Source organism: Bacillus sp. H1a (assembly GCF_000633475.1).
Lineage (GTDB): Bacteria > Bacillota > Bacilli > Bacillales > Bacillaceae_G > Bacillus_A > Bacillus_A paramycoides.
In genome coordinates, this window is the sequence record NZ_AYMH01000039.1 from 56,889 (window position 1) to 99,214 (window position 42,326).

General features: G+C 37.2%; 49 protein-coding genes, 2 pseudogenes and 1 riboswitch (1 of these 52 only partly in view). Of the genes and pseudogenes, 14 read left to right on the forward strand and 37 right to left on the reverse strand.

Annotated elements, in window-relative coordinates:
- Together U860_RS0117590 and U860_RS0117595 are read right to left on the reverse strand one after the other, a co-directional pair.
- Positions 1-65 carry the beginning of an ArsR family transcriptional regulator gene (locus tag U860_RS0117590; protein ID WP_025149588.1) on the reverse strand. It extends 568 nt beyond the left edge of the window, so the window shows 65 of its 633 coding nt (coding positions 1-65); the start codon lies at positions 63-65; its stop codon lies off the left edge, out of view.
- A gap of 78 nt (positions 66-143) precedes the next feature.
- Positions 144-584, reverse strand: a complete 441-nt coding sequence (locus tag U860_RS0117595) for a DUF86 domain-containing protein (RefSeq protein ID WP_025149589.1) — start codon at positions 582-584, stop codon at positions 144-146.
- A gap of 147 nt (positions 585-731) precedes the next feature.
- Between U860_RS0117595 and glpX the strand changes: the two genes are divergently transcribed.
- The 4 genes and pseudogenes from glpX to U860_RS33630 form a co-directional block, all read left to right on the forward strand.
- Complete coding sequence (gene glpX, locus U860_RS0117600) at positions 732-1,703, forward strand: class II fructose-bisphosphatase (protein WP_000439096.1); 972 nt, start codon at positions 732-734, stop codon at positions 1,701-1,703.
- 15 nt (positions 1,704-1,718) lie between these two features.
- Complete coding sequence (locus U860_RS0117605; RefSeq protein ID WP_000392608.1) at positions 1,719-1,985, forward strand: DUF3055 domain-containing protein; 267 nt, start codon at positions 1,719-1,721, stop codon at positions 1,983-1,985.
- Between the two features lie 382 nt (positions 1,986-2,367).
- A complete protein-coding gene (locus tag U860_RS0117610; protein ID WP_025149590.1) occupies positions 2,368-2,865 on the forward strand; it encodes a hypothetical protein in 498 nt (165 codons plus the stop codon).
- A gap of 28 nt (positions 2,866-2,893) precedes the next feature.
- A pseudogene (locus U860_RS33630) lies at positions 2,894-3,022 on the forward strand (GNAT family N-acetyltransferase); the annotation flags it as partial.
- A gap of 29 nt (positions 3,023-3,051) precedes the next feature.
- Here U860_RS33630 and U860_RS0117615 read toward each other — a convergent pair.
- Positions 3,052-3,354 carry a YutD family protein gene (locus U860_RS0117615; RefSeq protein ID WP_002174050.1) on the reverse strand — a complete coding sequence of 101 codons (303 nt, stop codon included), beginning with the start codon at positions 3,352-3,354 and terminating at the stop codon, positions 3,052-3,054.
- 118 nt (positions 3,355-3,472) lie between these two features.
- Between U860_RS0117615 and U860_RS0117620 the strand changes: the two genes are divergently transcribed.
- The gene (locus U860_RS0117620) at positions 3,473-4,051 is read left to right on the forward strand and encodes a YhcN/YlaJ family sporulation lipoprotein (protein WP_025149591.1); all 579 of its coding nucleotides are present in this window, start codon (positions 3,473-3,475) and stop codon (positions 4,049-4,051) included.
- Positions 4,052-4,130: 79 nt separating this feature from the next.
- Here the strand turns inward: U860_RS0117620 and U860_RS0117625 are convergent, their stop codons facing one another.
- On the reverse strand, positions 4,131-4,865 hold the full coding sequence (locus tag U860_RS0117625) for a MerR family transcriptional regulator (RefSeq protein WP_002174052.1): 735 nt from the start codon (positions 4,863-4,865) through the stop codon (positions 4,131-4,133).
- Positions 4,866-4,973: 108 nt separating this feature from the next.
- Between U860_RS0117625 and U860_RS0117630 the strand changes: the two genes are divergently transcribed.
- On the forward strand, positions 4,974-5,789 hold the full coding sequence (locus tag U860_RS0117630; protein ID WP_025149592.1) for a YhfC family intramembrane metalloprotease: 816 nt from the start codon (positions 4,974-4,976) through the stop codon (positions 5,787-5,789).
- Positions 5,790-5,813: 24 nt separating this feature from the next.
- Here the strand turns inward: U860_RS0117630 and U860_RS0117635 are convergent, their stop codons facing one another.
- Positions 5,814-6,257: a hypothetical protein gene (locus U860_RS0117635; protein ID WP_025149593.1), complete on the reverse strand. Its 444-nt coding sequence runs from the start codon at positions 6,255-6,257 to the stop codon at positions 5,814-5,816.
- A gap of 138 nt (positions 6,258-6,395) precedes the next feature.
- On the opposite strand from U860_RS0117635, the gene U860_RS0117640 reads away from it, so the two are divergent.
- Positions 6,396-6,950 (forward strand): histidine phosphatase family protein, encoded by a 555-nt coding sequence (locus U860_RS0117640; protein ID WP_025149594.1) that lies wholly within the window; start codon positions 6,396-6,398, stop codon positions 6,948-6,950.
- 74 nt (positions 6,951-7,024) lie between these two features.
- Entirely contained in the window at positions 7,025-7,504 is a 480-nt protein-coding gene (locus tag U860_RS0117645) for a YbaK/EbsC family protein (protein WP_025149595.1), read from the forward strand.
- 19 nt (positions 7,505-7,523) lie between these two features.
- On the opposite strand, the gene lipA is transcribed toward U860_RS0117645, so the two are convergent.
- Positions 7,524-8,420: a lipoyl synthase gene (gene lipA / locus U860_RS0117650; RefSeq protein ID WP_025149596.1), complete on the reverse strand. Its 897-nt coding sequence runs from the start codon at positions 8,418-8,420 to the stop codon at positions 7,524-7,526.
- A gap of 189 nt (positions 8,421-8,609) precedes the next feature.
- Between lipA and U860_RS0117655 the strand changes: the two genes are divergently transcribed.
- A complete protein-coding gene (locus U860_RS0117655; protein ID WP_025149597.1) occupies positions 8,610-9,593 on the forward strand; it encodes a M23 family metallopeptidase in 984 nt (327 codons plus the stop codon).
- A gap of 46 nt (positions 9,594-9,639) precedes the next feature.
- Here U860_RS0117655 and yunB read toward each other — a convergent pair whose 3' ends face one another.
- The 18 genes from yunB to U860_RS0117760 all read right to left on the reverse strand — a co-directional run bounded on the left by yunB (position 9,640) and on the right by U860_RS0117760 (position 25,077).
- Positions 9,640-10,371, reverse strand: coding sequence for a sporulation protein YunB (gene yunB, locus U860_RS0117660; RefSeq protein ID WP_025149598.1), 732 nt, complete (start codon positions 10,369-10,371; stop codon positions 9,640-9,642).
- Between the two features lie 55 nt (positions 10,372-10,426).
- Entirely contained in the window at positions 10,427-10,729 is a 303-nt protein-coding gene (locus U860_RS0117665; protein WP_002015926.1) for a DUF1805 domain-containing protein, read from the reverse strand.
- 65 nt (positions 10,730-10,794) lie between these two features.
- The gene (locus U860_RS0117670) at positions 10,795-12,210 is read right to left on the reverse strand and encodes a bifunctional UDP-sugar hydrolase/5'-nucleotidase (RefSeq protein ID WP_345840342.1); all 1,416 of its coding nucleotides are present in this window, start codon (positions 12,208-12,210) and stop codon (positions 10,795-10,797) included.
- 839 nt (positions 12,211-13,049) lie between these two features.
- Complete coding sequence (locus tag U860_RS36860; RefSeq protein ID WP_275887057.1) at positions 13,050-13,175, reverse strand: hypothetical protein; 126 nt, start codon at positions 13,173-13,175, stop codon at positions 13,050-13,052.
- 6 nt (positions 13,176-13,181) lie between these two features.
- Complete coding sequence (gene sufB, locus U860_RS0117680) at positions 13,182-14,579, reverse strand: Fe-S cluster assembly protein SufB (protein WP_001118827.1); 1,398 nt, start codon at positions 14,577-14,579, stop codon at positions 13,182-13,184.
- A gap of 48 nt (positions 14,580-14,627) precedes the next feature.
- Complete coding sequence (gene sufU, locus U860_RS0117685) at positions 14,628-15,059, reverse strand: Fe-S cluster assembly sulfur transfer protein SufU (RefSeq protein ID WP_000009523.1); 432 nt, start codon at positions 15,057-15,059, stop codon at positions 14,628-14,630.
- Positions 15,049-16,269 carry a cysteine desulfurase SufS gene (sufS, locus tag U860_RS0117690; protein WP_025149600.1) on the reverse strand — a complete coding sequence of 407 codons (1,221 nt, stop codon included), beginning with the start codon at positions 16,267-16,269 and terminating at the stop codon, positions 15,049-15,051. Before sufS ends, sufU begins: the two co-directional genes overlap by 11 nt.
- Complete coding sequence (gene sufD, locus U860_RS0117695; RefSeq protein WP_025149601.1) at positions 16,269-17,561, reverse strand: Fe-S cluster assembly protein SufD; 1,293 nt, start codon at positions 17,559-17,561, stop codon at positions 16,269-16,271. The genes sufS and sufD overlap by 1 nt, the downstream gene beginning before the upstream one ends.
- A 15-nt stretch (positions 17,562-17,576) precedes the next feature.
- Entirely contained in the window at positions 17,577-18,362 is a 786-nt protein-coding gene (gene sufC, locus U860_RS0117700; RefSeq protein WP_000929159.1) for a Fe-S cluster assembly ATPase SufC, read from the reverse strand.
- Between the two features lie 238 nt (positions 18,363-18,600).
- On the reverse strand, positions 18,601-19,413 hold the full coding sequence (gene metQ, locus U860_RS0117705; protein ID WP_025149602.1) for a methionine ABC transporter substrate-binding lipoprotein MetQ: 813 nt from the start codon (positions 19,411-19,413) through the stop codon (positions 18,601-18,603).
- Between the two features lie 22 nt (positions 19,414-19,435).
- The gene (locus U860_RS0117710; protein ID WP_025149603.1) at positions 19,436-20,101 is read right to left on the reverse strand and encodes a methionine ABC transporter permease; all 666 of its coding nucleotides are present in this window, start codon (positions 20,099-20,101) and stop codon (positions 19,436-19,438) included.
- The gene (locus U860_RS0117715; RefSeq protein ID WP_002174065.1) at positions 20,094-21,119 is read right to left on the reverse strand and encodes a methionine ABC transporter ATP-binding protein; all 1,026 of its coding nucleotides are present in this window, start codon (positions 21,117-21,119) and stop codon (positions 20,094-20,096) included. Before U860_RS0117715 ends, U860_RS0117710 begins: the two co-directional genes overlap by 8 nt.
- A gap of 201 nt (positions 21,120-21,320) precedes the next feature.
- Positions 21,321-21,428, reverse strand: a riboswitch (SAM riboswitch).
- Positions 21,429-21,553: 125 nt separating this feature from the next.
- Positions 21,554-21,898, reverse strand: a complete 345-nt coding sequence (locus tag U860_RS0117725) for a hypothetical protein (RefSeq protein ID WP_025149604.1) — start codon at positions 21,896-21,898, stop codon at positions 21,554-21,556.
- Between the two features lie 152 nt (positions 21,899-22,050).
- Entirely contained in the window at positions 22,051-22,359 is a 309-nt protein-coding gene (locus U860_RS0117730) for a thioredoxin family protein (RefSeq protein ID WP_029953020.1), read from the reverse strand.
- A gap of 3 nt (positions 22,360-22,362) precedes the next feature.
- Positions 22,363-22,707 (reverse strand): toprim domain-containing protein, encoded by a 345-nt coding sequence (locus tag U860_RS0117735; RefSeq protein ID WP_000640865.1) that lies wholly within the window; start codon positions 22,705-22,707, stop codon positions 22,363-22,365.
- Positions 22,708-23,328: 621 nt separating this feature from the next.
- The gene (gene gcvH / locus U860_RS0117745; RefSeq protein WP_000026896.1) at positions 23,329-23,712 is read right to left on the reverse strand and encodes a glycine cleavage system protein GcvH; all 384 of its coding nucleotides are present in this window, start codon (positions 23,710-23,712) and stop codon (positions 23,329-23,331) included.
- A 41-nt stretch (positions 23,713-23,753) separates the two neighbouring features.
- Positions 23,754-24,119: an arsenate reductase family protein gene (locus U860_RS0117750; RefSeq protein ID WP_002174068.1), complete on the reverse strand. Its 366-nt coding sequence runs from the start codon at positions 24,117-24,119 to the stop codon at positions 23,754-23,756.
- A gap of 430 nt (positions 24,120-24,549) precedes the next feature.
- Positions 24,550-25,077, reverse strand: a complete 528-nt coding sequence (locus U860_RS0117760; RefSeq protein WP_025149607.1) for a hypothetical protein — start codon at positions 25,075-25,077, stop codon at positions 24,550-24,552.
- Between the two features lie 144 nt (positions 25,078-25,221).
- On the opposite strand from U860_RS0117760, the gene U860_RS0117765 reads away from it, so the two are divergent.
- On the forward strand, positions 25,222-25,869 hold the full coding sequence (locus U860_RS0117765) for a phosphatase PAP2 family protein (protein WP_025149608.1): 648 nt from the start codon (positions 25,222-25,224) through the stop codon (positions 25,867-25,869).
- Between the two features lie 61 nt (positions 25,870-25,930).
- Here U860_RS0117765 and U860_RS0117770 read toward each other — a convergent pair whose 3' ends face one another.
- The 4 genes and pseudogenes from U860_RS0117770 to U860_RS0117790 all read right to left on the reverse strand — a co-directional run bounded on the left by U860_RS0117770 (position 25,931) and on the right by U860_RS0117790 (position 28,611).
- The gene (locus tag U860_RS0117770; protein ID WP_025149609.1) at positions 25,931-26,944 is read right to left on the reverse strand and encodes a PTS sugar transporter subunit IIC; all 1,014 of its coding nucleotides are present in this window, start codon (positions 26,942-26,944) and stop codon (positions 25,931-25,933) included.
- A 22-nt stretch (positions 26,945-26,966) separates the two neighbouring features.
- A pseudogene (locus U860_RS0117775) lies at positions 26,967-28,159 on the reverse strand (L-lactate dehydrogenase).
- Between the two features lie 4 nt (positions 28,160-28,163).
- Complete coding sequence (locus U860_RS0117785) at positions 28,164-28,412, reverse strand: spore coat protein (protein ID WP_025149610.1); 249 nt, start codon at positions 28,410-28,412, stop codon at positions 28,164-28,166.
- A gap of 13 nt (positions 28,413-28,425) precedes the next feature.
- Entirely contained in the window at positions 28,426-28,611 is a 186-nt protein-coding gene (locus tag U860_RS0117790; protein WP_025149611.1) for a hypothetical protein, read from the reverse strand.
- A gap of 433 nt (positions 28,612-29,044) precedes the next feature.
- Here U860_RS0117790 and U860_RS36865 point away from each other — a divergent pair, with 433 nt between their 5' ends.
- A complete protein-coding gene (locus U860_RS36865) occupies positions 29,045-29,173 on the forward strand; it encodes a hypothetical protein (protein ID WP_275887058.1) in 129 nt (42 codons plus the stop codon).
- A gap of 28 nt (positions 29,174-29,201) precedes the next feature.
- Here U860_RS36865 and U860_RS0117800 read toward each other — a convergent pair whose 3' ends face one another.
- The 4 genes from U860_RS0117800 to U860_RS0117815 form a co-directional block, all read right to left on the reverse strand.
- Positions 29,202-29,924, reverse strand: coding sequence for an MBL fold metallo-hydrolase (locus U860_RS0117800; RefSeq protein WP_025149612.1), 723 nt, complete (start codon positions 29,922-29,924; stop codon positions 29,202-29,204).
- 115 nt (positions 29,925-30,039) lie between these two features.
- Positions 30,040-31,824 (reverse strand): acyl-CoA dehydrogenase family protein, encoded by a 1,785-nt coding sequence (locus U860_RS0117805; protein ID WP_002174076.1) that lies wholly within the window; start codon positions 31,822-31,824, stop codon positions 30,040-30,042.
- Positions 31,825-31,968: 144 nt separating this feature from the next.
- Positions 31,969-33,141 carry an acetyl-CoA C-acetyltransferase gene (locus U860_RS0117810; RefSeq protein ID WP_001206342.1) on the reverse strand — a complete coding sequence of 391 codons (1,173 nt, stop codon included), beginning with the start codon at positions 33,139-33,141 and terminating at the stop codon, positions 31,969-31,971.
- 21 nt (positions 33,142-33,162) lie between these two features.
- Positions 33,163-35,544, reverse strand: a complete 2,382-nt coding sequence (locus U860_RS0117815; protein WP_025149613.1) for a 3-hydroxyacyl-CoA dehydrogenase/enoyl-CoA hydratase family protein — start codon at positions 35,542-35,544, stop codon at positions 33,163-33,165.
- Positions 35,545-35,781: 237 nt separating this feature from the next.
- On the opposite strand from U860_RS0117815, the gene U860_RS31685 reads away from it, so the two are divergent.
- Positions 35,782-35,928: a YuzL family protein gene (locus U860_RS31685; RefSeq protein WP_002174078.1), complete on the forward strand. Its 147-nt coding sequence runs from the start codon at positions 35,782-35,784 to the stop codon at positions 35,926-35,928.
- Between the two features lie 97 nt (positions 35,929-36,025).
- A complete protein-coding gene (locus tag U860_RS0117825) occupies positions 36,026-36,865 on the forward strand; it encodes a serine hydrolase (RefSeq protein WP_025149614.1) in 840 nt (279 codons plus the stop codon).
- Positions 36,866-36,887: 22 nt separating this feature from the next.
- Here the strand turns inward: U860_RS0117825 and U860_RS0117830 are convergent, their stop codons facing one another.
- The 4 genes from U860_RS0117830 to U860_RS0117845 form a co-directional block, all read right to left on the reverse strand.
- Entirely contained in the window at positions 36,888-37,805 is a 918-nt protein-coding gene (locus U860_RS0117830) for a proline dehydrogenase (RefSeq protein WP_002174080.1), read from the reverse strand.
- Positions 37,806-38,115: 310 nt separating this feature from the next.
- On the reverse strand, positions 38,116-38,361 hold the full coding sequence (locus U860_RS0117835; RefSeq protein WP_002145027.1) for a YusU family protein: 246 nt from the start codon (positions 38,359-38,361) through the stop codon (positions 38,116-38,118).
- A gap of 57 nt (positions 38,362-38,418) precedes the next feature.
- Positions 38,419-38,721, reverse strand: coding sequence for an MTH1187 family thiamine-binding protein (locus tag U860_RS0117840; protein ID WP_001018862.1), 303 nt, complete (start codon positions 38,719-38,721; stop codon positions 38,419-38,421).
- Positions 38,722-38,798: 77 nt separating this feature from the next.
- Complete coding sequence (locus tag U860_RS0117845) at positions 38,799-40,799, reverse strand: methyl-accepting chemotaxis protein (protein WP_025149615.1); 2,001 nt, start codon at positions 40,797-40,799, stop codon at positions 38,799-38,801.
- 208 nt (positions 40,800-41,007) lie between these two features.
- Between U860_RS0117845 and U860_RS0117850 the strand changes: the two genes are divergently transcribed.
- Positions 41,008-41,766 carry a TrmB family transcriptional regulator gene (locus tag U860_RS0117850; protein ID WP_025149616.1) on the forward strand — a complete coding sequence of 253 codons (759 nt, stop codon included), beginning with the start codon at positions 41,008-41,010 and terminating at the stop codon, positions 41,764-41,766.
- A gap of 31 nt (positions 41,767-41,797) precedes the next feature.
- Here U860_RS0117850 and U860_RS0117855 read toward each other — a convergent pair.
- A partial coding sequence (locus U860_RS0117855) for a prealbumin-like fold domain-containing protein (protein WP_029953022.1) occupies positions 41,798-42,326 on the reverse strand: 529 nt, incomplete at its 5' end.

The following is a 42,326-nucleotide window of genomic DNA, read 5'->3' on the forward strand; positions in this document are numbered from 1 at the left end:
GTATGCTCGCCCTTTACCTTCAATAATTGTATAATCTCTTCTTTCGTAGTACGTGCTTCTCCCATATTTCACCCTTCTCCCTTTTCCTTCTCATATACAATATAAGATCCCCAAAAGGTATTTTGGGGATCTTATAAGCACAATTATTCTGGTACAAATGCAGATACAGGTCCTAATTCCTTTTCTAAATAACTGCGAATATTCGCTGGGTATTTCTCTACCACTGCGATATGTTTTTGAATCGTCTTATATAATTCATCATGATTCATTTGAATATAATCTTGCATAAGCATTTTTCGAAGAAGAATAATCTCTTTAATGTCTTTTCCCTCTTCTCCACTTATGACTCTCTCGTCCATTAAAATATCAATAATATCTTCATAACTTCCTGGATCTCGCATAATAAATCCATCAATCATCGCATTTCCTACATCTAATATACAATCAATAATAAGATGCGACATGCGCTCTAATGCGTAAAATTCAAACTCGGTTTCATATGTCTTCTTCTCTTGAAATGTATTTGTTGCCTGTTCTAAACATACTAGCATTTGTTCAATTTTCTTTCTGTCTACAAAGTACATGAATGTCACCTACCTGGAAATTAAAGCATTTACATTTCAATTGTAACGCTTTCTTCTGAAAAAATCGACAATTTTTCGAATTCACCTTTTCCTCGTTATTTGTTATAGTTATATTTGTATGATTTTTGAAATTGGAGGAATGCAACCTTGGAACGTGAACTCGCACTAGAAATTGTCCGTGTAACAGAAGCAGCAGCCTTAGCATCCGCACAGTGGATGGGCCGCGGAAAGAAAAACGAAGCAGATGATGCAGCAACTACAGCTATGCGTGATATGTTCGATTCAGTAAACATGGCAGGTACAGTTGTAATCGGTGAAGGAGAACTTGATGAAGCACCGATGTTGTATATTGGTGAAGAACTAGGAACAGGTAACGGTCCAGAAGTAGATATCGCCGTTGATCCATTAGAAGGTACAAACATCGTTGCAAAAGGTCTTGCAAATGCAATGGCAGTTATCGCAATCGCAGATAAAGGAAACCTTCTTCATGCTCCTGATATGTACATGGAAAAAATCGCGGTTGGTCCAAAAGCAGCTGGTAAAATTAGCTTAGATGATCCAATTGAAAAAACAATTGAAATTGTAGCAGAAGCAAACAATAAAAAAATTCGTGACCTAACGGTTATCGTCCAAGAACGTGAACGTCATCAAGATATTATTGACCGTGTTCGTGCAAAAGGTGCACGCGTAAAACTATTTGGTGATGGAGATGTTGGTGCATCAATCGCAACAGCTTTACCTGGAACAGGTATCGACTTATTCGTAGGTGTTGGCGGCGCTCCAGAAGGCGTTATATCTGCAGCTGCATTAAAATGCCTTGAAGGCGAAATGCAAGCTCGCTTAGTTCCAATGAACGAAGAAGAAGAAGCTCGTTGCCGTGAAATGGGCTTAGAAGATCCTCGTCAACTTCTTATGTTAGATGACTTAGTATCTGGTGATGACGCAATCTTCTCAGCAACAGGTGTATCTGCTGGTGAATTATTAGACGGCGTGAAATTCCTAGGTGGAGATTTAGCTGAAACATATTCTATCGTTATGCGTTACAAAACAAGAACCGTACGATTCATTAAAACACATCACCATTTAGACCATAAGCCTCACTTAAACTTAGATATTTAAAAAGGAGCCATGTGTATGGAAGAACGTTTCTTTCTGTACGACGATACAGTCGCTACAAAAACTCGTTTCGTTAGCTTTATGGGGGAAAATGAGCGTCATGATTTAGCGCTTTTATACTCCGATCGTCATTACGGTAAAACGATTGTCCTTGATATGCAGCGCAATAAATTTGCTATCATCGGTCCTGACGATTTAAACGAACCAGGCTACTTAGAGCACGCATTTTCTATGTCTGAAGAAATTGCAGAAGAATTACGCTCATTTTTATTTGAACTTATATAATTTATCTTATACACCAGCTAGTTTAGCTGGTGTTTTTTTATGTTTTGAATTTTGAATTTTCAATCTTACATGTTATACTTATGAGCAAATCTATTTGGATAGAAAGGACGTTATCTACGTATGCCAACATTTACTTTGTAATGGACCAGCAATTGGATAGCATTACTCTCAAAAAAGCACCGTGCTTTTTCAAGGGAGTAGTCTGCCCATTCCCATTACAAAGGAACGTGACGCATCTGTAGTATGACGTTTACGGAGGTTCCTCTTGGGGGAATCTCCTTTTATTTTTGTCTACTTCTTATGTCTTCATACTACAAGACATCCAAATAGCTGTATTACGTTCCTTTGCCACTAATATAACTAATATAAGAGGTGAAGGAAAATGCAGAAAGTACAACTTTCTTGGAGTTTATATGAAAACGAGCAAAGCATAATCGAAAAGTATTGTAAAAATTGCGGATGTACTACCCTTTTTACCGATACGAATATTCGCAGACATAATGCAAACGGAAAGAATATATATCGGTTTGCAATTTATAAGTGTCCGAAAAATCATACGTGGAATCAAAAACTTCATATTTATAAATCATTTACTGATCATGTCGAAACAGTCGATATGAATGAGCAAGAACAACATGAAACAAACAACAATATTTCCATTACACACTACAAAGAAAATGGTATAGCCGAAATAACAATCGTAATAGACATTCTTTTCGGTTCCCACCGAATTGATAAAGTGTTATCCACATATATTTCAGATTGGAGCCGTACTATCATTGTGGATAAAATTAAACGTGGTCATATTCAATTAAATGGCCAACAAATGAAGCCAAAGAAAGCCCTTTCTGAAGGTGATTATATTTCAATTTGCTTGTAAGGAGGACTCTCTTGTTAAAGGTGAGAAAAGGTACGATTGCTTTACAGGTAATCCCGTTTCATTAAGCCTATACGAAAAAAACAATTATATTTGCCGCGGTGCTGTTTATTTCGCAAGTAAACAGCCTCCTCATAATTGGTACAACTGCTATGAAAAAAATCCTCTTACAATCGTAAGAGGATTTTTTTATTTCTTCACTTTTCGTAATACAAAATGTGCACAACCGAAGTTACAGTACTCATATAAATACTCTGATAAAGTACTAATTTTCGTATCATATGTCGAACGTTGATTACTATCATCAAAGAATCCACGCAATCTAAGTTGCTCATAACCCCAATCTCCAACGATATAATCATATTTATTTAAAATTTCTGCATAACGCTCTTTAAATGCTTCTTCACTAAAACCGTCACGAAAGTTTTTAATTACTTCGTACTGAACATTATTAACGCTCACCGTAGCATGAATCTCTTGCTTTTGCTCCATCATTAACTTCCTCTCTAAGCATTCTTCTTTTTATCGTATCACAAAGCATAACAACCAACAATTTCAAATACAAAAAATTGAAAATTAGTGCATGCTATGGAGAAGGAGGTGATACATCGTGAAAAAGCAAATTATACTCTCTCTTCTCACTCTTTCCTTATTTGCAGGCTGCCAAACAACTAATAAAGCCGAAATGGAGCGTGAAGAAGGAAGTCGTGTTCTCGTTTCCAACAAAAACGACATGTATCATACTGAAAACACAAATACAAAATTAACGAGAGTCGGTTATTCTTCTAAACAAAAACATGAAGTATCTAACAAACAAGTAGGAGCAATTAACCGCGAGAAAGTCGCTGAAATGATTACAAGCATGACAGTCAAACTTCCTGACGTCACCAATGCGGCTACACTCGTTACCGATGATGAAGTGTTTGTTGTATACCGCGCAAACACAACTGACCCAGCACTCGTAACAGATCAAGTATATAAAACAGCTTTGTCCATCGTCCCTCGCTATTATAAAGCATATGTATCAACAAACCAAAAGTTGATTTCTCAAATTCAAGGCCTTCAATCAGGTAGCTTAAACGATAAAGAATATGAACAAAGTCTTGATATGCTAAAACGGGAAATGAGCAAAAATCCTCATTTGAACAATACGGGGGATCAAACTTTGAATAATATGATTAAAAAATAAAAAAGGTGGAGAAAGCCTCCACCTTTTTTGAATTCATTGAACAAATAACTATTTAAATGAAATTATATTAACGATTATTTCATTTTTTATTACGATCCGCATAAACTTCCATCGCATCACACATAAACTGTGCTAAACCTTCACCAAACTTATCAATATTTTTTGTAAAGCGCTCATCAGCGACATACATTTGACCTAATCCTTTAAAGGCTTCTAATGAATATTCACCGAAGTTTTGCAAGTAATTGTACCATACTCCAATTGCGTCTTGGGCCTCTCTAGAATCAGGTGCGCCGTGTCTAAGCGCCGCTAGCTCTCTATAAATATTATTAAACTCTTCCTGTTTCTCTTTAGACATACCTTTTGCAGTCTCATTCGCTTTATCCACAGCTGTATCTCCCCATCGTTCACGTGCTTCTTCCTCATATGGGTTATGACTAAAATCAAATCCTTCAAATTTCTCTTTATTCGTCATCTCAATCTCTCCTTTTGTATGCTTAATTGTTTTATCAATCGTCGCAATCACCTTATCCAATCTAGCTCGCTTTTCAAGAAGCATTTTCTTATGAAGCTGTAATGCCTCTTCACGGTCGAATGAAGGACTCATGATAATTTCCTTAATCTTCTTCAAAGGGAAGCCAAGCTCTTTAAAAAATAAAATTTGCTGCAACGTTTCTAAATTTTCATCGGAATACAGACGATATCCAGACTCTGTTGTCTCATCTGGGGTTAACAACCCAATTTCATCGTAATGATGCAGTGTGCGCACACTAATTCCAACTAAATCAGCTACTTCTTTTACCCTCATTGTCATGCGTATCTCCCCCTTAATACATACGATATAGTATGACGCAACGTTAGAGTCAATAAAAACTTCATTATTCTTTTGAAAGATTCATCTCTCCACATTCTCCTACATTTCATGCATAATATATATGTACATACATTAGAAAGCGGTGAAAGTATGGTTTCAAATACTGTAATTGCCAGTATCATCATTCAGCTCGTTCTCTCGATTTTGATCCCAATTATTGTACTCGTTTATTTCCGCAAGAAATATAATATTAATTGGAAAATAGTTGGCGTTGGTGTCCTTATCTTTATCGGATTTACCCAAATTCTTGAAACACCATTCCACCTATTTATGCGAGGAAATCCAGCAACAGCTGCGGTTTTAGAAAACCCATTTATCTTTGCGATTTACGGTGGGTTAACTGCTGGTATTTTTGAAGAATTAGGGCGCTTTGTTGCCTTTTACTACTTACTGAAAAAATATCGAGAGTATAAAGACGGTCTTGCATACGGAATTGGTCACGGTGGTATTGAATCAATTTTAGTCGGTGGCTTTTCTGCCCTACAAACATTAATCTTTGCTACTTCCATTAACAACGGAAGTTTCGCTCAAATGGTTGAAAAAATGCCTGAGCTCAGCCGTTTACAGGACATATTAATTCAGCAACCTGCCTACTTATACTTATTCGGTAGCTTAGAAAGAATTATGGCACTCGTTCTGCAAATTGCTTTCACAATGCTTGTCGTATACGCGGTAAAACAAAAGAAATACATTTTCCTCGTATACGCTATACTATTCCACGCACTTGTGGACTTTTTCGCAGCACTTTACCAAACAAAAATAATTAACATCTTTGTCGCAGAAGGAGCTACTCTTCTCTTCGCAATTGGCGCTTTCGTTCTTATTCGCAAAATGAAAGAGAAGTTAGTGAGTGCTTCAGAGTAAAAATAAACCACCAAAATTGGTGGTTTATTTTTTATGTGGATTATCGCAATGGTGATAACTTTTTCCGCCTAGAAGCTCCTTCTTTGTTTCTGCATCTATAACGATATACTTATAAAACTCCTCTACTTCATCTTGAGAAAAGGAAGCAAAAAAGTACACTTGGCGATCAGGATGAACAAACGAATCTCGAATCACCACTCTACTGCGACAGCCGACATCTGTTTTTTTTCGGAAGGTAAATTCTGCATCTTGTACTTCTTTAAATAAGATTTTTTTACGAACACTATATGTTGCATTTTTGTATTCCTTATAGATTTTCTTATCTAACTGGTCATAAAACAAATCTTTACTCACAAATGATCTATTTTGATTGCTCGGGTATTCTAAGTTTTGATTTGATTGTGCATATGTTGTGGACAGTTTCGTGAGAAAACAAGCAATGAATGCAATAATTATTATTTTTTTCATGCTAGCACCCCAAATTTTCATTATCCACATTACTTTTCCACATGCCCCGGTCCCTATTCTCTTCTCTGTACACAAAAAAGGAATTTTTTCCACATTTGTCGAAGTATATATCGTCAACTTGAAAGATGGGGATGAAATATGAAGAAAATTATTGTAATGCGACATTGTTCAGCAACTGGACAAGAGCGTAATGCCGAATTAACAAATGAAGGAAGAGACCAATCAAACACCCTTGCTAAATTCCTCATAGAAAATCATCTACAAATAGATTACATTATTTCAAGCCCTTTTGTCCGCGCTATCGATTCTATTCGGCCATATGCACTCCAAGCTAATTTACCCGTTCAAAAAGATGAACGGTTAGCAGAGCGTATATTAAGTACTGTCTCAATGGATGATTGGCTTCAAAAACTAGAATACACTTTTACCGATATAGATATTGCCTTTTCGGGCGGAGAGTCAACAAAACAAGCGATGGATCGTGCTATCTCACTTATCCAAGAAGTTTTAAAACTAGAGCATGACACAATATTACTCGTTACACACGGCAACTTACTCACACTAATTTTAAAGCACTTTGATCATACTATTGGCTTTGGTGAATGGAAAGCTTTAACGAATCCTGATATTTACGAAATTACAATCGATGAACAATCTATCATAAAGCGATTATGGAACGAATCATCCAAGTAATATCCCTTTCCAAAACATTCAGTTGACGCCGCGAGAAGAGACTGTACTAACAATAGAGAGGGGTATCATTTCCTATGTACGAAGACGTACTTTCTTTACTACATAAAACAAATGCTTCTTATGAAAAATTTGAACACGAGCCAGTACTCGATTATGAGACAGATCGTATCGTGCGCGAAAGACTTGGTTTACAAGGTACTCCAAGTAAAAGTTTATTTTTAAAATCAAAATCTGGAGATTACTTCGTATTTTTTACGTTAGAGGGAACTCGGCTTAACAGAGGAGAGATGAAAGAAATAACAGGAGAGAGCTTATCTCTCTGTTCTCCTGATGAGCTAAGAGAAGAGACTGGTTGCACTCCAGGATGTGTAGCTCCTTTCGGTTATTCACAAGATGTAACGATTATTGTGGACAGTTTAATTTATACTTACAATAAAATTTTAATCACACCTGGTGTACCTGAATTTACAATTGAATTATCCACAGAGGAATTAAAAAAGATTTTATCAACATGTCAAAATAGAGTTTTAGATTATAAGAAAAAAGAGAGCTAATAATAGCTCTCTTTTTTCATTATTTCGCTTCTGCTGTTTTTTCTTTTGCAGAACGTACTTGCTCGTCCGCATGATAAGAAGAACGTACAAGTGGACCAGCTTCACAGTGGCTAAATCCTTTGCTAAGCGCAATTTCTTTAAGCTCTGCAAATTCTGCTGGTGGGTAATATTTAATAACTGGTAAATGCTTCTTAGATGGTTGTAGGTATTGTCCAAGAGTTAAAATATCCACATTGTTTGCACGTAAGTCATCCATTGCTTCAATTAAATCTTCTCTTGTTTCACCTAAGCCCACCATAATGCTCGATTTAGTTGGAATATCAGGCTGCATTTCTTTTGCTCGACGTAAAAACTCTAATGAACGGTCATATTTTGCTCTAGCGCGAACTCGGTCAGATAATCGACGTACTGTTTCAATGTTATGGTTCAAAATATCTGGTTTTGCATCCATTAACATTTTTAAGTTTTCTTCTACCCCACCCATATCAGATGGTAATACTTCGATAGACGTGAATGGATTTTTACGACGTACAGCGCGTACTGTTTCAGCGAAAACAGCTGCTCCACCATCTTTTAAATCATCACGTGCAACCGCTGTTATAACAACGTGCTTTAAGCCCATTTGTACTACAGAATCTGCTACGCGTTCTGGTTCTTGTAAATCAAGCTCAGTTGGCAAGCCTGTTTTAACCGCACAAAAACGACAAGCACGTGTACAAACCGCACCTAAAATCATAAATGTTGCTGTTTTCCTTACAGCCCAGCATTCATGAATATTCGGACATTTCGCCTCTTCACAAACCGTATGAAGATTCTTAGAACGCATCATTTTCTTTAAGCCTGTATAGTTTTCATTCGTGTTTAACTTAATTTTCAACCATTCGGGCTTGCGCTTATATTCTGTTTGTTTTGTCATGGTTATCAACTCCGCACAATATGAAATAGTTTACCGTGTTCGCTTCTTTCAATGTAACATATCTATTCTAACGTATGAAAGCGATTTGCTCAAATGAAGATTCTAAGATTTTTTCCAATCGTTCCCTATAATGAAATACTCCGTATATCCCACACTAAAAAGAGTGATGTTGTGAAAGGAGTCTATTTCATGCTTCGAAAAATTTCTCTTTTGCTTTCAATTTGCTTTCTTCTCCACCAAAACATCGCTTACGGTGAAGATAATCAGCAAAGCATATATGAAAAGCGCATGGCACTATATAAAGAAACCGAGCAATCTTCAGGCATTCCGTGGTATTACTTAGCTGCAATGGATCAATACGAAAGAAATATACGGAGCGTAAGAAAGGATATTCCGAAAAAACCAGATGCCATCATTTCCCTTTATTTCAAACCTGAACTATGGGCTGGACCTGTTAATAGTAACGATACTCTCCCCCATGCGATTTCTCTATTTGGTGGAATAGGTTTAGATGGTGACAAAGATGGGTTTGCAAATGCAAATAACGACCGTGATCTTCTGCATACGGCAGCAACTATTTTAAAGAAACAAGGAACGTCAGAAGACCGTATTAAAATTATGCTTTGGGAATATTATAGACGTGCAAAAACCGTTGAATTAATTACAGAATACGCCCGCATTTATAGACACTATGGACGTATTAACTTAGAAGGAAATGCTTTCCCTCTCCCTATTCGCAGTGACCATAGCTACCGTAGTACTTTTGGTGCTGGAAGAAGCTTTGGCGGAAGGCGGATTCATGAAGGAACCGATATTTTTGCTAGATACGGCGTACCAGTAAGATCAACTTGCTATGGCATTATTGAAACAAAAGGATGGAATCGTCTTGGTGGATGGCGCATTGGTATTCGTGACCTTCATAATAATTACCATTATTACGCTCATTTAGGCGGATTCTCAAAAGAAATACAGCTCGGACAAATTATCGAACCAGGAAAAGTAATCGGATTTGTTGGTAGCACCGGCTACGGTCCTCCTGGTACAGCTGGAAAGTTCCCACCACACTTACATTTCGGAATGTATAAGGACAACGGCTATACAGAGTGGGCTTTCGATCCATACATGCATTTGAGCCTTTGGGAACGAAAAGAACGTGCGAATACAAAACGATAACCGTAGCGCATTGCTACGGTTATTTTTTATATTCATTAAAGATATACTAACTATCCGTTTTCTTTTTATCTGGTACAACAACTCCGCCACTTCCATAATAAGTAGGCACCTCACCTTGAACGATGCGCGTTGCAATCGGAATGTTTTGCTTCACCGTAATTTCTTTCGTGTGTAACGGAATCATAACTTGCAACGTCACTTCCACTTCCATAATAATTTTGATCGCTGTATTATTAATTCCTTGCGGCTCAACTAGCTGTTTAATATCCGTATTCACATGACCAATTGGCGTAAATTTAATCGGAATATCTGGTCCTATATTACCAAGAAGCGCATTATCGGTTATACGACCAAAAGGAACTGACATAGATATCCCATTCTCTTCAGAGATACCAAGTGCTTTCATATCCCCTTTTTCTACTTGTTGTAAATATTTCTCTATGTATGCAGTAGTCGATGTTAATATTTCATTTACTTGTTTTGTATTTAAATCAATGGTAGATACTTTTCCGTTCTTATCATTTTGTACTTTCATTAACGTATCCACATCAAATCCTTCATTAATTCGGTCTTTTACCGCCTTCGTCATGACTGCTGTTGCCATTTTATGTGTCTCTGTTTCTCCATACTTAATTAATGTTGGCTGGATACTTTTATTCACAATCCATAATCCTTGTACGACCATTACTATAAAAATAATAAACGAAATAAGCAGTATATACCGAAAGGAAATCGGCTCCCTTCGAAACCGCGAATTGTTCGAACGAAATTTACGCATAAGAAAACCCTCCTTCTTATACTATCTCTATGCAAGAAAGAGGGACGATATATGCTTATCTCATTTTTAATAGTGCATCTTTTCCGATCGTTCCTACTGGAATACCTAAAGCTTCTGCTCCAGTCGTTACTGATTCCAGCGGTGCTTCAAGAAGTTGTTCGATCGTTCTTACACCGACTGCACGGCCAGCGATAATTCCTCGATCTCCTAACTTCTCATTTAAAAGGCCTACATCTAAAGCACCGCACATAATATATCCTTTATCGCTCATTACAGCTAGCAAATTTGTCTTTGGAAGCTTTACGCTAACAGCAATGAACGTATAGTTATCAATTATAATTGGCTCTACATTAACCATAGTTCACACTCCTCTCTTTCTTATCTGTATGACAAGAGAAAAATGAGTGTTACAAGTTAACTAGCCTATAGTTTGACTGAAGATGTATAAGTTATCAACATATTTGTTAACACATCTCTAAGTAATTCTGGCATATAATATTGTTTGTCAGAAAGTGTGGATAGCTCTGGGTATAAGTATCCGAATGTAAACATATCAATCGTTCCTACCGTATATATACGTTCTAATTCCAGCGACTCATCGTTAATCAATACATCTTCTAGTAAAATTTTATTCCCTGAAATTGTATCTGGAATCACTTCTAAACCATCGTAAATCATTTTCCCCATTACTTTTCCTCGGAATCCGAATCCTTTCACTTCAAGGTTCTCCATATTCGGCCTACGAGCTTTCAAAATAACTTCTCTTAACGTTTTCCCCGGTACTTTTAATAGACATGGATTAATTGGATGTGGACAAATTCGATGAATGTCCCCGCGCGTCACAACACCTTCATTTAATCCCTCAAGTAGTACACCAGCGTTCACCATTCCAATATCCGCATCACACCACTCTTTAAGCGCACTTGCCAACATATGAGAAAATGTCGTCTCTTTAAACCAATCAACCGGTAATGATTCTTTTAAATGAACGACAGGCTCAGCCATTATATGTTTGCTTTCTTCCTGCAGCATTTCAATTGTGGATAACGGCTCGCTATAAGCACCTAACCGTTCTGTCTTAATCGCTCTACCGTCTTTTTTTAGGAGCACCTTCGTCTCTTTATCCACAGTAAGCTGAACGTGACCGACGTAATGTCCCCATTTTTCACAACAGCAAAGCAAAGTATCGTTTACAAGAACACCACGCTCAAATAAATGGTGCGTATGTGCACCTAAAATAACATCTATATCATAATGCTCCGCCATATACTCATCCATACTTTTTCCAAGATGAGAAAGCACAACAGTAATATGAGCCGTATCCTTAACTTCTTCTAAAATAGATTCTAAATGGATGATTGGATCTTCAATATGCCAGTCTAACATATGATAAAACTCTGGATAAGCTACCGTTAATCCGATAAAGGCAATCGTAACTCCATCTGTCGTTGTATGTAATTTATAAGGCTTTGCCCAGGCCGGACGTACTCCCTCTTTTTCAAATAGATTCGCTACAAGCACCTCAAACCCAGCATCATCATATAGACGATTCAAATGCTCTTTCGCCAATGTAATTCCTTCATTATTTCCAATCGTTACATAATCATATAACGCCTCATTTAATAACTTCGTATTCCCGAGCCCATTTGTCGCTTCCGAAATACTATGAAAACGATCCACATGATCGCCAATATCCACAGTTAAAACAGTCTCTCCTGCTTCCTGTCTGCGCTTTTTCTCCCCTAGTACAAACCGAGAAATTTGCGGCCAATTTTCAAAATGACTATGTATATCGTTTGTATGATATAGGTGGATGATTGTTTCTTTATTTATATTCAGAGAAAAAACCTCCTCTCAGTTCCTTACTGCCATTTACGCTACACGCGCGCAATAATCCTGTAAATACTTTTCGTCTTTTCTTGCTATTTTACATTGTACTCGCATTATAAGAAAAAGCAAAAGATTCCCCTTTCAACATGAAAAATTTTACATTATTATCTACATAAGGAGGTGTTCTCTATTAATCGATATAGCTTTCTCTCACTATGGTCCTCATTAGCAGGAGGCCTTTTATTTATCGCTTCAGTACTTTTCTTACCTAATCTATTTCTATTTATTAGCGTCCCACTCATTATTCTCGGCCTCATATTCAGCATGATTGCAATATCTAAAAACGAAACGAGCAAGTTGAGATTTGTCGGTATCTTTGTCTTACTTATATTAGTTATTTTTATCTTAATATGCGTTCCTTTTATATTTGTAATGTTTGGGTTTTAAAGCCGTCTTTTGATGGCTTTTTTTGCGGGTTGAGTGGTATATGCGTACGTTCACCATGTCTCAATTTGTGGATAAAGTGAAACTTTAATCAGTCGGGATTTTGTTCATCCCCCACTGATTATTAGCCCGCACCAATCGGGCTTTTACGGGCAGTTGATCTCCCACCTAACTCCTTTGCTTTACAGCCGAATTTTGAGGTGGGAGTCTTACTTGCGGGATAAATCGATATATCCTTGTCGAAACGTCGATATATTGTAATAATCGCTGATATATTCGGAGTTGTGGTCGATATATTTGAAAAATCGTTGATATAATTGACTGCATACTAAGTGGAGTATCCCTCACCCAGCTCCACACAATACAAAAAAGCGCCCTGCTATGCAGGGCGCTTCCTCAATATATTATCCAGTTTCAGCGGCTAGAATGTTCAGTGGCTTCGCTTCCTCACATTCTGGACGAGCCGCTTCCACTTTTAAATATTGTCCAGCTTTGCCTCCTAGACCCTCATGTCTAAGAACCTTCCGCATTTCTATTTAACCAATAGAACCTTCCATCTCAAACTTGATTAGGCGGTTCATTTCAACTGCGTATTCCATTGGAAGTTCGCGAGTGAATGGCTCGATGAAGCCCATTACGATCATTTCTGTAGCTTCTTGCTCAGAAATACCACGGCTCATTAGGTAGAATAATTGTTCTTCTGATACTTTAGATACTTTCGCTTCGTGCTCAAGTGAAACGTAATCGTTTTTGATTTCGTTGTAAGGAATTGTATCAGATGTAGATTGGTTATCCATGATTAACGTGTCACACTCGATGTTAGAGCGAGAGTTTTTCGCTTTTGGTCCGAAGTGTACGATACCACGGTAAGTTACTTTACCACCATGCTTCGCAATCGATTTAGAAACGATTGTTGAAGATGTGTTTGGTGCTAAGTGAATCATTTTTGCACCAGCATCTTGGTGTTGGCCTTTACCAGCAATCGCGATAGATAATGTTAAACCACGAGCGCCTTCGCCTTTTAAGATAACTGCTGGGTATTTCATCGTTAATTTAGATCCGATGTTACCGTCAATCCATTCCATCGTTGCGTTTTCTTCACAAACCGCACGTTTTGTAACTAGGTTGTATACGTTGTTCGCCCAGTTTTGGATTGTTGTATAACGGCAATATGCATCTTTCTTAATGATGATTTCTACTACCGCACTATGAAGTGAGTTAGTCGTGTAAACAGGTGCTGTACAACCTTCTACGTAGTGTACGTGTGCGCCTTCGTCTACGATGATAAGCGTACGCTCGAATTGTCCCATATTTTCAGAGTTAATACGGAAATACGCTTGAAGTGGTGTATCAACTTTAACACCTTTTGGAACGTAGATGAATGATCCACCAGACCAAACTGCAGAGTTTAATGCAGAGAATTTGTTGTCCGTTGGTGGGATTACTTTTCCGAAATGCTCACGGAAAATATCTTCGTTCTCTTTTAATGCGCTATCTGTATCTTTAAATACGATTCCTAGAGCTTCTAGGTCTTCTTTCATGTTGTGGTATACAACTTCAGATTCGTACTGTGCAGATACACCAGCTAAATATTTTTGCTCAGCTTCTGGAATACCTAATTTATCAAATGTCGCTTTAATTTCATCAGGTACTTCATCCCAAGACTTCTCAGATTTCTCAGATGGTTTTACGTAGTACGTAATTTCATCGAAATCTAAGTCGTTTAAGTCGCCGCCCCATTGTGGCATTGGCATTTCATAGAACTTATCCAGTGATTTTAAACGGAAGTCTAACATCCACTGTGGTTCTTCTTTCATACGTGAAATCTCTTCAACGATCTCTTTTGTTAAACCGCGTCCAGCACGGAAAATCGAAACGTCTTTGTCTTTGAAACCATATTTATAATCGCCGATATCTGGCAGTTGCTTCGCCATGTTGGTGTGTCCCTCCTTAGATAACCTCGTTTTTAGGAACCTTTAACATTACTTATCTTCGTTTAAGCCCTTTTCTAACGCTTTCCACGCTAATGTTGCACATTTAATACGTGCAGGGAACTTGCATACGCCTTGTAATGCTTCAATATCTCCTAAATCAATGCTGTCATCGTACTCTTTTCCTAGCATCATGTCAGAGAAAATTTTCGAAAGCTGAAGTGCTTCTTCAATTTTCTTTCCTTTTACTGCTTGTGTCATCATTGAAGCTGAAGACATTGAGATGGAACATCCTTCGCCTTCAAACTTCGCCTCTTGTACAATACCCTCTTCTACTTTCATCGTAAGTTGAATACGATCGCCGCAAGTTGGATTGTTCAAGTTAACAGTAACACTATCTTCTAATACGCCATGGTTACGAGGATTTTTGTAATGATCCATAATAACTTGACGATATAACGTATCTAAATTATTAAATGACATTTGTGAAATACTCCTTTGTCTTGATTAGCGATTCAACAAATGTATCAATTTCTTCTTTTGTATTATATAAATAGAAGCTTGCACGTGCTGTTGAAGAAGCTTTCAGCCACTTCATAAGCGGTTGTGCACAGTGATGTCCTGCGCGAACCGCAATACCTTCTACATCTAATACCGTTGCTACATCGTGAGGATGTACGTCTTCAATATTAAATGTAACGAGACCAGCGCGATGCTTTGGACCATAAATTGTAACGCCATCTACTTCTGATAGTCTTTCTAAAGCGTATTGCGCTAATTCATGTTCATGCTTTTCAATATTATCAAGACCGATTTCTTCTAGGAAATCAATTGCCGCACCAAGTCCGATTGCATTACCGATAATCGGTGTACCTGCTTCAAACTTCCACGGAAGCTCTTTCCAAGTAGATTCTTGTAAATCTACGAAATCAATCATTTCACCGCCAAATTCAATTGGCTCCATATTGTTCAGCAATTCTTTCTTACCATATAATACGCCGATACCTGTAGGTCCGCACATCTTATGAGCAGATAATGCGTAGAAATCACAGTTTAAATCTTGTACATCTACTTTCATATGAGGTGTACTTTGTGCACCATCAACGACCATAATTGCACCGTTTTCGTGTGCGATTGCTCCAATTTCTTTTACAGGGTTAATCGTTCCAAGTACGTTTGATACATACATGATTGAAACGATTTTTGTATTCGGTGTAATTGTTTGACGAGCATCTTCTAACGAAATTGTACCGTCTGGTTGAAGCGGAAGGTATTTTAAAGTTGCACCAGTTTTCTTCGCAACTTGTTGCCACGGAATGATGTTACTATGGTGCTCCATGTAAGAGATAACGATTTCGTCGCCTTCTTTTACATTTTCAAGACCATAGCTTGCTGCTACTGTATTTAATGCAGTTGTCGTTCCGCGTGTGAAAATAATCTCTTCCATTGATTTCGCATTGATAAACTTGCGAACTTTCTCGCGTGCACCTTCATACGCGTCGGTAGCTTTCGTACCGAGCGTATGAACACCGCGATGCACGTTAGAATTATATTCTTTATAGTAACGTTCTAACGTTTCAATGACTTGAATTGGTTTTTGAGAAGTTGCTGCACTATCGAAATAAACAAGTTGTTTGCCGTTCACTTTTTGATCAAGAATTGGAAACTGTTTGCGTATTTCATGAATATTCATTAGCGAACTTTCCTTTCAATTACCTCAACAAGCTGTGCTTTTACTCCTTCAATTGGAAGCTCATTTACTACAGGTGCTAAGAATCCATGGATGACTAAACGTTCTGCTTCGCGTTTTGGAATACCACGGCTCATCAAGTAGTATAGTTGGATTGGATCTACGCGACCTACTGAAGCTGCGTGACCTGCCATTACATCATCTTCGTCAATTAAAAGAATTGGGTTTGCATCACCACGAGCTTTCTCATCTAACATAAGAACGCGAGAAGATTGTTGTGCATTTGATTTAGATGCACCGTGTTCAATCTTACCAATTCCGTTAAAGATAGATGTTGCACTATCTTTTTGTACACCGTGTTTTAAGATGAAACCTTCAGAGTGTTTACCGAAGTGAACAACTTTAGTTGTAAAGTTTTGTGTTTGGTTACCACGGCCAATTGTTACTGTTTTCGTATCAGCAAATGAACCGTCGCCCATTAAGTTCGTAACGTTCTCTGAAATTGTGTTTCCGTCATTCATAAGGCCTAGAGCCCAATCAATGCGGCCGTCGCGTCCTACAACACCGCGGCGGTTAACGTAAGTTGTTACGTCTTTTGCTAATAAATCAACCGCACCGAATTTCACTTGTGCGCCTTGTTCCACGATTACTTCTGCTACGATATTTGCAATACCTTTAGCATTTTCATTTGCAACGTAGTTTTCTACATAAGTTGCAGTACTGTTCGCATCAGCTACGAATAATACGTGGTTATATACGTTAGCTTCTTCGCCGTCTACTAAGAATACAGCTTGAAGTGGAGTTTCAAGAACAACGTTTTTCGGAACATATACGAATGCACCGCCGTTGATTAATGCAGCATGAAGTGCAGTTAGACGATGCTCGTCTACTTTCACGCCGTCTTTCATTAAGTACTTTTGTACTAGTTCAGCATGCTCAGTTGCAGCTGTTACGATGTCTGTAAAGATAACACCTTTTTCTTTTGCTTCGTTTGCTAAAGAAACAAACGCAGTTGTACCAGTACGTTGTACTAATACGCTGTTATTTTCATCGATTAAGTTTTTCACTGCTTCTGGAAGCTCTGTTAAAGAACTTACAGGCTCTTGCTTAGCAGCGTCGCCTTTTCCGATAAAGTCCCATTTTTCAATTTTCGTTTTATCAGGCGTTGGCATTGGAAGTTCAGTTGCTTGTGCAAGAGCTTGTAAGCGGAACTCAGTCAACCAAGCAGCTTCGTTTACTTCGCTTGCGCGCTGACGGATTGTTTCTTGATCGAAAGGTAATGTACCGATTGTCATGTTTATGCTCCTCTCTTACGCTTCTTGCTCTGCTGTTTCGTCTTCAATACCTAATTCTTTTTTAATCCAGTCGTAACCTTCAGCTTCTAGACGTTGTGCAAGCTCAGGGCCACCAGATTTAACAATGCGACCGTTCATCATAACGTGAACGAAGTCTGGAGTGATGTAGTTTAATAAACGTTGGTAATGCGTAATCATTAGGCAACCGAACTCTTCGCCGCGCATTTCGTTAATACCTTTAGATACAACTTTTAACGCATCGATATCAAGACCTGAGTCGATTTCGTCTAAGATTGCGATTTTTGGCTCAATCATCATTAATTGAAGAATTTCGTTACGTTTTTTCTCACCGCCAGAGAAACCTTCGTTTAAGTAACGTTGTGCCATTTCTGGATCCATTTCTAGGAATTCCATGTTTTTATCTAATGTACGGATAAATTTCATAAGAGAAATTTCATCGCCTTCTTCACGACGTGCATTAATTGCAGAACGTAAGAAGTCAGCGTTTGTTACTCCGCTAATTTCACTTGGATATTGCATTGCTAGGAATAGACCTGCTTGTGCGCGCTCGTCTACTTCCATTTCTAATACATCTTCACCGTCGATGATGATGCTACCTTCTGTTACTTCATACTTTGGGTGACCCATAATCGCAGAAGATAAAGTTGATTTACCTGTTCCGTTAGGTCCCATAATTGCGTGGATTTCTCCACCTTTTACTTCAAGGTTTACACCCTTTAAAATTTCTTTGCCATCGATTGATACGTGTAAGTCTTTAACCGTTAATGTAGAACCAGCCATCTCAATACCTCCATTAATCCTCTATATACATTTTAAAAGTTCCTAAAACGTTCATATTCTCATTTTATTCTCATTCTAATTTTATATCAAATAAAATGATATCGCAAACGACTAAAAAAAGTAACAATTTTTTCACAAATGTATATAAGTATTTCCTTTGCATCTTTATATGATACACCTTCCTTCTTATATATATAAAGAAAAAAGGACTGGTAATTTCCCAGTCCTTTCCTTGTATTTATTCACTTAAAGGAAGCACAGCACCTTTATATTCTTTCTTAATAAAATCTTGAATTTCTTTTGAATGCAGTACTTCTACTAGCTCTTTAATTTCTTTTTTATCTTTATCACCTTTACGAACAACTACTACGTTTGCGTACGGTGAATCATTTCCTTCAATTGCAATTGCATCTTTTTCTGGGTTTAACTTCGCATCAATCGCATAGTTTGAGTTAATTAGAACAGCGTCGCCTTCTTTATTGTTATACACTTGTGGTAATAAACCAGGCTCAATATCTGTTTTGAATTTTAAGTTTTTCGGATTATCTGCAATATCTTTTGGAGTTGCATTAACAGGATCTATTCCGTCTTTAATTTTTAAAATGCCTTCTTTTTGTAAAATTGCTAAACCACGTCCATGGTCAGTAACAGAATTACTCATAATAATTGTCGCCCCGTCTGGAAGCTCTTTTAAGCTCTTATATTTTTGAGAGTATACGCCAATCGGTTCTAAATGAATTTTCCCCGCTATTTCAAAATCATATTTCTTATCTTTAATTTCTTTTTCTAAATACGGAATGTGTTGGAAGTAGTTTGCATCTATTTCCTTATCCGCTAACGATTTATTCGGTAACACGTAGTCCTGGAATTTTTTTATTTCTAAATCAATTCCTTTTTTCTCAAGTAACGGCTTTGCCTTTTCTAAAATAACAGCGTGCGGTACGTTAGAAGCCCCAACAACTAGTTTCTTTTCATCTTTATCTTTCCCACCGCAAGCAGCTAACCCAAAAATTGAAGTTGAAATAAGTGCTGTAAGTAATAATTTTTTCATTTAAAATACCCTCCCGTTTTCATTATCTTTTATCTATTCGAGTCGTTACGTTATCACCAATCCACTGAATTAAAAATACAACTAGCAATACACAAATTGTTGCGACGATTGTTACATCGTTATTACCACGCTGGAATCCTTCTAGGTAAGCAAGTGTTCCAAGGCCACCAGCACCAACAACACCTGCCATTGCTGTATAGCCTACTAAAGCAATTGTCGTTACCGTAATACCAGATACTAATGCTGGTAACGATTCTGGAATTAATACTTTCAAAATGATTGTACTTGTTTTTGCTCCCATCGCTTTTGAAGCTTCAATTACACCTTTATCAATTTCACGAAGTGCAATCTCAACCATTCTTGCGTAAAACGGTGCTGCACCGATAATTAAAGCTGGCAATGCTGCACTTGCTCCAAGAATTGTTCCAAGAAGAATCTTTGTGAACGGAATTAATAAAATAATTAAAATGATGAATGGTATAGAGCGGAAAATGTTTACGAATGCTCCAATCACCGTATTAATTGCTTTGTTTTCCCATAAATTATCTTTCGCTGTCATAAAGAGTAATAGTCCTAAAATAAGTCCTAAAACAAATGTGGCAAACGCTGCGATTGCCGTCATATATAGTGTTTCACCTGTTGCTTCTAACATTTGATTCCAATCAACATTTGCGAGTAACTTATCCATGAGCAATCACCTCCAGCTCTACTTGATCTTGATGTATTCCCTCTATCGCTTGCTGGATCGCTGTTTCCTCACCATTTAAATGAACAACTAAACTTCCATAAGAACCGTTATTCGTTTGTGCGATATTCCCTTGCAAAATGCTAACTTCTATATCACTGCGCTGCATTAACCTTTGAAGTACCGGTCTTTCTACTGCCTCACCGATAAATTGCAAGCGAATTACTTTTCCATCTGGGTATTTTTCAATTAAACTTTCAATCGTTTCATTCGTATCTTCAGAATCAGTTAACTGCTGTACAAATCGTTTTGTAATGTCTTGCTGTGGGTTACGGAACACATCAAGTACAGGACCACTTTCTACAATTTTTCCTCTCTCCATTACCGCAACGCGATTACAAATCTTTCGAATAACGTGCATCTCATGCGTAATCAATACAATTGTTAAACCGAGACGCTTATTAATATCTAACAATAAATCTAAAATTTGATCTGTCGTTTCCGGATCAAGAGCTGACGTTGCTTCATCACATAAAAGTACTTGCGGATTATTAGCTAACGCTCTTGCAATCCCGACGCGCTGCTTTTGTCCACCACTTAGCTGAGATGGGTATGCATCGCCTCTTCCTTCTAATCCAACAAGATGAATTAACTCATCGACACGTTTTCTTCTCTCCGCCTTATCAACACCTGCAATTTCAAGTGGGAATGCGATATTTTCACGAACAGTTCGTGACCAAAGTAAGTTAAAATGTTGAAAAATCATTCCGATTTCCTGTCGCGCCTTACGAAGTTCATTTCCAGTAATCGCTGAAATCACACGATTTGCAATCGTAATCTGGCCAGAAGTTGGCTTCTCTAACTGGTTAAACAATCGAATTAAAGAACTTTTCCCAGCGCCACTATATCCGATAACACCAAAGATCTCACCTTTCTCTATTTTTAAGTTGGCGTTATCTACAGCAGTGACATCACCGCTTTTTGACTTATATATTTTCTTTACATTCTCTAATAGAATCATGGTGTATCACCCCTTTTTTTAATAAAAAGCGCAAGCGGCTCTTTTAGATTTACTCCGCAATTTTTTATTTTTGATGCGTGTAATCTATCGCTATTGCTCATCTTATTGTTTGAATATCCTCCACATTCAAACAACAAAAAACCTTTCCGCTTTTAGAGAAGCAGAAAGGTTTATATGCGTATATAACAACATTATCCCTCTCTCTCATCTCTCAAAGCATTTGCTTTGCAGGAATTGGCACCATTTCAACATAAGTTGACGGTTGCCGGGCTTCACAGGGCACAGTCCCTCCACCTCTCTTGATAAGAGAAATCAGATTAAATTTTCGTCTGATTTAAAATTTATGAAATTGTCTATATTTTATGAATTGAATTCTATCAACATCTACACGCCGTGTCAACAGAAATTTTCACAAAAAAAGAAACTTCAGAATTTTAAGCTCCCACTGACATCGGTTTACATATATGAAACATTGATTCAACTAATAGCATCGTTCGATACGTTCCTGAATATTGTACTCTTCCATCACTCACCAACGTTTGCAACCTTATATTTCCAGTCACTAATTTTTGAACATCCTCTTCCTCTAAGCAGACGATTTGTTCCGTTCCTCTCGCCTCTTTCAAAAGTTCTATATAATCTCTTGAAATTTGTAATGAACAACATTCATCTCCAAATCGAAAATTAACGTTTTTTTCTCCTTGCCTTAAAAGCGGTTCTAAATGATATTGACCATTAGCGTAATTTACAAATGATTGAAGCAAAGAATATAATTTCACCCTAAATCACATCCTTCATATCACTTTCTATTACATACCATTCCCTCTTTCTAAAGAGCAATCCTGTTACTTTCGCTCGACAAATACTGTATCTACCATGCATCTCGACATATTTCCCAAGAAATATGTCGAGGCGGCAAAAACTTTGCCGCCTACTTTAACTCCGTATATAAATATTCAACCGAATGAAATGCGTATATCTTCTTCATCAGTGTCCCATTTTCAAAAAGAAGTAAACAAGGTACACTTTCTATCCCATACTCTTTCGCAAAATGCGGAGCATAATTTAAATCTAACATCCCAATTTTCAAATCTTCAATCGTCATCTCAACGACCGTTAACATCTTCTTTGCTAATTGGCATGTTCCACACATTGGTGTATACACATATAACACTGTTTTTTCTTCGTTTTCTATTAGGGCTGTAGCTTCGGCTCCTGTCCAGTTAATCACTTCTATCATTCCTTACCGTAAATATTCTGTATAAACGTCAATGTCAGCTCCCCATAATACATTTGCTAAATGTGAAGAAGGCGCAGTCGCCACCTCGCGATACGAGCGATCAATATAAATATGCTCTGCTTGCGGAAATTCTTTTCGGAATTGTTTTCTTAACTTTTCTCCTGCATCATCAGCGTCCACTAGCACATACACATCTTTATCAAAAAACTGATCAATGAGCTCATCCATTTTCGACAAACCAATTGTACCATTTGTACAAACAATTTCCACTGGTTCACGAATAATAGATTCAATCTTTCTTCTGTCCGATTTACCTTCTACAATAATGACTTTTTCCACATAAATCATATGTCATCACCCGATCACCATATACTATACAACCTTTAACTTAGTATATAGTATATTCGTTATTTTCATGTTGTTTCCTGTTTATTTTTGCAAAAGAAAAGCGGAAGCGGCTCGTTCAGATTGTGAAGGGGATGGAGCTTCTGACGTAGAGGAGCTTTTTGCCTCGTAGGAAGAAGCGAAGCCACCGAACAATCTAGCCGCAGGAGCTGGACAATAAAGAAAAGCGGAACCGACTGTTTAGCCCTGTTGGCTAAGGTTCTTTCGCACAGAAGACACTTCTTGTCTTCTCGTGCGGAAGGTTCTTAGACATGAAGGGCTAGGAGGTGGAGCTAGACAATGAAAAGCGGAAGTGGCTCGTTTAGATTGTGAGGGGGATGGAGCTTCTGACGTAGAGGCGCTTTTTGCCTCGCAGGAAGAAGCGAAGCCACCGAACAATCTAGCCACTGGAGCTAGATCATAAAGAAAAGCGCATACGGCTCGCTCAGCATGAAGCCTCAATGAAAAAAGTTTTTTCAAAAACGTTCTCCTACATAATAATTAATATATATGTATTTCCAAACTCATTATGTAACACACACAAAAAAGGACAGCACAAAGGCTGTCCTTTCTCTTCGACTATAATTAGTCTTGGTTTGTCATTTCTGCATATTTTTCTGCAGTTAATAACTTCTCAACTTGGCTTGCATCAGAAAGTTCAACTTTAACCATCCATGCACCCTCGTATGGAGATTCGTTAACAAGTTCTGGTTGGTCACTTAATTCTTCGTTTACTGCTACAACTTTACCACTTACAGGTGCGTATAATTCAGAAACTGTTTTAACAGATTCTACGCTTCCGAATGGCTCGTCAGCTTCGATTGTTGCACCTACTTCAGGAAGTTCAACGAATACGATATCGCCTAACTCACCTTGCGCAAAATGAGTAATACCGATAACAACCTCATTACCTTCTGTTTTTACCCATTCGTGTTCTTCAGAGTAACGTAAATTATTTGGAATGCTCATGACTGTACCTCCAGTGAATGTATTAATTATGTAAAAATACCTTATTGGTACTTTTTCCACACACTTTCAAACTGCTCTTCGTTAAAACCAAGTGTTACATTCGTTCCATCTGTTACAATTGGACGTTTAATTAACATGCCATCAGATGCTAAAAGCTCGTACATTTCGTCTTCGCTCGCATCATTTAACTTATCTTTTAGGCCAAGTTCGCGGTAACGCATTCCACTTGTATTAAAGAATTTTTTTAATGGCAATTCACTTTTCTCATGTAAATTACGTAAATCTTCTTTTGACGGTGGATTTTCAACAATATGAATCATCTCATATGCTACATCGTTTGCCTCAAACCATTTTTTTGCCTTTTGACATGTGCCACACTTTGGATATGAATAAAATGTTACTGTCATAAATTCACCTACTTTTTTACTAACCTTTACCCTTATCATATAGAAAACATTTTATTATTTCAAACGATTATTCGCTAAACTTTTACTTATTTCGTGATAATTTTTAATAATCCTGCAAATTTTTCTTATTTTTCCGCCATTTATAAGAAAAAAATAAATATATAATTTTTTCTTCACATTCCCTTTCCCCCTCCTTAACCCGAACATACATCTTAAACAAACGTTTATTTAATTTCATATTTTCTACATCAACCTTTTGAAAACATAGATTCTTTCATACCGAACATATACCTTAAACAAACGTTTATTTAATTTCACATTTTTCTATAGTAACCTTTGAAATACATAGATCCTTTCGTGCCGAACATACCCCTTAAACAAACGTTTATTTAAAATAAAAAATAAGAAGCCTCATTTATGGGCTCCTTCATCATCTACTTAAATAATCCGAAACTGTTTGAAACACTAATATATACATATTATGAATATTTTGATCCGAAACAGTATCAGTATATAATCCCATACCCCAATATTGCCCCTCACTGCTTCCCATATTTACAAATCCTTGTGTATACATCATTGCTTCATCCTTTGGGGCATTGTCATAATCTAAAGCTTTTTTAGTAAAAATCAAATATGGTCTATCCTGTAAACCGATAAAAAACACTGGCTTCTTTAATGATAAAAATAAGTCCGTATACTGTTCCTTCGATGCTTCTTGAAAATATTCTTTCATGACGAGAAAACCATCAACTTTTGCTGATTTCTCCTGCATCTCTTCCAATTTTACGCTTTCAAATTTTATATTTCTAAATGTATCTTTCGGCTTTTCACCAACAACTCCCATTACGAGTGCTCTCCCGTTATATTCTAATTTCTCTCCTTCTTTATTCTTTGCACACCCAGTACCCACCAGGCATAACAATATAAAAGCTAAGAAATAAAATGAACGCTTCATTTAGCACCCTCTCCCTCTTTTAAGTCAAGTGACAAAAATGTAAGGTGAATTCAAGAAAATGTAAGTAAAATCGATAGCCCAATTGGATTTTCTATATTATAATCAATTGAATTTACTTACATTACTAAAACATAGGAGATTATCATGAAGAAATTTAAACTTTCATCTTTTCTTCCGTTAAGTTATATACTTCTACTCGTACTCGTAAGTCCCCTTTACGATGTATTAAATAAATCTACTGTTCACGCAGTAAACGTCACAACTGTAGTAGACAGTTGGATTCCATTTGTGAAAGCATTTATTATTCCTTATTTACTTTGGTTTCCATACTTATACGGTGCACTTATTTATTACTGTTTTGCTGATCGAAAGCAATATTACGTCACTTTAAGTAGTGTAATTCTTGGAAAACTTGCTTGTTTTTCTATTTATTATTTTTGGCAGACAACTGTACCACGTCCAACTGTCGTTGGAACAGACGTATTTTCCGAACTAGTCCGCTATATCTATAGTATTGATCAACCAGTAAACTGCTTCCCTAGCATTCACGTTCTTACAACATTTGTAATTATGTTAGCTGCCTTTAAGCGTAGAGAACAACATGCTTTTGAATATTACATCCTTACGTTCTTCGGTACGCTTATCATTTTATCAACATTATTTACGAAGCAGCATGCATTCGTAGATGCCGTTTCTGGTATGACACTTGCGGGTATACTATACTTCGGTGTTCAACTCTTGTTAGCAAAAGAAACAGTGACAGTTCCCGTGAAACAAAATCATAAAATGTAACTAAAAAAGCAGACTGTGGCTTCTTCAGTCTGCTTTTATCTATATTAAGGAGATTTTCAAATTAAGATTGCGGTACAGTCATATCACCTGAATGGATACGACCTGCTTTTTTAAGAGCAATGTAAAGTATATAAGAAACGGCTACTGGGATGATGATATAAGTGATTACCATCGCTGGGACAACCTCCCACCCTTGGCTGGAAATTAAATTAATTGGCGCGATAAGAGAGCTTAATCCAAGTCCCGCAATTTCTTTTCCTGCTTCTAGTTGGAAAATTAATGCTGATACCGGGCCGACTATAGCGCTGGCGACGACAGTTGGGACGAGAATCATTGGGTTTTTAGTAATGTTCGGCAACTGTACTTTTGGAGTACAAAGTGCCTGAGCTAATATGCCACCTAAATTATTTTCTTTCGCTGAAATAACAGAGAATCCGATAAATTGAGCAACACATCCTGCAAGTGCTGCACCTCCTGCAACACCATCTAAGCTAAGTGCTATCGCTAAAGCAGCTGATGAAGCCGGAGAGATAAGTAACAATCCCCAAACTACAGCAATCACGATAGAAGCGATAAATGGGCTACCAGCTGAACTATCTTTAATGAATGCTCCAACTGTATTTAAAACTGGGCTAATATTTTGAGCTAACCAAATACCGACTAAACCAGAACCTAATGTCGCTGCAAATGGAACGAGCATCATATCTAAAGCAGTTTTTCCACTTAATCGTTTACCAATATAAACTGCTAAAGTCGCTGTTAATAATGCACCGATTGGTTCACCTGTTTTAATGATAAGACCAGCTTCAGTAATTGAAATTGATCCAGCTCCAATTGCTCCAGCTACCATCGCCGAAAAGATTACGAGCCCGTTTGCACCGAGCATAAAAGCAATCCCGGCTCCAATTGCTGGTGCCATAAGTGATTTTGCAACAACCCCGATTGTAATAAGTAATGGGATATCAACAATTCTTCCTATATTTTCGATCAGTAAACCAATTCCAAGGGATACGAAAATACCCTGTGCGATTCCGGCAGATGCTTTAAACACACGAGACATTATATATTCCTTCATTTGTTTCACCTTCTCCTATAAGTTAGTAACCAATTGTCTTCATATAATCGCGTAAAACATCGTTTGATTTTGCAAAGCGACTTTCTTCATCTTCTGATAAGTTCAGCTCTACAACTTCCCTTACACCGCCTCTAGTAATAATTGCTGGTACTCCTGTACAAATATCGTATTCGCCATATTCACCATCTAAAATAGCTGAAACAGCGATAACACGGTGATCATCATTGAAAATTGAACGAGCAATATAAGCTAAAGAATTTCCAATTCCGTAATAAGTAGTTCCTTTACGTTTATAAATTTCCCACCCAGCTTTTGCAGTCTTCTCAACAATTTCATCTAAATCTATCTCACCTAAACGTTCTTTTTGTTCCTCTAAAATTTGTAGAATTGGTTTTCCACCAACTGTTACGTGAGACCAAGCAACCATTTGAGAATCACCATGTTCTCCTAATGAATATCCATGAATGCTACGAGGATCTACCCCTAACATCTCAGATAAAATAGTTCTTAAGCGAGAAGAATCTAATGATGTACCAGTACCAAGCACGCGATTTCTTGGTACACCAGATAATTTCCAAACTTGATATGTAATAATGTCAACTGGGTTCGATGCGATTAAGAAAATGCCATTAAATCCACTTTCCATTACGCCACTTACGACACTTTCCATAATCTTTGCGCTTGCTCCTAAAGTATCTAAACGACTTTGTCCAGGCTTCGGTGCTGGTCCTGCTGTAATAATTACAATGTCCATATCTTTGCAGTCTTCATAGCTTCCTGCATATACTTTTGTTCTTGTATTTGTAAAGTTAATGCAGTGCGATAAGTCCATCGCTTCTCCAACTGCACGTTCATGATTTATATCAATTAATAATAGCTCTTCGCAAATACCTTGGTTTACAATGGAGTACGCACAGCTTGATCCAACTAATCCAGTACCGATAATTGCAATTTTTCTTGTATTTCTATTCATGGCAATCCCCCCAATTGATCATGTAATCTATTTCTTTTGTTCTTTACACTCTTAATTATAGAGATTCTCACAGTAGAAACCATGGATACTTTGTGAAAAGTTGAACAAAGTTTTTGTCCTTTTTGTGAAATGCTATATTTTATTTTCGTCATATTTGTTACAACTGGAAAAATATTTCTTTTGTATTTATTGACATATACAAAAATAAAAAAACGAGCGAATCCATTCGCTCGTTTTTTCATCGTACTATTCGGCACTTAATTGACTTTTTAATTGTTGGACAATCATTTGATTGGCAGGTGCAGCTGGTTTATAATAGTTTTTTTGCTTTGCGTATTCATACATATTACGTTGACGCATTTCATCTTGATTACGAATTTGAATTAAAGTTTGATGTAACTGTTCATTATCAGACTGAGCAATATAGTTCGCATAACTTGTTAAGCTTGCATTTAATCCTGCTAAATAATCATTTACCATATCTTTTTCATTCATCTTTCGCTTCCTCCTATCCTAGGAAAGTCATTAATTGTTGTTTCGTATTTCGTGCATCTTGCGCATCTTTTTGTAGCATTTGTTTCAGTTGTGGATCTGTACATTCTTGTGCATATTGCTCTAACTTGTTAATAATTGTTGCGTGTCCACCGATTAAGTGACGTAAGTTTTCTACTTCAAGTTCTGTTAAATTTTGCATAGAATACTCCTACCTTTCTTTGTTCATTCAATATTAGTATTTAGTTCTTTTTGGATTGTATGCATGGATTAACTTTTTCACATGTAAACAAAATAAAAGATGAATAGCTAAGCCATTCATCTTTTATGCTAAATATTTATTCAATATTATAGAGATACAATCATACTTATACTCACAAGTCCGTTCCATAATTAAAATCCTTTAATATAAATATAAAGATAAATAACGAGATTTTCAAAAAGAATAATATGTAATTTTACATATCATGAAAGCTTTGCATTCTATAGTTTTGAAAATTAAATTAGTATATAATAATTATTAAATGAAAACTCAAAATTTTAAAACACCTCTTACTACTTGTCATTACACCACCTTACTTATTCATCATGATTCTCACTGCATATAAAGTTTATGAATAAAAGGAGAGATACACATGAAAGCACATGACTTCCTTACAGAAATCCAGAAAGGCTCTGAACCTAATCCATATCAAGATCCTATCGCATTTATTTTCCTTTGTTTTTTCTTAGCCGTATATACCTTTTTAAAACCTGCAAAATAATATCATCTAACAAAAAAGAGCCTCTAAATTATTTGAGGCTCTTCCTTGTTAAATTCCGTTCCGCTTCTTCAATCGCTCTTTGCATTTGCAATAATGGATCTTTAATCATCTTCCCGTGACCTGTCGCCAATATAGACGGCTTATACTCCAGCAATTTCTGAGCGCTTGTTAATGCAACTTCTGCATCCCAAGTACCAAACATAGGAAACGGAAAAAGCCACTTCAATTGCCCTGCTACCGCCACTCCTCCTCTCGTTTGAAATGCATCTCCAACAATGAGTGCATCATTTCTCGTGTCTAAAAACGCCATTGATCCTGGTGTATGACCTGGAGCTGCAATCGCTACAAGAGAACCAATTGTATCTCCCTCTTGAAGAAGAATATCTGGAATCGTCTTCATTTTTTTTGACACACTCACTTTTACCTGCGTGCCTGGTTCCCCTAGTTGCAGCGACAAATCTCCTTCAAGTAAACGAGCATCTCTTTTAGAAATATAGACTGGAATATCCAGCAGTTCTTGTTTTATAGCATCAAGCGCTCCTACATGATCATCATGTGCATGTGTAATAACAATATTTGTAATCGGTTTCCCTATTTTTCGAGCCGATTCTAAAATCTTCTTTGCACAAAATGGTAAAGCTGCATCAATTAAAGTTAATCCTGTTTCTTCTTCGACAAAATAACAGTTAATCGGAAATAGACGCGGGAAAAATGCTATTTGATGAACTGTTTCTCCCCTTATTAACTTCATCTCCTTTACCTCCATTAAAAAAGCCGTTTACAAATACATATGTAAAACAGCCCTTTTCAAGAATCTATCAATAAAAAAACCAGTAGCCATAAGGCCACTGGTTCTCTTTCATCTATTAAACTGTGTAACGCTCATCTTCTAAAATTTTCGCAGCAATTTCACGTTTCTTCGGAATTACGTTAAGTGGTGTGTGGCGAGTTAGTTTGCGTAGTGATGATAACATCATGCGCAGCATGTCGCCGTTTTCAACTGCGATAAGTGTTTCTTTCGCGTCTGCTTCAATTTCGTTGAATGCTTCTTGGCAGAATACTTCAGTGTATAACACTTTTTGTTTATTCTTTTCAAGACCAGTTGTTTTAATTGCTTTTTCTGTACGAAGAACAGCAGATTCCATCGCATAAAGGTTGCTTACGATATCAGCGATATTCACAAGAATTTCTTGCTCTTTATCTAATGCTTTACCGTATTTTTGAGCAGCTAATCCAGCTACCATTAAACCGATTTTCTTCGCGTTATTTACTAAATACTTTTGAAGTGCTAATGGCTCATCGCCTACTTCTTCTGGCATCATCATCATTAACTCTTCTTGTAATTTTTGTGCTTTTTGAAGAAGTGGTAATTCACCTTTCATCGCTTTACGTAAGAACGTACCTGGTACGATTAGGCGGTTAATTTCGTTCGTACCTTCGAAAATACGGTTAATACGAGAATCGCGGTACATTCTTTCAATCTCGTACTCTGCCATAAATCCATAACCACCGTGAATTTGAACACCTTCATCTACTGTATAATCTAACACTTCAGAACCGAATACTTTATTTAAAGAGCACTCGATTGCATATTCAGCGATAGAAGCTGCTACTGCTTTACCGTCTTTTACTTCTTCTTCAGATAATGTGCTCATACGGCTTTCGAATAAACCTACTGTACGATATACAGAGCTTTCAGCTGCATATGTTTTCGCTGCCATATTCGCAAGTTTCTCTTGAATTAATGGGAAGCGAGCGATTGGTTGTTTGAACTGTTGACGTTGGTTTGCATATTGTGCTGAAATTTCTACTGCACGTTTCGCAGATCCAACTGTACCAACACCTAATTTATAACGGCCGATATTTAAAATGTTGAACGCGATAATATGACCTTTACCGATTTCACCAAGTAAGTTTTCTTTCGGTACTAATGCATCTTCTAAAATTAACGTACGAGTTGAAGAACATTTAATACCCATTTTCTTTTCTTCTGGGCTTGTAGATACGCCAGCATACTCTTTCTCTACGATAAATGCTGAGAAATGCTCGCCATCTATTTTTGCATATACAACAAATACATCAGCGAATGCAGAGTTTGTAATCCATTGTTTTTCACCATTTAATACGTAATGTGTACCTTCTGCATTTAAACGTGCAGTTGTTTTTGCACCTAAAGCGTCAGATCCAGAACCTGGCTCAGTTAATGCATATGCAGCTAATTTTTCACCAGTTGCAAGTAGTGGTAAATATTTTTTCTTTTGCTCTTCGTTACCGAATAATACGATTGGTAAAGATCCGATACCAACGTGAGCACCGTGAGTAATTGCAAAGCCACCAGCGCGAGAGAATTTCTCTGCGATTAACGCTGAACTTACTTTATCAAGGCCAATTCCGCCGTACTCTTCTGGTACGTCAGCGCCTAATAAACCAAGTTCACCAGCTTCTTTTAAAAGGCGAACAGAACGATCAAATTCGTGTTGCTCTAAATATTCAAGCTCTGGAAGAACTTCATTTACGATAAAGTCCTCTGTCGTTTTTGCAATCATTTTATGCTCAGATGAAAAATCTTCTGGCGTAAACACTTGATCAATCGTAATCTCATCAACTAAAAAGCTACCGCCTTTAACCGCACTTCCTACTGTTTTTTCCATGAAAATTTCCTCCTTCATATTTTCATAAGCCGCTTCTCTCGTTTTGAAAGAAGCTGGCTCTCCCTTTTATTTTTTATAAGCCTTTGTTGCTTCCATTCTTTACTTTAGCGTCCTCTTGTTCTAAGCAAGCCGCTTCCACTTTTTTTATAGTAATTCAAATACTCCCGCAGCTCCCATTCCGCCGCCGATACACATTGTTACGATACCGAATTGTTCGTTACGGCGTTTCATTTCGTGAATAAGAGATAGTGTTAGTTTCGCTCCTGTACAGCCAAGTGGATGTCCAAGTGCGATTGCACCGCCGTTTACGTTTACTTTTTCTTCATCTAATCCAAGCTCACGAATAACTTGGATAGATTGAGAAGCGAATGCTTCATTTAGTTCGAATAAGCCGATATCGGATAGCTCTAAACCAGCTAGTTTTAACGCTTTCGGAATTGCAGCGATTGGGCCGATTCCCATTACTTCTGGTGGTACTCCAGCTACTGCAAATGAACGGAATTTCGCAAGTGGTTTCATGCCATCGCTCACTGCTTTTTCACGATCCATTAATAGTACAGATGCTGCGCCGTCACTCATTTGTGAAGAGTTACCAGCTGTTACAGAACCGCGAACGTTAAATGCTGGACGTAATTTACCTAAAATGTCTAGCGTCGTCTCTGCTCTTACACCTTCGTCTTGTGCGAAAATGATCGTTTCTTCTTGCAATTTGTTGTTTGATCCAACGGTACGTAACGTTACATCCACAGATACTGTTTCATCAGCAAAGTTCCCTGCAGCTAATGCTTTTGCTGCGCGCTGATGACTTCTTACCGCAAATGCATCTTGCTCTTCACGAGAAATTCCATATTTCACAGCAACTTGCTCTGCTGTATGTCCCATACCCATATAATATTCTGGAGCCGCTTCTACAAGGCGACTATTCGGACGAACAACGTGTCCCATCATTGGAACTAAACTCATTGATTCCGCTCCGCCTGATAATACAGCTTCAGAGTGCCCAAGCATAATGCGCTCTGCTCCGTAAGCAATACTTTGTAAACCTGAAGAACAGTAACGGTTAATTGTAATAGCTGGAACATCGTAAGAAAGTCCTGCTAATCCGCCAATATTACGTGCCATATTTAAACCTTGCTCAGCTTCTGGCATCGCGCAACCGAAAATCAAATCGTCGATTGGTCCTTCATAATTCGCACGCTTTAACGTTTCCTTTACTACTAACGCCCCTAGATCGTCAGGACGAACTGTTTTCAATGAACCCCTCTTTGCTTTCCCAATTGGTGTTCTTGCTCCCGCAACAATGACAGCTTCTCTCATGAACGATATCTCCCCTCGTTATTAGTTACGTAATGGCTTCCCTTTTACAAGCATGTGCTGCATTCTTGCTTGTGATTTCATCTCACTTACTAAGCTAATAAATGCTTCACGTTCTACATCTAATAAATATTGCTCGTCAACTTCTGTTCCGTACGGTACTTTTCCGCCCGCAATGACATATGCAAGTTTCTTCGCAATGTGAAGATCATACTCAGAAATATAACCAGATAAATGCATTGCTTCTGCACCAAGTACAAGCGTTGCATAGCCTGTTTCGCCAACAACTGGTATTTTTTTACGAATCGGCGCTTTATAACCTGCTTCATATAAAGCAAGCGCTTTTTGTTTCGCATCATATAGTAAGTGATCACCATTCACACTAATACCGTCTTTATCGCCTAAGAAGTTGTTATATACAGCTTCTTGTGCTGATGTAGAAACTTTCGCCATCGCTACAGATTCAAATACTTTATTCGCAACTTTTTGTAAGTCGAATTCTACACCATTTGCCATTTTGTTTAAGTGTTTAATGTATAGCTCTTTGTTACCGCCTCCGCCAGGGATTAAGCCAACACCTACTTCTACTAAGCCCATATATGTTTCGCTAGAAGCTTGAATGCTCGCTGCTGGTAAACAAACTTCTGTACCGCCGCCAAGCGTCATACCATATGGTGCTGCTACAACTGGCTTAGAAGAGTACTTAATTTTCGTCATTGCATCTTGGAAGTTTTTCACAACCCACTCAATTTCAAAGTAGTTGTCATCTTGTGCTTCCATTAAGATCATTGCAAGGTTCGCACCAACGCAGAAGTTCTTCGATTGGTTTCCGATAACAAGACCTTTATAATTCTTTTCTACTTCATCAACAGCGTAGTTAATCATTTGCGTAATATCCATACCGATTGCATTGCTCTTCGAATGGAATTCTAGGCAAAGAATGCCATCACCTAAATCAATTAAGCTCGCTCCGCTATTTTTCTTTAACACGCCGTTTTTCTCTTTTAATTGTTTAAGAGAAATTGCTTTTTTGTTACGCTCGATTAGCTTATATTCACCATTATCGTAATAGTAGCTATCGCCATTATCATACTTATAGAAAGTAGTAAAACCTTTCTCTAACATTTCTTTCACCCAAGTAGGAACAACTGCGCCGTTTTCTTCCATCTTTTGAACGGACTTTTCAACGCCGATTGCATCCCAAATTTCAAATGGTCCTTGCTCCCAGCCGAAGCCCCATTTCATTGCTTGGTCAATTGCAACAATATCGTCAGCAATTTCTTTATGAAGTTTTGCAGAGTATAAAAGAGTTGGTGTGATAATATTCCATAACAACTCTCCTGCGCGATCTTTTGCGTATACAAGCGCTTTCAATTTATTCGCTAATCCTTTTTCTTGCTTACTTAACTCTACGGATGCAGCTTTTAATTTTTTACGCGCTTCGTATTCCATCGTTTCAGGATTTAATTCTAAAATTTCTTTTCCTTGTTTTAAGAAGAAGCCTTGACCAGTTTTACTTCCAAGCCATTTTTTCTCAAGCATGTCATGCATGAAAGCAGGTACTTTAAATACGTCGCGCTCTTCTTCTTGTACATTTTCATATACGTTATTTGCAACGTGTACAAATGTATCTAAACCAACAACATCTAATGTACGGAACGTTGCGCTCTTCGGACGACCAATTAATGGACCTGTTACAGAGTCAACTTCTCCAACGCTATAGCCACGCTTAATCATTTCTTGAAGCGTTACAAGCAAGCCGTACGTACCGATGCGGTTTCCGATAAAGTTTGGTGTGTCTTTTGCGATAACAACGCCTTTTCCAAGAACGTCTTCGCCAAATAATTTCATGAAGCTTAATACTTGTGGATCAGTTTCTTTCGTCGGTATTACCTCTAGAAGTTTTAAATATCGTGGTGGGTTAAAAAAGTGTGTACCTAAGAAGTGTTTCTGGAAGTCGTCTGAACGACCTTCTGCCATTTTTTCAACGGAAATGCCTGATGTATTTGAGCTCACAATCGAGCCTGGTTTACGAACAGCATCTACTTTTTCAAATAGTTTTTTCTTTATATCTAAGTTTTCAACTACTACTTCAATAATCCAATCTACATCAGCAAGACGCTCAAGATCATCTTCTAAGTTACCTGCTTCAATCAGCGCTAGATTACCTTTCACTGTCAGAGGAGCTGGTTTTTGCTTTACTAGTTTTTGTAGTGCAGTGTTACTAAAACGATTTCTCACACTTTTATGTTCTAATGTAAGTCCCTTCGCTTCTTCTTCTTTCGTAAGCGCCGGTGGTACAATATCAAGCAATAATGTCGGAATACCAATATTAGCTAAGTGTGCCGCAATTCCTGAACCCATTACGCCTGAACCTAGAACAGCAGCCTTTTTAATTTGGAACATCCAATTCTCCCCCTATTCTTGAATGAATGCTCATTCAATTTTTCGACATAAGTCGCAATCAATGAGTGAGCCTCTACTAATAAATATATGACAACGTTTGAATTTTCGCAATATATTTATTGATAAAATTTTCTGAAATAAATACTTTTCTTTCATTTGGCTATGCTATGTATGTGTATTTTCGTTACTCAAATACACTTTTCCTTTTTATAATCTGACGAAACTGGAGGAATATATATGGCAAGAATTAAGAAGAACCCTTCAAAAGCTGGAATTAGTGCAGCAAGCGTAACAGGAAACGCTGGTCCAACTGATCGTGGCGTTGAAAAAGGGCGTCAAGGTAATAACCAACAATATAAGAAGCATAATATGGGCGAAAAATAACGCTATATTTTTGGGCAGAGAACGTGGCATAATGATTAATGGCTGCTTTTTCTGCCCAATTTATTTGTACATATGGAAAACAAAAGAGGGAACGACGATGAAACGAACAATAATTATGATTGTAATGATTGCCACACTATTTACAGGGATGATTTTCTTCTCTTATGCACATAGGCAACAAGTTGTAAGAGCAGATCAACCAGATATTACTGGTCAATATGGGATTACAATCGATGCAGACACAGGGAAAATTTTGTATGGAAAACGTGAAGATGAACGCTCTTATCCGGCTAGTATAGCCAAAATGATGACGACCCTTCTCTTACTAGAGAATGTAAAAGAAGATGAGGAAATTATGGTTACGGAGAATGCGATTAAAACAGAAAGTCAAAGTACAAAGATTAAGCTACGCGCGGGTGAAAAATTAAAACGTGATGAGGCATTAAAGCTTATGCTGATCATTAGTGCAGACCCAATCGCTGAATCAATTGCAGAACATATTGCAGGATCAAAAGAAGCGTTTGTTAAAATGATGAATGCTAGAGCGAAGGAACTTGGTACAAAACATGCAACTTTCAAAAACGCAAGCGGTGCTGATGCACTTGGAAATAAAGTATCACCTTATGACATTGCTATTATTACGAAAGAAGCATTAAAATATCCGATTGTTTTAGAATATATGAATTCAACACGCACAACACTACATACTTCAGAGCGCTCTCCCAAAATTGCAAACTATGGACGAGAAGAACTATATGACGATCCATATGCGATTGGAAGTAAAAGCGGTTTATCTGCACTCGGAAAATATACAGTCGTAACTGTTGATGAAAAAGACGGTAAACGTGTTATTAACGTCGTATTATCTTCTACTCGTACACAGCTATATCCTGATACGAAGAAAATGGCACATTACGCATTTCAACAATTAAAATAACCAAGGAGAATTTTCTCCTTGGTTATTTTTTGATCATACCTTTTAAAACGAATGCAACGTTTGCTGGGCGCTCTGCTAGACGGCGCATGAAATAACCATACCAGTCGTTTCCATAAGGCACGTAAACACGCATTTTATAACCTTCTTTTACTAGCTCAAGTTGACGCTCTGTACGAATACCAAATAACATTTGGAATTCAAATTGATCCCTTGAAATATTGTGTTCTTCGGCAAGTTTTTTCGTATATTCAATAATCGCTTCGTCATGTGAAGCAATTGCAGTGTAATTTCCATTTAATAAGTGCATTTTAATAATTTTTTTATAATTGTCATCTACATCTTTCTTGTCCGGGAACGCTACTTCTTCAGGTTCTTTATAAGCCCCTTTTACAAGACGTAAATTCGGATTATAAGCATTTAAATCTTCAATATCTTTTTCTGTACGATATAAGTACGCTTGAATAACAGTACCGATATTATCGTATTCAGATTTTAATTGTTTAAAGATATCAATTGTTTTTCCGCAACGCGTATAGTCTTCCATATCAATTGTAACAAACACACCATTTTCTTTTGCAGCTTCTAAAATGCGGCGCATATTATTCATTACAATCTCATCAGAGATATCTAATCCCATAGAAGTCATTTTTAAAGAAAGCTGCGAATCAAGACCTTCTCTTCCAATTGCACGAATCGCTTCAATCGATTGGGTAGCCATTTCATTTGCTTCGGCTTCATTATCAACGAATTCACCTAAATAATCGATTGTTACACAAAGACCTTGCTTGTTTAATTGTTGAATTGCCGCTGTCGCTAATTCAATCGTCTCCCCTGCGACGAAGCGACCTGCACCAAAGCGCAAACCGTACTTTTTAGCCAGTTTTGTTAGCGCTTTATTTTTTGACAAGAAAAGAAACGAATTTCGCATTAATTGTTCCATGTAATTCACCCCTATGACTGTACTTTATCTGTTTTTTACCCCTCTTCAAAATTATATCATTCTTTAAAATTATTTGATACAAATAATTATTTAGATAATTTATAAAATACTATAAAAATATTTAAAAACCTATATTCTCGCTTGTAAATATGAAGGAAATATTTTTCGACATTTAGAAAAAACAGGTTTACTAGGCAAAAAATAAGCATACTGAAAATATTCGACATGCTTATAAAACCCTTTATATTCCATGTAAGTTATATAAGGATATTAATAAAGAAAACTTGAGGTAACATTACCTCAAGCTTTCTCACTTCTCATTTCGCTTCTCATCATTTAACTTTTTAATATTCGTAATTAACTGTACCATCTCTTCTTTCGCGTCTGGATACGTCTCATTCCAATGCTTCACTAAAGCTGGCATCGTCTTAGCGATGTAAGAATAAAGTGCCCATTTTTGCACCTGCTCTTTTCGTTCTTCATTACTTTCTCCTAGCAATAGCTCTGTATACTTTTCTAAAAGTCCATCAAATTGCTCATTAAACTTCTCACTCATCTCATTTCCTCCTATATGTAACACTATAAAAAAAGCAGCGAAGATCGCTGCTTTTTCTTATAATTTTGATCGAACAGAGTTTAACTTCTTCTCCATCGTGCTTACTTTATCACGACGATCATCGATACGAATTGTTGTCGCAACGCGCTGTGCACCTTTCGTATATGGAACTTCGTGCATTTGTTGAATTACTTCTAGAATAACAGGAAGATCTCCTTCAATTACTGTATTCATCGGTGTTAATTGATACTTCACGCGATCAGCATTTTTCTCTAACACTTTTTGTACTTCTGCTACATATTCACTAACACTTGGATTACCTGTTCCTACTGGAATAATCGATACATCAACAATTGCCATCGTAGTCTTCCTCCTATAATTGCTTCTTATATATCCATTGTCTATTTTACCGAAATCCTCATCATTTTACTAATTTGTTATTCCTCTACTTTAAACTGCTCAACTAATCTTTCTAAGTCTCTCATATGCTCTGTCAAACTTTCCATCGTATGAGCTACTTTTTCTAAATGATTCACTTGCGATTCAGTTGCAGCATTTACCTCTTCAGAAACAGCTGCACTTTCTTGACTCGTACCAGCAATTGTTTGCATTACCTCTGTAATTTCTCCTTGCTCGTGACCTATATTATTTACCTCTTCTACAATTTTTTCAACTGAGGTACTAATCGTATTTACAACTGACATAATCGTGCGGAATTCCGTTTCTGCCTCTGTCGTCACTTGATTTTGTATATCCGCAATATCTTTCAATTTACTTACGACTTCTACAACTCGTTTTACTTCTAATTGTACATCACCAATCATCGTTGCGATTTCTCCTGTTGCCTCTTTTGATTGTTCAGCTAATTTTCGAACTTCTTCCGCAACAACCGCAAATCCCTTACCTTGCTCACCTGCACGAGCTGCCTCAATCGAAGCATTTAGAGCAAGTAAATTCGTTTGATCCGAAATACCTTTTATAAGCTCTACAACATTTTGAATCGATCCGACTCTTTGCTCTAACTTACCGGATGCTTCCTCTGTATGAACAACAATCGAAGATGATTCTCCTTTTGTACGAACTAAATTCCGCATCGTATTTAATCCTTGCTTAGATGCCTCTTCTGCTTTGCCAGCCACTCCTTTTATTTCACCAACGGAGCTATTCATTTGTTCCACTGACTGCGCCATATTCTCAAGCTGCGCTGAAACTTCATCTACACTATTAGCAAGAGTAGATGCTCCCCCGCTCACATCATCCATTGCACCTGATACTTCTCTACTAGCTGCTACCGTTTCATTCGTTAAATAATGCAGATTATGCGTCGATTGTTGCACTGTCGATACACTATTTTTAATTTTACTTACCATTTCATTCATTTGCTCCACCATATGATTAAAGTGAGTCGTAAGCGTACCAACCTCATCTTTACTTGTCACTTTCATTTGCAGTGTTAAATCACCTTCCGCTACTTTATGAACGTGATTCGTTAACAATTGTAACGGTCTTGCTAATCTTCTTGAGAATAAATATGAAGCTAATATTCCAATCAATAAACTTATACATGCCATTATAATAACTGTATTTCTTGTTTCTACGAGTAAGTTATCAATTGATTCTTTCGGATATACAATCCCAATTTCCCATTTCATCTTATCAAATAACTGACTATATGCTACTACATCTTTCCCACCTAATGTCGCCACCGCAAATTTCGTTTCATCTTTATGTAAGCTTTTAACGAGTGGTTCTTTTGAAACATCTTTTCCTACTTTTTCTGGATACACAATGGCAATATTTTTATCATTTACAATAAACATTTCTCCGCCATTATTATATTGAATATTATGGAGTAGCTTTTGAATCGTCCCTAATGATACATCCATTGCTACAACCCCTAACATAGAACCATCTTGTCCGACAATGGCTTTTGAAACTCCAATACTTAACTTACCTGTCGCGATTTCATATTGTGGTTGTCCCCAAATAATCGATTTTGTATCTGCTTCTGATGTTTTATACCAAGGACGACTTGTTGGATCATATCCCTCAGGTACTTTTCCTCCGTCAGCAAGATTTGCGCTTAACGTTTTTTTATCTTTCGTCCCAATATATACATCTAAAATATCAGGATGATTCTTTTTAAATCTTGAAAATTCTTTTAAAATAAAACTCTCCTCTTCTGGAGTAACCCCATCTTGTAACATATTTTGAATATCATCATGACTTCCATAATGTCCCATATCTTCTTCAATTCGCTGCATAAATGCAGTTAACTGCTCTGTTACAAGATCCATCGTATTTTGAGAATACTGATCAAGGGAACGAGTCTCCTTCTCTTTCTGTAACTGATACACAGCTGTACCTAATATTACAAACATCATAGAAATAAGCACCGAAAATACTACCGCAATTTTTAAACGTAAACTTCTCAACATCTTCCCCCAAGCATCCCCTTCTTGATGAAATTTAATCATATTAATCACTATATTAAGTATAATAGATAAACATGAAAGCTCAATCTAAATAGTTTAAAAAATTGAAATTTGTTCTCATTTCAATCAACTTAGTTATTATCGTAACACTTGTGTAAAAACAAATAGTTCATTATCCTTAACATATAATCTCATTCGTTCGGAGGGAACTATGTTACAAAAATTCGGTTTCTCACAATATGAAAGCCAAGCTTATGAAGTTGTCGTATCAAGCAATGAACCATTAGATGCAACAACCATTGTTAAACATTCAGGTGTTCCAAAAGCAAAAATATATGAAGTGTTAACACGCCTAATTGATAAAGGGATGGTAATGGATTCTGTTTCAGAAAAGAAAAAATTGTATACAGCATTACCCCTCAAGCTAGCAATTGAAAAGTTAACGACAGAATTCCAATCTAATATTAAAGAACTTGAAAATAATATTTCTAAAAAATCATTTACAGATGACCGTGTTTGGAGTTTAAAAATGCAGTCTTCTATTAAAGTGCAAAGTAGACAACTTGTAGAGGATGCGAAAGAATCCATACGCATCTCCGCATGGAATGATACCCTTTTAGAATATCTTCCTTTACTAGAACAAAAGGCAAAACAAGGTGTCCAGATCGAGGCCCTCATAGTTGGAAAAGTAGAAACAGACTTAGAAAACATGCATTTTCTAATCCCAACTGAAGAGCCTAACGCATTAGAGCGCTACTTACTGCTCATCGTTGACGGTCGCGAAATTTTATTTGCTGGTGTAGAACAAGAATCATGGCAAGCGATGAAAACAATGTCGCAGCCTTTCGTGAAATTTTTTACGGAATTCTTCTATCATGACGTTGCACTTGCGAAGATTACAGAGAAGCACCATGATCTCTTTATGGAAGATGAGGAAATTAAGAGTTTATTGATGAAGTTGAGATATTAAAAAAAACGCCTTTATTTCAAGGCGTTTTTTGTTATGCTTTTTGTCTCATTCTTAACACATATGCCCCAGCAATTATAAATCCAATCCCTAGAATAAATAAGAGCGCAAACTCTTTCGTACCACCTGTCATTGGTAAACGAACTTCATCCTTAGCAGGCTTTTCTATTGACTTCACATCATCTGTAGAAGGTTTTACTTCTCCACCCGGTGTTTGAGGCTGATCCGGTTTAGGAGTTGTAGAAGGTTTCTCTTCTTTCTTGTTCTTTACAGTATGCTTAATAATTTCTCCATTCTCTTTTATTTCGAATGCAAATGTCTCCTCACTAATTACATATCCATTCGGCGCTATTGTTTCTTTATATGTGTACTTTCCGTATGGTAGTTTAAATTTCGCTACACCTTGCTCATCCGTTTTCCCTTTTACTACTTCTTTCCCTTGTTCGTTATAAATTGTAAACTCTGCATTTGGTAGTTTCGTATTTCCATCTGCTACATCTACTTTTGTTATTTCTAGTTCACCTTCTACTTTTTTATCTTGAACGATATGCTTAATAATTTCT

What these genes read in the sequence shown, in the direction of transcription:
- U860_RS0117840 (WP_001018862.1), bottom strand. Translation starts at nt 38,721, where the DNA reads ATGGCAATTGTTGATGTATCGATTATTCCAGTAGGAACAGGTAATCCA.
- U860_RS0117765 (WP_025149608.1), top strand. Translation starts at nt 25,222, where the DNA reads ATGAAGAAATTTAAACTTTCATCTTTTCTTCCGTTAAGTTATATACTT.
- U860_RS0117665 (WP_002015926.1), bottom strand. Translation starts at nt 10,729, where the DNA reads ATGGTTAATGTAGAGCCAATTATAATTGATAACTATACGTTCATTGCT.
- U860_RS0117785 (WP_025149610.1), bottom strand. Translation starts at nt 28,412, where the DNA reads ATGAATGAAAAAGATATGGTAAATGATTATTTAGCAGGATTAAATGCA.
- U860_RS0117830 (WP_002174080.1), bottom strand. Translation starts at nt 37,805, where the DNA reads ATGGAACAATTAATGCGAAATTCGTTTCTTTTCTTGTCAAAAAATAAA.
- U860_RS0117605 (WP_000392608.1), top strand. Translation starts at nt 1,719, where the DNA reads ATGGAAGAACGTTTCTTTCTGTACGACGATACAGTCGCTACAAAAACT.
- U860_RS0117655 (WP_025149597.1), top strand. Translation starts at nt 8,610, where the DNA reads ATGCTTCGAAAAATTTCTCTTTTGCTTTCAATTTGCTTTCTTCTCCAC.
- U860_RS0117805 (WP_002174076.1), bottom strand. Translation starts at nt 31,824, where the DNA reads ATGGAAAAAACAGTAGGAAGTGCGGTTAAAGGCGGTAGCTTTTTAGTT.
- U860_RS0117800 (WP_025149612.1), bottom strand. Translation starts at nt 29,924, where the DNA reads ATGAAGTTAATAAGGGGAGAAACAGTTCATCAAATAGCATTTTTCCCG.
- U860_RS0117815 (WP_025149613.1), bottom strand. Translation starts at nt 35,544, where the DNA reads ATGTTCCAAATTAAAAAGGCTGCTGTTCTAGGTTCAGGCGTAATGGGT.
- U860_RS0117730 (WP_029953020.1), bottom strand. Translation starts at nt 22,359, where the DNA reads ATGATAGAAGTGATTAACTGGACAGGAGCCGAAGCTACAGCCCTAATA.
- U860_RS0117645 (WP_025149595.1), top strand. Translation starts at nt 7,025, where the DNA reads ATGTACGAAGACGTACTTTCTTTACTACATAAAACAAATGCTTCTTAT.
- sufC (WP_000929159.1), bottom strand. Translation starts at nt 18,362, where the DNA reads ATGGCTGGTTCTACATTAACGGTTAAAGACTTACACGTATCAATCGAT.
- U860_RS0117630 (WP_025149592.1), top strand. Translation starts at nt 4,974, where the DNA reads ATGCATAATATATATGTACATACATTAGAAAGCGGTGAAAGTATGGTT.
- sufD (WP_025149601.1), bottom strand. Translation starts at nt 17,561, where the DNA reads ATGACAATCGGTACATTACCTTTCGATCAAGAAACAATCCGTCAGCGC.
- U860_RS0117595 (WP_025149589.1), bottom strand. Translation starts at nt 584, where the DNA reads ATGTACTTTGTAGACAGAAAGAAAATTGAACAAATGCTAGTATGTTTA.
- U860_RS0117850 (WP_025149616.1), top strand. Translation starts at nt 41,008, where the DNA reads ATGTTACAAAAATTCGGTTTCTCACAATATGAAAGCCAAGCTTATGAA.
- sufB (WP_001118827.1), bottom strand. Translation starts at nt 14,579, where the DNA reads ATGGCGAAGCAACTGCCAGATATCGGCGATTATAAATATGGTTTCAAA.
- U860_RS0117610 (WP_025149590.1), top strand. Translation starts at nt 2,368, where the DNA reads ATGCAGAAAGTACAACTTTCTTGGAGTTTATATGAAAACGAGCAAAGC.
- U860_RS0117845 (WP_025149615.1), bottom strand. Translation starts at nt 40,799, where the DNA reads ATGTTGAGAAGTTTACGTTTAAAAATTGCGGTAGTATTTTCGGTGCTT.
- sufU (WP_000009523.1), bottom strand. Translation starts at nt 15,059, where the DNA reads ATGTCATTTAATAATTTAGATACGTTATATCGTCAAGTTATTATGGAT.
- gcvH (WP_000026896.1), bottom strand. Translation starts at nt 23,712, where the DNA reads ATGAGCATTCCAAATAATTTACGTTACTCTGAAGAACACGAATGGGTA.
- U860_RS0117810 (WP_001206342.1), bottom strand. Translation starts at nt 33,141, where the DNA reads ATGAGAGAAGCTGTCATTGTTGCGGGAGCAAGAACACCAATTGGGAAA.
- U860_RS36860 (WP_275887057.1), bottom strand. Translation starts at nt 13,175, where the DNA reads ATGCGGAAGGTTCTTAGACATGAGGGTCTAGGAGGCAAAGCTGGACAA.
- U860_RS0117635 (WP_025149593.1), bottom strand. Translation starts at nt 6,257, where the DNA reads ATGAAAAAAATAATAATTATTGCATTCATTGCTTGTTTTCTCACGAAA.
- sufS (WP_025149600.1), bottom strand. Translation starts at nt 16,269, where the DNA reads ATGAATATTCATGAAATACGCAAACAGTTTCCAATTCTTGATCAAAAA.
- U860_RS0117835 (WP_002145027.1), bottom strand. Translation starts at nt 38,361, where the DNA reads ATGAGTGAGAAGTTTAATGAGCAATTTGATGGACTTTTAGAAAAGTAT.
- U860_RS0117615 (WP_002174050.1), bottom strand. Translation starts at nt 3,354, where the DNA reads ATGGAGCAAAAGCAAGAGATTCATGCTACGGTGAGCGTTAATAATGTT.
- U860_RS31685 (WP_002174078.1), top strand. Translation starts at nt 35,782, where the DNA reads ATGGCAAGAATTAAGAAGAACCCTTCAAAAGCTGGAATTAGTGCAGCA.
- U860_RS0117825 (WP_025149614.1), top strand. Translation starts at nt 36,026, where the DNA reads ATGAAACGAACAATAATTATGATTGTAATGATTGCCACACTATTTACA.
- U860_RS0117790 (WP_025149611.1), bottom strand. Translation starts at nt 28,611, where the DNA reads ATGCAAAATTTAACAGAACTTGAAGTAGAAAACTTACGTCACTTAATC.
- U860_RS0117760 (WP_025149607.1), bottom strand. Translation starts at nt 25,077, where the DNA reads ATGAAGCGTTCATTTTATTTCTTAGCTTTTATATTGTTATGCCTGGTG.
- metQ (WP_025149602.1), bottom strand. Translation starts at nt 19,413, where the DNA reads ATGAAAAAATTATTACTTACAGCACTTATTTCAACTTCAATTTTTGGG.
- U860_RS0117715 (WP_002174065.1), bottom strand. Translation starts at nt 21,119, where the DNA reads ATGATTCTATTAGAGAATGTAAAGAAAATATATAAGTCAAAAAGCGGT.
- lipA (WP_025149596.1), bottom strand. Translation starts at nt 8,420, where the DNA reads ATGACAAAACAAACAGAATATAAGCGCAAGCCCGAATGGTTGAAAATT.
- U860_RS36865 (WP_275887058.1), top strand. Translation starts at nt 29,045, where the DNA reads ATGAAAGCACATGACTTCCTTACAGAAATCCAGAAAGGCTCTGAACCT.
- yunB (WP_025149598.1), bottom strand. Translation starts at nt 10,371, where the DNA reads ATGCGTAAATTTCGTTCGAACAATTCGCGGTTTCGAAGGGAGCCGATT.
- U860_RS0117735 (WP_000640865.1), bottom strand. Translation starts at nt 22,707, where the DNA reads ATGATTTATGTGGAAAAAGTCATTATTGTAGAAGGTAAATCGGACAGA.
- U860_RS0117710 (WP_025149603.1), bottom strand. Translation starts at nt 20,101, where the DNA reads ATGGATAAGTTACTCGCAAATGTTGATTGGAATCAAATGTTAGAAGCA.
- U860_RS0117750 (WP_002174068.1), bottom strand. Translation starts at nt 24,119, where the DNA reads ATGACAGTAACATTTTATTCATATCCAAAGTGTGGCACATGTCAAAAG.
- U860_RS0117625 (WP_002174052.1), bottom strand. Translation starts at nt 4,865, where the DNA reads ATGACAATGAGGGTAAAAGAAGTAGCTGATTTAGTTGGAATTAGTGTG.
- U860_RS0117770 (WP_025149609.1), bottom strand. Translation starts at nt 26,944, where the DNA reads ATGAAGGAATATATAATGTCTCGTGTGTTTAAAGCATCTGCCGGAATC.
- U860_RS0117640 (WP_025149594.1), top strand. Translation starts at nt 6,396, where the DNA reads ATGAAGAAAATTATTGTAATGCGACATTGTTCAGCAACTGGACAAGAG.